Genomic DNA, 54584 nt, shown 5'->3' on the forward strand with positions numbered 1-54584 from the left:
CGGTCTGTGGTTCGAGCACTTCGCCTCCTGCTGCTTGCGTTTTGCGATCGGTGTCTTCAAGTTCGGCACGCGGTGCTATTTCCGGGAACTGCTCGCCGGATCCGAAGCGGGGATCGCCTCCGGCTTCCTGGCCGACAGGCTGAAGCGGCTGGTCAAGACCGGCCTGCTGATCGGGCCCTTTCGATCGCCCAATAGGTAATTCACGCGACCGAAAAGGGCAGTCGATGGGGCTGAACGGCTCAAGCCGGTGGAGTATTCAGTGCGGGTTCTTTTCCCGGTATTCCGCCCAGACCTTCTTCGGCACGCACATTCGCCACGCGTCGAGGATCAGCTCTCGTAACTCCTCGTAATCGATCGCGGACAGCCGGACGTGAACCCACCGATAGCGCATATCGGCCGGATTCGGCAACATGAACTTGTCCGGCTCACCTGTCACCAGCGCTTCCCGCTCTTCTTTGGGATAGCCGAATCCCAGCACGGTTTCGTCAGGTGACAGCGAAAGGAACACGATTCGCCCCACGCGGAACTTCACCCGGTCGCGGACCAGTGCCTCATAGGCGCGGGGCAGCTCCGAAGCGATCCTCCTGACGTCATCCCCGGTTACCATCTTTCCACCATTCCCCGCTGTCCGTTCCCCAGTCACCCTTGGCGCCCGTGGTGAAGACGACGTAAAGGTATTCGTCGAGGATCTTCGCCAGGGACACCGGTCTGCCCACAAGGGCGGGGATCCCTGCCCCCGCCTCCGCGATCACCGCGGCGGCCCACTCGCGCCCGAGCCGCAGGTGCCTGCCGAACGCGGCGCCGTCGCGGTCGCCGTGGAGGGCGGCTGCGATCGCGGCGTCCCACGGCATGATCGTGTTGGGCCGCAACGCATACAGGGCCTTGGCCGCGGCGGTCGGGCCGAGCGTGCGCCTCGTCCGTCCTGCTGAGACGACGACTTCCGAGAGGTCCGAGTACGCCTTCGCCGCCGTGTCGATCCCCGCGTCCGTCAGGTGTACGAGGTCGACGGTCGGCAGGGTGGTGCCCCAGGTGTCCCACCAGGCATGGACCCCGGCGTCGAAGGGGGCGGGCTCGCCTTCTCGCGGATACCGGATGCGGCATCCCCACGAGTTCAGCCAGCGAAGAAGAATCGTGCGATGTGCGGCCTGTGACAGGTCGATCGCGGACCGCGTTGCCGTGATGAGCCGGAGCCATGAGGTGTCGGCATTCGCGAAGCCGTTGAACACTTCGGCGGCACGCCGGAGTTCCGAGAGAGGGGGCAGGGGGCCAGACATGGGCGAACCCTATCCGGTGCCACCAAGGGGGTGAATTTCCGCGTCCAACTATTGGACTTTGTACATTGAGTCACCTATTTGTATCTGCTGCGCGGTTCATTGGTCCTTTAGGGTTGTGGCCAAGAAGGCCACAAGGATGGCGGTCACGCAGCGCGATCGTGTTACCCCATCCCGGGGAGGAGTAAGGCATGGGCAGACCCGAGCGACCGTTGGACGGCTCCACTGGTCCGATCGCCGCATTCGCTCATGATCTGCGGGTGTTACGTAACCGAGCGGGAAACCCGAGCTACCGGGAACTCGCCAGAACGGCGCTGTTCGCGCCCTCCGTACTGTCCAGTGCCGCCAGTGGCCACCGGCTGCCCACCCTGGCGGTGACAATGGCGTTCGTCTCCGCGTGCGGCGGAGATCGTGCGGCGTGGGAACGACGCTGGAGGAGTGTCGCCGGGCAAACAGGTAGTGGCGTCGAGGTACGCGAGGAGCGTCCGGCCGCGCCCGCGACTGCCGAGATTCCGGCGGATGGCGCACAGGTGCCGGCATCCGGGGTCATCCACCTCGCCCGTCCGGCCCAGCTTCCCATGGGGTCCAGGACTTTCGTCGGCAGGGAAGGGGATCTGACCGGCGCCGCCGAGATGATCGGGGCGACCGGCCCGGTCAAGGTGCCGCTCCTGGTCAGCGGTCCGATCGGGGTGGGTAAAACGGCTTTCGCCTTGCGGCTGGCCGAAGAGGTGGCCGCGGACTTCCCGGACGGGCAGCTCTACGCCGATTTGAGCAACAGCGGAACCGGCGGCCGGTCGGCCAACGGGATCGTGCGCGGCTTCCTGCGCGCGCTCGGCGTACCGGCGCATCTCGTGCCCGACGACCCGATGCAGCGGATCGGGCTGTACCGGTCCTTGCTGGCGGAACGCAGGTTGTTCGTTCTCCTGGCCGGCGTGAGTGACGAGGGGCAGGTGCGCCCGCTGCTGGGCCAGGCCCCGCACAGCCAGGTCGTGGTGACCAGCCGCGCCCGGCTGCTCGGCTTGGAGGACACGAACCGTGTCGAGCTGGATACGTTCTCGCGTAAGGAATCACTGGCGTTGATCGGCCGGATCGCCGGACCGGGCCGGGTGCGCGCCGAGCAAGACGCCACCGACACGATCGCCGAACTGTGCGGTGATCTTCCGCTGGCGGTCAACATCGTCGGCCGCAAGATCGCCGCGCGTCCCGAGTGGGCGATCGCGTACACGGCGGGGCAGCTCGCCGATCGCGAACGGCTCATGGACAGCCTCAGCGTCGGTGACGTCAACGTCCGGGACCGGTTCAGTTCCGCGTACGAACACCTGTCACCCGCCGGACGCGAGGCCATCCACCACTTCGGGCAGAGCGGGGCGGGCTGGACGACGTCGATCGGCATCGCCGCGGCGATGGGCATCATGATCGAGACCGCCGACGAGCTCCTGGAGTCCGTGGTGGACGCCGGGCTTCTCCAGCGCGCCAACGTCGCCGGCCGGTACGCGGTGTCCCGCTTGGTCAGCGCGTTCGCCGCGGAACGGCAACGGGAACCGGATCCGTTCGCCGCAGCCGTGCCGATGGCGGGCCGCCGGGCGCGGAAGAACGCCTTCGAATCGCTGCGCCACGACGCCGTGCGCACCCTGCCGGGCGGCTCGAAGGCACCGCCACAGGGGTGATCATGTTCAGGATCGGGCCCGGTCGGGTACTCGGTGCGGAAAGCACCCGACCGGAAGGAGCCCGATGGCTGACGGTGGACCGCCGGAAAACCACCCGCTCCTCGGTTCGCACCTGCTGTGCGAGCCGATCGACGACGCCCAGGTGGCGCTCGCTGCGAAGGCACTGACATGAGAGAACGATTCCAAGGCGAGCTGAGCGTCCTCGGCGACCTCCTGTCGAGCATGTGCGGCATGGCGTGTGAGGAACTGCGCCTGGCCAACCGCGTCTTTCTCGACCGGGACGGCGCCGCCGTCATCCTGCTGGCGGGGGTGGAGACGAAGCTGAACGCGGCCCGGACCGAATGCGAGGAGACCGCGCAGAAGCTGCTCGCCCTGCAGGCGCCGGTCGCGGGGGATCTGCGGACCGTGCTCGCGGCGGTGTACTGCGCCGATCGGCTCGAGCGGATGGGCGACCTCGCCCAGCACATCGCCGACCAGGCCGCACGAGAGCCGGAATTCGCCGTGCCCGGGGCCCTCACCGGACACTTCCGTGAGATGGCCGGGCTGGTCTGCTCGATGGCGGAGGACCTCGCCACGGGAATCGAGGAACCGACGGCCGAGGTGTTCCACTCCTTGGCCAGGACCGATCAACGGGTCGACGCGCTGTACGAGGAGCTGATGACCCTCGTCACCGGTCCGGAATGGACGGACGGTGTCGCACCCGCGATCTCGGTGGCGCTGCTGGCGCGGTTCTACGAGCGCTTCGCCGATCAGGTCGTCTCCGTGGCGCGGCGGGTGGATTTCGCGCTCACGGGACAGCTGCCCGAATCTTCGGTTCGGGACAGCTCCGACGGTCCGGTCACGGCTCCCTGAAGTGCTATGAAAGGCCCGTTACTTGCAAAATTTGCAAGTAACGGGCCTTTCATAGCATCCCGGGAGCCGGGAACCGCAGCGATCACGAAGCGGGGTACTGATTCTCCCGCAGCAGGTTCGCCAGATGGACGGCGTTGCGCGCCAGCGTCGAGTTGGTCGATTCGACGGCTTCCGGAGTCTCGTCGAGGTCGTTGTAGTCGCCGCCCTTCATGGCCTCGCCGTTCCAGTAGGTCCCGCCCTGGGCGGGCACCGTGAACCCGGTGTCGTTGAGGGCCTGGAACAGGTCCGCGGTGACCTTGTGGGCGCCGTCTTCGTTGCCGACGACGGCGGTGACCCCGACCTTGGCGAACATCGCGGGCCTGCCCTCGTCGTCCGTCTCGGACAGTTCGGCGTCGAGCCGCTCCAGGACACGCTGGGCCACACTGGACATGTGGCCGATCCAGGTCGGCGTCGAGATCAGCAGGATGTCCGCGGCGTCGATCTTGCGGCGGATCGCGGGCCAGGCGTCACCGTCGCCCATGTCGGCCTCGACCCCGGGCTTGACGTCGTGGTCGACGACCCGCACCAGTTCGCCGGTGACACCGCGTTCCGCCATCTTGTCCAGCACCTGCCGGGCGATCAGGGCGCTGCTCGAGGCGGCGGGCGACGGTTTGAGCGAGCACACCAGGGCGAGGGCCTTCAACGGCTGGGTCATCGTGTCCTCCTGTTCATACCGAGCGGCTACCCGGACAGGGATTCGGGGAAACCCGTGTGAACCGGGCGCAGCCGGGTAAGCCTCCGATATGCGTGCTTTGGTGATCGGATGGGCGAGTTTGCGTCACGGCGAGGCGACGCCCGTCGACGTACTCGGAATGCGGCGGGTCGACGCCGCGCTTTCGCTGGCCGAGGTGCCCCACGATCTCGCTTGGGGGCCGTCACACCGGTTGGAGGGGTTGGACTACGAGGAGGTGGACCCGGCGAGGTACAGCCATGTCGTGTTCGTCTCCGGCGCCGTGCGGGGAAGGCAGGTGTGCGAGGTGCACCGGCGGTTCGCGCACTGCCACCGGATCGCCGTCGGGGTTTCGGTGGCCGATCCGGGCGACGACGCGGTCACCGGGTTCGATCAGGTGCTCGCCCGTGACCATCAGGGGATCGCCACCCCCGACCTCTCGATCGACTCCCCGACCGACGAGGTGCTGGTGGCGGGCCTGATCCTCGCGCGGGAGCACACCGCCGTCCGGTCGTTCGTGACGAAGTGGGTCTCCGGGATCGACTGCGGGAGAGTGCCGCTCGAACCGGGTCTGGCGTTTTCGGACTGGGAACGCTGTGCGACGCCGGACCAGTTCGCGTCGATCCTGTCGCATCTGGACGTCGTGGTGACGACCCGGCTCGACGGGCTGGTGCTGGGCCTGCGGGCGGGTGTCCCCGTGCTGGCGGTGGATCCCGTCGCCGGTGGCGGCGCGCTGACGGCGCAGGCCGACGCGCTCGGCTGGCCGGCTCTCGTCCCCGCCGAGGAGGCGGCGGAGAGGGAGAACCTCGATTCGTGGTGGCGCTGGTGTTCTTCGGTGCAGGGCAGGGCGGTGGCCGCGCTGCGGGCGTTGCCGACCGACAACGTGCTGATGCGGGACATGGTGAAGGCGTTCAAGACCGGTCCGGTCCGGTAACGCGCGCGGGTTCACACGCGCGTCGAAGCTCCCTGCGCTGCCAGCACATAGGCTCGCGTGCACTCCACCGCCACGCGATCCCACGAGTACCGCGCCAGGACCCGGTCGCGTGCGGCGACGCCGAAGGTCTCCCGCGACGACCCGTCCGAAAGCAGCCGCCGTAGCGCACCGACGAGTTCCTTGGGATTGCCCGGCGACACCAGCGAACCGGTGACGCCGTCGATCACGGTTTCGGTGAGCACGCCGACCGATGCCGCCACCACGGTCACGCCGCACGCCATCGCTTCGAGCGGGACGAGACCGGACGGATCGGAGCGGGGCGCGCAGACCACGATGTCGGCGGAACGCAGGAGAGCGGGCAGGTCCGCCCGCGGAACCCAGCCCGCCGTCCGCATCCGGCCCGCCACCCCGGCCCGCTCGGCGGTCCCGCGCAGACGGCGCGCGTCCTCGGCCGTGAGACTTCCGGCGAGGACGAGTTCCGTCTCCGGCAACGCCGCCAGAGCGGTGATCACGACGTCGGCACCCGGGACGCCGACGCTCACGATCCGGTGCCGCGCGGTACGGCGCGCGCTTTCGCCGTCCACGGTGAACTTCGCCGGGTCGACGCCACCGGAGACGACCGAGGCCCGCACCCGGGGCATTCCCAGCCGGGTGAGGGAGAGGACTTCGTCGGACGAGGTCGCCACCACCTGGCCCGCCTGTTTGGCGATCATGCGCTCGACCCGGGTCCGGTCCGCAGCTCCGGTCCCGAGGGTGTGGAAGGTCTGGACCACCGGGATACCGAGGTCCTTGGCCGCCAGAAGCGAGGCGAGCCCGGACGACCAGAAGTGCGCGTGCACCACGTCCGGCCGGTCCTTGGTCCAGCGGGAGCGCAGGACGCGGGTGAAATCTCCCAGCGACGGAAGGAGATCGTCCTCCTGGAGCCGCTTCGGGGGGCCCGCGAGCACCTGGACCACGCGGTATCCGTCCGGGGTCTCGACCGTCGCCGGGGTCCGGCGGCTCTCGCGGCGGGTGTACACGGTGACGTCATGGCCTTCGCGGGTCAGGGCGGCGGACAGCTCGGCGATGTGGACGTGCCGTCGTCCGACCGGGCCGTCGCCGAGGACGGCGAGCGGACTGGCCTGCGCGGAGACCATCGCGATCTTCATCGGCGGGTGTGGCAGGTCACGACGACCATCGGGTATGCCTCCGTTCCCCTGGCGGCGGATACCCCGTGGTGGCATCGCGAAACACCCTCCCCGGCGGCGGGCCATTGTGGACGTTTGGCGTCCCGTGACCGGGGTAGCCCGGAGCATGACCGCGATGGTGAACCATGACTAGGAAACGGGTCCGGATCGAATCCGGCGGCCCGATACTGGTGGAGGGCCCGGTCGAGATCACCACACCGGACGGCGAGACGGTGACCTCTGACCGGTTCTTGGTCGCGCTGTGCGCCTGTCGCCGCAGCAAGAGCTTTCCCTTCTGCGACACCAGCCACCGCCGCCGCTCACGGCAAGGGGAGCAACGGCCTCAGCAGTGACGTCTCGCCGGCCGACCAGGCGCCCATCAGGTGCTCGGTCAGCCGGTTCTCCAGCAGTTCGGTGGCCTGGATGCCCAGCGCGATGTCCGCCGCCAGTTCCGGCTCCCGCGCCAGCAGATCTCCGATGACGTCATGCCGGAGCACCTGCTCGTGCACCGCGTCGGCTTCGATGTGCTCGGTGTAGAAGTACCGGCATTCCCCGGCCGCGCCGAGCCGCCCCAGCGCCTCGTCCATCCGCCGGGCGGAAGGCCCGGTGCTGATCTCGGTACTGGCGAAATGCCCGACGAGCGCCCCGCGCAGGCGCCGGTGCAAGCCGAACAGCGACATCATGTTCACCGTCGCGAGCGTGCAGGCCGGGACGTGGTCGAGGTAGGCGAGGTAGCCGTCGGACAGGTCCGCCGCGGTCAGCAGATCCGCGAACAGGCGGGAATGCGCCTGTTCGGCCCGCCCGCCACCGAATTCGTCGAACTCCACGGCGACCAGCGCGGCCTTGGCCCGGCCCCGCAGCCGCGGGATCACCCAGGCGTGGGGATCGGCCTCTTTGAGGTGGTAGATCGACCGATGCGCGAAGTACTCCTCGACATGCCACCATTCGCCCTTGTCGCGCAGGAAGTGCGAAACACCCTCTCCGTCGACGGGCTCGACCAGCATCTCGTCGAGCAGCCCTTGGACGTCGTCCCCACCGGGTACCGCGGCGCGGATGCCGTCCAGGAACGCCTGCTCCAGACCGGACCGGAAGCCGAGCAGGCGAGGGTCCCATTCCCAGCCGTCGTCGACGCCGTCGAAACCCTGGTAATGGAGTTCGTAGCAGACGTGCAGCGCGAGCTGCAGATCTTCGCCGAAGGGATCGGCTCCGATCACCGCGTCGTGGTCGAAATCGTCCCGGCGACCGCCTGCCAGGGTGTTCACCACGGCGGCGGAAAGCGGGCCGCGGATCTCGGGCAGCCTCGCGGCCACCTCTCGGTCGATCGTCGTCATGCCCCCCGGGTACCCGCTCTACACGAGCGGAACCGTTTCCCCGGTCAGCATCCGCAACACCGCGACGTCCCCGTCCGCGGCGGCCCGGCGCTGCCGGTCGGCACCGGTGCCCTCCCGTTCCAGACGGTCGAGCAGCGTGCGCACCAGTGCCAGGTCGCCGGTGTCCTCCAGCGCCGGTCCGGCGTGCGCGAGCAACGCGGCGACCCGGTCGCCCGCCGGCACCGGCTTCTCCGTCACCGGGTCGATCGCGGGGCCGGAGAGACCGTGCCGGGCGGCCGACCACACCGCGGCGGCGGCGATCTGCGGATCCAGCGGTACGGCCTCCACCCCGCGGTCGAGATCGGTGAGCGCGGTGCGCACCAGCCCTCGGGTCAGCAAGGCCTGCAGGACGGCTTCGTCCACAGTGGAGGCGGTGTCGGCCGCCCGGATCTCGACCGTCGGCCAGCGCGACGACGGTCTGGCGAGCCAGAAGGTCTGGTTCCCGTCCACCAGGATCCCGCAGTCCACCAGCTTCCCGACCTGTTCCTCGTACGCGGCGGCGTCCGTGAAGTACGGCGCGATACCCGAGCCGGGAAACCGGCTCTGCTCCACCGTCCGCCAGCTCCCGTACCCGGTGTCCCGGCCGCCACTGAACGGTGAATTCGCCGACAACGCGAGCAACGTGGGCAGCCATTCGGCCACATGGTTCACGACGGCGACCGCGGTCTCCCGGTCGGGCACGCCGACGTGCACGTGGCAGCCGCAGGCCTCGTACGCCTCGACCACACCGGCGTACAGGGCGTCGATCTTGCCGTATCGGTCGTCGAGGCCGAGGTCCCGTTCGGGCGAGGGATACAGCGGAGTGCCGGAAGCGATGATGGCGCAGTCCTCGCCGGCCGCCGCTTCGGCCAGCGTCCGGCGGCCCGCGGTCAGGTGCTCGTACAGCTCGTCGGCGGTGGTGCAGACGCCGGTGACCGCCTCGATCTGCGTCAGCCGGAGTTCCCGGTGTACCGACGCGCCGACCGGCAGCGGACAACAAGCCCGATGCCGGGCGATCACCGCCTCTGCGCGCGGGCAGCTCACCCCCGTTCTCGGGTCGACCAGCAGGAACTCCTCTTCGACGCCGATGCCGGTCATCGCCGCCCTCGCTTCTCCGGCAGCGCCCGCACGGCCGGGCCCTGGATCACCGACCCGTCCAGGCCGAACCGTGAACCGTGGCAGGGGCAGTCCCAGGTCCGCTCCGCGTTGTTGAACGCGACCAGGCAGCCGAGGTGGGTGCAGTGGGCGCCGACGGTGTGCAGGTCACCGTCGGGATCGCGGTAGGCGGCGACGAGTTCGCCGCCGTCCCTGGTCACCTTGGCCTCGCCGGGCGCGAGTTCGTCGAGGGACGCGGGCTTGCGCAACGCGCTGAGGTGGTCGCCCACCAGGAACTTCGCCACCGTGATGGTGTTCTCCACGGTCGAGATCGCGGAACGGAGGTCGTAGCGGTTCGGGTCGTACAGGTCCGCCGAAGGATTTTCGCGTCCGGTCAGCAGGTCCGCCAGCAACATCCCCGCCGCGGTCCCGCCCGTCATGCCCCACTGGCCGAAGCCGGTGGCGACCCAGAGGTGGCGGCTCGCCGGGTGATAGCGCCCGACGTACGGCACCGAGTCCACAGTGGACAGGTCATGGGCGGACCACCGGTGGGTGACGCGGTGCACGGCGGCGTGTTCGCTCGCCCAGCCCGCCAGCCGCTCGTAGCGGCTCTCGACGTCGACGGAGTCGCCGACACGGTAGTGCTCGCCACCCGCGACCGCGTAGGGGACGCCGTCGTTGAGGTAGCTCCGCACGGAATGGTGCGTGTCGGCGTCGAGGTACATCCCTTCCGGCGGGTTCCCCTCGACCGGCCCGGCGACCACCAGATCGCGAACCGGGTCGAGCCGGGCGAAGTACAGGCCGCGGTCGAAGACCGGGTAGTGGGTCGCCACCACGACCTCCTCGGCCCGCACGTCGCCGGAACTGGTGCGCACCTTGGTCCCACCGAGTTCGTCGACCCCTTCCGCGCGGACACCTTCGACGATCGTGCCGCCCGCCCGTTCGATCGCGTCGGCGAGCCCGAGTAGCCAGCGGCGCGGGTGGAAATGCGCCTGTGAAGCGAACTTCACCGCGCCGAGGGCCTGGACGTCCAAGTCGATGGAGGTGACGTAGGTCGCGGGTAGGCCCGCCTCGGCGGCCGCTTCCGCCTCTCGCTCAAGGCTTTCCACGGTCTCGAGCTTGGTCGTGTAGACGAAGCTTTCGGCGCGGGTGAAGCCGCAGTCGATGCCGAGTTCGGCTGAGGTGGACTCGATCCAGCCCAAAGCGGCTGTCTGCGTGTACGCGTACATCGCCGCGGCTTCGGCGCCCTTGCTCTTGGCGAGCATGGCGTACTTCAGCCCGTGCTGGGCACTGATCTTCGCCGTGGTGTGCCCGGAAACGCCCGCCGCGACGCGATCCGCCTCCAGGACCAGCACCGAACGGCCCGCCTTCGCCAGGCGATACGCCGTGGTGAGACCGGCTATGCCGGCGCCGAGGACGGCGACATCGACCTCCGAGGGCAGCGGCGTACCGGTGCGATCGGGAGCGGGAGCGGTGTCGAGCCACAGTGAACGCGTTCCGGGCAACTCCGTCATGGCGGCCGGATTCCCGGCGGACAACGCGGGCAAACCAGAGCCGTCCGGGTTTTCTGGATCACCCGAACGGGTAGCACTCGCCCATGAACACATCCTCCAGGTCCCCAGAGGAAAAGAACATTTTTGTCATCGGTCTCGACGATGCCAACGAAGACGTGCTGAGACGGATCCCCGGTGCCGCGCGGTACCGCTTCCATCCCTTGCTGTCGCCCGAAGAACTCCAGCACGGCGAAATCCCGATCGTCGGGTTGATGGACAAGGCCGTGTCGCATTTGGACGCCTTCGTTGGGCCGATCGACGCAATAGTCAGCTATTGGGATTTCCCGTCTTCGACGATGGTGGCGATGCTGTGCGAGAAATACGGCCTGCCGGGAGTTTCGCTCGAGGCGGTGCTGAAATGCGAGCACAAGTACTGGAGCAGGCTCGAACAGGCGAAGGTGATCGACGAGGTGCCGTCGTTCGGCATCGTCGATCTCGATCGCGAAGACCCCCGGCCGCCCGACGGTGTCGGCTACCCCATGTGGCTCAAGCCGGTGAAGTCGTTCTCGTCAGAGCTCGCCTTCCACGTGGCCGACGAGGACGGGTTCGACAAGGCCGTCGCCGAGATCCGGGCGGGTGTCGACAGGGTCGGCAAGCCCTTCGACCGCGTTCTCGGCACGATCGAGCTCCCCGCGGAAGTGGCCGACATCGGGGGATCGGCGTGCCTCGCGGAGGGAGAGCTCAGCGGGGTACAGGCCGCGACCGAAGGATATGTCTACAAAGGACAGGTCACGGTGTACGGGGCCCTCGATTCGGTCAACTACCCCGATTCCACCTGTTTCCTGAGGCATCAGTACCCGTCGCAGCTGCCCGAGGACGCCGTCGAGCGGATGAAGGAGATCTCCGTCCGCGTGATGGAGCAGATCGGCTTCGACAACGCCACGTTCAGCGTCGAGTTCTTCTGCCACCCGGAATCCGGGCAGGCCTGCCTGCTGGAGATCAATCCGCGGCATTCGCAGTCCCACGCCGAGCTGTTCGAGTACGTCGACGGGGTGGCGAACCACCAGATCATGGTCCAGCTGGGGCTCGGGCAGGATCCCGGCGCGCGGCGGAACCGGGGCGATTACCGGATCGCGGGCAAGTGGTACCACCGCCGCTTCCGTGACGGGCTGGTCACCCGCGTGCCCACCCGGGGCGAGATCGCGGAGCTGGAGGCGGAGATCCCCGGCGTGAGGATCGAAGTGGTGCCGGAGAAGGGGGCACGGCTCTCGGAACTGCCCGCGCAGGACAGCTACAGCTACGAACTCGCGCATGTCTTCGTCGCGGCGCAGACCCAGCGGGAGATGGAAAGCAAGTACCGCAAGTGCACCGAAGCGCTGCGGTTCGACTTCGAGGAGGGATAGCCCATGCGGACGGTGGCTTCGCTACCGTACGAGATCACCGGGGAAGACCACGTCTGGATCCCGGTCTCCGACGGCGTCCGGCTGTCGGCCCGGATCTGGCGGCCGGTCGCCTCGGACGGTGAACCGGTCCCGGCGATCCTCGAGTACATCCCGTACCGGCACCGCGACCTGACCTCGGTGCGGGACTCCGTGCACCACCCGTATCTCGCGGGGCACGGTTACGCCTGTGTGCGCGTGGACATCCGGGGCACGGGGGAATCGGAGGGCGTGCTCGCCGACGAGTACCTCGAACGGGAGCAACTCGACGCCGAAGACGTCCTGGCCTGGATCGCCGGCCAGCCGTGGTGCTCGGGCCGGACCGGGATGATGGGCATCTCGTGGGGCGGGTTCGCCGCCCTGCAGGTGGCCGCGCGCAAACCGCCGAGCCTGACCGCGATCGCGATCTCGTCGTTCACCGACGACCGGTACGCCGACGACATGCACTACATGGGCGGCTGCCTGCTTTCGGACAACGTCGCCGAGGCCTCCACGATGTTCGCCTACGCCACGTTGCCGCCCGATCCCGCGCTGGCGGGGGATCGATGGCGCGAACTGTGGCACGAACGCCTGGAGAACTGCGACCTCTGGGTCGGGGAATGGCTGGGACACCAGCGTCGTGACGACTACTGGCGGCACGCGTCGGTCTGCGAGAACTACAGCGACGTCCAGGTGCCCGTGCTCGCGTCCAGCGGCTGGGCGGACGGCTACTCGAACGCCGTCTCCCGTCTGCTGGCCAATCTCGACGTGCCGCGACGCGGGCTGATCGGGCCGTGGTCGCACAAGTACCCGCATCTGGGGCAGCCCGGCCCGGCCATCGGGTATCTGCAGGAGCTGGTGCGCTGGTGGGACCACTGGCTGAAAGACGTCGAGAACGGCGTCATGGACAGGCCGATGCTGCAGACCTGGATGCAGGACAGCGTGCCGCCGTCGACCTCGTACGAGGACCGCCCCGGCCGCTGGGTGGGGGAGCCGTCTTGGCCTTCTCCGCATGTGCACCCGTCCGCCCACCGGCTCGCCCGGCACCGGATCGCCCGCCCCGGCGAGGAGGTCCCGGTGGAGGCGCTGCCGGTCGAGTCGCCGCTGTCGGTCGGCCAGTTCGCCGGGAAGTGGGCGTCCTACAGCGCGCCGCCTGACCTGCCCTACGACCAGCGAGAAGAGGATGGCGGCTCCCTCGTCTTCGACACCGACGAACTCACCGAGCCGTGCGAGATCCTCGGCTCCCCGGTGGTGGAGCTGGACGTCTCCGCGGACAAGCCGGTGGCGCAGGTCGCCGTCCGGCTGTCCGACGTCGCCCCGGACGGCCGGGCCACGCGGGTGACCTACGGCCTGCTGAACCTGACCCACCGGGACGGGCACGACGAGCCCGAGCCGCTGGAACCGGGCAAGCCGTACCGGGTCCGCGTCGAGCTCAACGCCGTCGCGCAGGCCTTCCCCGCCGGGCACCGGATCCGGCTGTCGATCTCGTCGTCGTACTGGCCGCTGGCGTGGCCGCCGCCGGAACCGGCGATGGTGACCGTCCACACCGGACAGAGCACGCTCACACTGCCGGTGCGCCCGATGGCGGAGGCGGACGAGGTCCCGGCGCGGCCGTTCGGCGAACCCGAAGGCGCCGTACCGGTGCCCGCGACCCAGATCGAACCCGGTGAACAGCGCTGGACGGTCTCCCGTGATCTGATCCATTACCGGTCCGCGCTCGAGATCGTGAAGAACGAAGGCAAGGTCCGGTTCGACGACATCGATCTCGACGTCACCAGGAACGTGTTCGAGCGGTACTCGTGGGTGGCCGACGACTTCTGTTCCCCGGTGGCGGAAACGGCGTGGTCGATGACCTTTGCCCGCGGAGACTGGGAAGCCAGGTCCGAGACCCGTACGCGGGTTTCCTGCACCCGCACGGAGTTCGTGATCGACGCCCAGCTCGACGGTTATGAAGGCGAGCGAAGGACGTTCTCCCGGAACTGGCACCGGACGATCCCCCGCGATCAGGTTTAACTCCGGACGAGCGGGTAACCGGAGGGCAGCGGCCGGTGAAGCGTGGTTGTGCGACCACCGGCCGCGAGGTGGACCGGCGCGGGCAGCCTCGGCGGAGCAGGGACGCCGGCGCGCCGGTCACCGCAACCAAACCGGCGGGTCAGACGACGAACAGGTCCACCACATCCTCAGGGCTTTTCCGCTCTTCGAACCGCCTCCGTTGCCGGTCCGCGCCGTTCCCGCTTTCGAACAGCCGCGCGCAACCGTCGCGGACGAAATCCAGGTCGCCGGTCGCTTCCAGCGCGGACGCCGCGAAGGCCACGACGTCGTCGACGACCTTCGGTGCCGGGGCGAGGTCCCCCGTGACCGGATGCGGGCACTGACCGGAAAGCCCTTCGCGGGAGGCACGCCAAAGATGCGCGCGCAGCACCTCGTTGGACAGCCGGGAGGCAGGCTCGCCCTCGTCGAGGACAGTGGTGACCAGTCCCCGGATCAGGATGCCGAGCAGGACCGCCTCGTCCGGCGTCGACGCCACGTCGGAGAACCGGAACTCGACCGTCGGTTGCCCCTCGGAAAGCCTTACGTCCCAATAGACCATCGCGCGGTCGAGGATCGCGCCCGCGCGCAGCCAGGCGTCCACGATGCTCTCGTAGTGGTCCAGTGAGGTGAACTCCGGTGGCGGGCCCGCGGACGGCCATCTGGTCCATTGCTGATACCGCCAGCTGCTGTAGCCGGTGTCGATGCCGTCCGAGATCGCGGAGTTCGCCGTGAGCGTGAGCAGCGCGGGCAGCCAGGGCCGGATCCGCCTGATCAACCGGACACCCGTTTCCCGGTCCGGGATCGCGATGTGGACGTGGCAGCCGCAGGTCGACGTGGTGCGCGCGGTGGCGCCGAAGTGCCGGGCCATCTGCTCGTAGCGGGGGTGCGGGGTGATCGACGGCAACTCGGCTTCGGCCATCAGCGGGCTTCCGCAGGCGAGGAGGCGAGAGCCCCGCTGAGCCGCCGCCTCGGCGAGCTCGGCGCGGAGGGCTTTCAGCTGGTGTAACCCCTCGTCGCGCGTCCGGCAGATACCGGTCGCGGATTCGACCTGGGAAAGGGTGAGTTCGTGCTGCAGTTCTCCTTGGGCTTCTTCCGCGGAGTCGACGACGACGTTGCCGCTGAGGGAGAGATGTCCTTCGCGGTCTACGACGAAGAACTCCTCTTCGATACCGAAAGTGAGTTCATCACCGGTCACGAACGCGGGATAGCCACCGGGGGTCCCCGGTAAACCTGTTTTCCCGATACCGGTTCCGGGTATTCACCGGGTATGGACCCCGTCTCGGCGGAACCGCCGTACTTGCTGGCCGCGCAGGCCTCTTCCGTGGTGCGTCATCTGTACCGCCGGGTGCAGGACGACGAACTCGACTCCGCGGCCGATCTCAACCGGACGCTCGGCGCGCTGCGCCGGCTGTCCGACGACCTCGCCCACCTCCTGCCCGGACTCCAGGAGCAGCTCGAAGAAAGGCTCTTGGACGGCGGCCTCCCGAGCACCGGGCCGTCGGCCGAGGCCTGGGACACCGTGGCGGAGGTCGGCCTGGTCCTCGCTCGCGCCCGGGCCGCCGGATTGCTGATGGCACAGGAACTCCGGGCGTCGCAACGGCTGCTCGGCGGCTTGGCCGCCCCGCTGGACGGTTCCGCCTGAGGCGTTACGAGCGCACCACCGCCACCGGGCAGTGGGCGTGGTGGAGCGCGTCATCGCTGACCGAGCCCAGCAACAGGCGCCGAAGGCTCCCGTGGTCGCTCCGGCCGAGGACCAGCAACGCCGCCTCGCTGGACTGCACGGTCAGCGCCTGCGCCGTCGGCCCGACGCCGTGCACGATCTCCACCGGCACCCCCGGATAGCGCTCCCGCCAAGGCTTGAGCTGCTGTTCGACGAGCTGGTCCGCGATCTCCTGGGGGATCGGCTGGACCGGATCCATCACCGGACCGCCGAGCAGCGGTTCGCTCGCGGGCCCCCAGATGGAGAGCCGCGCCGCGTGGACCGCGTGCACGACCCGGCCGTGCCTCGCCGCGAAGTCGAACGCGAATCCGGCCGCCTGCGCACTCTGCTCAGTGCCGTCGGCCCCGAGGATCACCGGCCCGTCCGGCGGGGGCTCCTCGCCACGGACGACGACCACCGGCCGTCCGGCATGCTGGGTGACCTCGGCTTCGGTCGAGCCGGTCACGGCGCGGGCGAACACCCCGGTGTGGGATTCGCCGAGCACGATCATCGCCGCGTCCGTCTCGTCGGCGATCGACACCAGGACCTCGTCCGGGGTGCCTCCGCGCTCGACGGTCCGGACTTCGAGATCCGGATCGGTGCGCTGGAGTTCCTCGGCCATGTCTTGCAGTCGCCGTCCCGCGGGTTCGCCGGCAGCCTCCGGGACGACCTGCGTGAGCGGGGCCGCGACGGGGTCGGAACCCGGCGGTGGCAACCGATCCTTGACGCAGTACGCCAGCACCAGGCCGCGTCCGCGGGTCTTCGCCTCGGCGACCGCCCAGGCGACGGCGCGGCGGGCCTCCGGCGAGCCGTCGAATCCGGTCACCACGGGGCCGTTTCCCTGCTGTGCGTGCGACATCGGTCCTCACCTCCGGCAAACGGTGAGTACCCGTTCGGGCGGATCTTCAAGCGTCCGTTGTCATCAGGTACTTCGCCCCTGCGGACGTCCTTGGTGACGCGTCACAACGACGTCCCGGCAAGTCTGGGGAATTCCCCACCTCCGCACCGCCTCGCCCCGCGCAAGATGTGAAGACACATTACCGCGCGGTAACAACAACGACGTTGGAGGCGGCATGAGGCCGAGCAGGCGGTTCAGGGCGGGTTTGGTGGCTTTGGCGGCGGGGATCGCGGTGACCGCGGTGGCGATCCCGGCGGAGGCGGCCAGGCTGGAGTACGTCGCCCTCGGCGATTCGGCCGCGGCCGGGCCGCTCGTCCCGAACCAGGATCCCAATCTGCTGTGCCTGCGTTCGGATCACGACTACCCGGCTCTCGCCGCGAAGACACTCGGGGCCGAACTGACCGACGTTTCGTGTTCGGGAGCGGTGACGGCCGATCTCGCGAACCGGCGGTTCGGCATCCTCGCTCCGCAGCTCGACGCACTCAAGCCGTCGACGGGTTTGGTGTCGATCACCATGGGCGCCAACGATTCGGGACTGTTCCAGCAGGCGCTCAGCTGCATCAACCTCCTGCCCGAACCGGCCGGGCTCTCGTGCGCGGACCGGCTCACCGCGGGCGGCAAGGACCCGCTGGGCGACTCGATCCGGGCGTGGGCCCCGAAATTCGGCGCCGCGCTCGACGAGATCCGGGTGCGGGCGCCGCACGCGAAGATCCTCGTCACCGGGTACGGCACCTATGTCCGGCGCAACGGCTGCTACCCCGTGCAGCCGGTCTGGGCGCGGGACGCGAACTACCTGCAGAGCGTGATGGACCTGATCAGCTCCACCGCCCGGAAGCAAGCCGAGGCCCGCGGCGCCACGTTCGTCGACTTCGCCGCGCTCACCATCGGGCACGACATCTGCGCCGCCCCGCGCGATCGGTACCTCGAAGGCCTGATCCCGGCGCACGCCGCGGCCCCGCTGCATCCGAACGCGCAGGGGATGGCGGTGTTCGGCGCCGCGATCGTGCGGGCGGCGGGCTGATCCCGGTCCGGTTCCCCATGTCGCATTCGAGACGCTCAGCGACTCAGATGCGACATGGGGAACATCAGCCGCCTTTGGCGGACCGGGCCGAAAGAGCCGCGCTCAGCAGGGCGATGTGCTCGAGCCGGGTGGGATCCAGCCCGGTGAGATCGGCGATCCGGCGCAGCCGGTAGTCGACGGTGTTGGGATGGACGTGGAGGACCGCGGCGGTCTGCCGCCGTCCGCCGCGGCTGAGGAAGGTCTCCAGCGTCTGAAGGAGTTCTTCGTTGCCGCCCAACGGTTCCAGCCGGGCAGCCAGCCTGTCGAGGGCCGGACCGGGGCGGGAAAGCTGGTATTCGAGCAGCACGTCGTCGAGCCGGTACAGCCGGGGTGGCCGACCGGATCCGGCGGCGACCGCGAGTACCTCCTGCGCGAGTTTCGCCGCGGCGGGCACCCCGGCCGGGTCTGTCGCGGCGGCTCCGGCGATGACCTCCGCGCCCGCCGTGCGGGCGACGTCGGTGAGGACCCGCTCCAGGCGCGCCCAGTCGTGTGGGGACAGTTCGTCGGCCGGTGTTTCGTGCGGCAGCAAGGCGATGCCGCCCTCGGGGGTGAGCGAGGTCAGCACGGTGCCCCGGATCTGCCGCTCCAGTTCGACCCGCAGCCGCCGGAGCTTCCGGCGCCCGGCGACCAGCGGATCGACGCCGTTGGCCTCTTCGTCGGGATGCGCACCGACCGTCGCGGCGAGGACGATGTAGCACGGTGGCAGGCGCAGGCCCGCCTGCCCGGCCGCGACGTCCGCGGGGTCGCCGTCGAGCAGGGCGGACAGCACCGTGTGCCGTGCCGAACGCTCGTCGTCGAACATCGTCTGGCGTTCGTCGAGGTATCCCGCGCCGACCGCGGGGGTGACCACCTCGAGGTAGCGCAGGGTCAGCGCGTTGACGGCCAGGACGTCGGCGACCTCCTCCGGGCGCGCGTCCGGTGTCAGCGACGCCCAGACCACCTGGATGCCGACGTGATAGGCGGTGAGCACGATGTCGATCGGGATACCCTCTTCCGCGCGCCGGGCGGCCGATTCGCGGAGGAAGTCGAGTTCCTCCCGTGCCGGGGTGGCCCCGGTGCGCAGGGTGTCGATGAACGAACGCAGGTTCTGTTCGATCACATGCGTGATGTCACCGCTGAGTTCCTCGGCGGGCAACAGGCCGTATTCCGGGATCCGGGAGACGATCTCGGAGAGCACCGTCTTCGCGAGCGACGGCAGGACTTCGGTCAGCCGTTCCGCCAGCGGACGTCCGCCGATGCGGAATCCTGGATCCTTGTCACCCGTCACAACCAGCCATCATGACAGCTTGTCAGCGAACGAGCGCGTCCCGTGCCGAATCGATGGTCGGGTGCACGTTGAAGACGGCGTCGAGGCCGAGAAGCGACATCGGGCGCAGCAGGGCTCGTTCCTGGGTGACCAGGATGAAGGGGATGCCCGCTTCTTCGGTCTTCGCCCGGATCTGGACGAGGGCCGTGAAACCGGACGAATCGCAGAAGGTGACGGCGGACAGGTCCGCGATCAGCGCCGCGGGCGTGAACCGGAGTTCTTCCTCCAAGGCCCGTCGCACGCCGTCCGAGACGGCGAGATCGATTTCGCCGGAAACGGTGACCACCGTGTCGGTGCCGGAAGCGGTGACCGAGATGTCGAGCGGGGACACGAATCTCCGGGCCGGTCGGGGTGGATCGGAGGCTGGTGCGCGATAGTCGGTCAAGTTGACTCCTTGCCGGTATGGGGTCCGGCTTGAGCCAGAAGGCATGCCGGACCCAAAGAAGGGGGCCCGGCGGCTGGTGTCTGAACCGCGACGAGCCAACCGTAGCAGTCCCGCGGCCCGGCACGCCGGATGAGCGCTGCCGGGCCGGTCATCGGCCCGCTTCCTTAGGCTGGATCTCACGCGCCGAGACGGGAGGGTTACGTGACCGGTACGACGAGGGACGAGGTGCTGGCCGAACTGGCCGCGCTCGAGGACCCGCGGGCACGCGAAGTCAACGAGAGACACGGTGACGACCACGGCGTGAACCTCGGCAAGCTGCGTGCGCTCGCGAAGCGGCTGAAGACACAGCAAGAGCTGGCGCGCGAACTCTGGGAAACGGACGACACCGCGGCGAAATTGCTCGCGCTCTTGATCTGCCGTCCGAAGGCGTTCGAAGGCGAGGACCTGGACCGGATGGTGCGCGAGGCGCGCACTCCGAAGGTGCACGACTGGCTCGTGAACTATGTGGTCAAGAAGAATCCGCACGCCGAAGAGCTGCGCCTGGCCTGGTTCGCGGATCCGGATCCCGTGGTCGCGAGTGCGGGTTGGGCGCTGACCACCGACCGCGTGGCGAAGAAACCCGAGGGCCTCGACCTCACGCGACTGCTCGACATCATCGAATCGGGGATGAAAGACGCGCCGGATCGCCTGCAGTGGGCGATGAACCACTGCCTGGCGCAGATCGGGATCGAGCACGCCGGGTACCGCGCCCGGGCGATCGACATCGGCGAGCGCCTGGAGGTGCTCAAGGACTATCCGACCCCGCCGAACTGCACGTCGCCGTTCGCGCCCGCCTGGATCGCCGAAATGGTGCGACGGCAGGAGAAGTAGGCGCGCTCAGCCGAGCGCGTCCGCTTTGATGGCCTCGAACTGGGCACCCATGCGCCCCGCGAGCGCCTCCGCGGCCCGCAGTGGCCGGACCATCACCTTGAAGTCGGCGATCTTGCCGTCGTCGTCGAAGGTCAGGAGATCGCACCCGTTGATCTGAAGCCCGTCGACCGTCGCTTCGAACTCGTAGACGTGGTGAGCGCCGTCCTGGATCTCGCGGACGTAGCGGAAGTCCTCGAACACGCGCAGGACCCCGCGCAGGATCGCGGCGGTGATCGCCTTGCCCTGGTAGGGCTTGAACGCCACCGGGCTGGTGAAGACCACGTCGTCGGCGAGCAGCGCCTCGATCGCGGCGGCGTCCTTCGCTTCGACGGCCTGACGGAACGTGGTCATGACGCTCACCTCATAGTCAACTTGTTGAGTAGATGACGCCGAGCGTAGGTGATCACCGCACCGGTGTCCATCAAAGTGACTAGTCAACTTTGCGACTAATCCGCTGGTGACTATCATCGGGTCATGGCGCTGCGGAACGCGATCCTCGCGATGCTCTTGGAAGGCGAGTCTTCGGGCTACGACCTGGCGAAGAGCTTCAACGCCTCGGTCGCCAACTTCTGGACCGCGACGCCTCAGCAGCTCTACCGGGAGCTGGACAAGATGGAGACGCAGGGCCTCGTGACGGCACGTGTCGTCGAACAGCGGCGACGGCCGAACAAACGGCTGTTCTCCTTGACCGACGACGGCGCGGCCGAACTCGCCGGCTTCACCACGCGTGCGCCGAAGCCGACGGCGATCCGCGACGAACTGCTGGTGCAGATCCAGGCCGTCGAAGCGGGCGATGACGAGGCGATCCGGCGGGCCGTCGCGGACAGGATGGCCACCGCCGAAACGAAGCTCAAGCGGTTCGAGCGGCTCCGGGACCGTCTGCTCGGTGAGTCCACCGAGGCGGAGTTCCTCGTCGCCTCGCCTCGTGTCGGCCCGTATCTGACCCTCGCCCGCGGCATCGCCTTCGAGCAGGAGAACATCCGCTGGTGCGAGGAGGTTCTCACCGTTCTCGATCGACGCGCTACCGTGCGATCCGGAGGTGATCGGGATGGTTGAGCGAGGTCCGACGTTCCGTCAGGTGGTGCTGGACGGCACCGATGCCCGCGCATTGGCGGAGTTCTACCGGCGTCTGCTGGTGTGGAACTACCGCCCCGGCGACGAGTCGCCACCGCCCGGCGTCGAGGACGAGCGCGGCAAAGACTGGCTGGTACTGAGGAATCCCCAGGGCGGGACGCAACTCGCCGTCCAGCAGGTCGATCGGCTGCCCGAAGCGAGCTGGCCGGAGGCCGAGCCGATTCCCCAGCAACTGCACCTGGACCTGACCGTGGACTCGGTCGAGGAACTCGACGCGCAGCACGGCCGTGTCCTCGACTTCGGCGGGCGCCTGCTGCTCGACCGCAGCGACGACCCGGACGAACCACTGCGCGTCTACGCGGATCCGGCGGGGCATCCGTTCTGTATCTTCGTCGCCTGATCGCTCAGGCGCGGCAAAGCAGCGCGTCGGGGGTGCGGTTCGAGCCGACGCGGCCGGTGTACGCGACGCCGGCGACGTATTCGCCCGGTGCGCACTGACCCTTGTAGTGGCCCGACGCGAAGTCGCCGCCGGGCGTCCCGGACGGACGGTTGTCACCGCGGTCGAACCAGACCGTCCGTCCGGCGCGGCCCAGCGGAGTGGCGGACCGGCCGCACAGGAGGGCGGAGAACGCCGAGCCGGTGACGCTGTAGCCGACGGCGGCGTGGTCGGGCGGGCATTGCACCTTGGTGTAGCCGGACGCCCAGTCAGTGTCCACATAGGTCTCTCCGCGGACCACGGCGTACCCGGCCGGAACGGCGAGCGCGCCGGTGCACAGACCCCGGTTGCCGGTATGGGAAAGCCCGGTGAGCCGCTGGCCGTCGGGGCAGGCACCCTTGCGTGCGCCCGGATTCCAGTCCGCCATCGCGCGGACCGAGCGGGAGGCCTGGAAATCGGCGTGGTCGAGGGTGAGCATCGACCAGCGCTCGGTCGCCGGGATCTGCCCGGTGCGGGACGGCGAGTTCACCAGGCGCCGCCAAGCGGGGCCACGCCAGTCCGTGCCGTCGAGCACGTCGGCACGGCGGCCGCCGGTGTCCCACGAGAGCAACGCCCACCCGTTGCCCCCGCCGCCTTCGTGGAAACCGACCGCGGGCCAATAGGCGAAGTCGGTATCGGTCTCGGCGAGGTAGCCGACGAAGTTCTCGAACCAGGCACGGCTCGCCGGATCGGTGGTGTGCCTGCCTTCGCCGAACTCGCTGATCCAGAGCGGCGCGGTGTAATGCTTGCCGGTCTCCGCCGAAACGAAAAACGCCTGCCGGTAAAGGACATCGCGTAGTTCCTGGGGCGACAGATCCCGGTAGCGCGGGTCGTGGGTCTCGCCGGTGCCGGTCGCTCCCGAATGGTTCGGACCGGTGTAGCCGTAGAAATGCGCGGCGTAGACCAGTTTCCCGGAGTCCACGAGCGTATGCGAGAGCGTGCGTGCGGGCTCGAGCGTGGGCCGTCCGTGGGGAAGGCCGTCCACGGGCAGTCCGGTCCAGTTGATCCCTTCGACGATGAGCAGCAGATCGGGATTGGCTTCGGTCAGGATGCGGTCGGCCACGTGCTGGCTCGCGCGCTGCCAATCCGTGCCGTTTCCCCAGCCCCAGTTGGGATCGTCGAACACGTTGCGGCGGACCTCGTTGTACAGGTCGGCGCCGACCACCCGCTTGTTCGCGGCGTAGCGGCGGGCCATGAACAGCCAGTCGTCCTGCCACCGCTGCTCGGTTTGCGCGGTGTTCCAGCGCTCGTTGCCGTCGAGACCGCAACACCAGCGTGAGGTCGTGGTGTGGTTGTTGAGGATCACGGCGAAGCCGCGTGCGGTCAGCCGCGCGACGACGCGGTCGTAGACCTGCAGCGGGGTCAGGCCGCGCAGCTCCGGGTTCGCAGGCAGAGCGGGAACCGGAGTGGTGTCGTGGATCATCGCGTTGGAGAAGGGAAGCCGGACACTGTTCAGGCCCAGACCCGCCAGTCCGTCGATGACGGTGTCGATCGAGGCCCGGTCCAGCCCGAGCGGGGTCTGGTAGGCGATCTCACCGGCGTGGTGGGCGGCCGGGTCGTTCACGTCGCCGGATCCGGTCCACGTACCGCTCGCGCCGTGCCAGTTGGCGGACTTCAACTTGAAGCGGTTGCCCGTCGCGTCGACGATGTAGCGGCCGCGGGTGCTGAGCGGCGCGACCCAGGCCGACGGGTCCGCCTCGGCGGCGGCCGGCGCGAGTGGGGGAGGGGGAACCACGATGCCGACGGTCACCAGTGCGGCGAGCAGCACACTCTTGATCCTCACTCGCGGAGGCTAGCCAGTCGCGAGGCCGGTTGTATACGGACGTTCGGGTAAATCAAGGTGGCGTGTTCGTGGGCGAGGCCGGAGACGGGATGAAGGCGTCTTTCGTCGCGTCCGATGCCGAGCGGCGGTGTCGTGAAAGCCACTTTCGGGACATCGGACGTCCCGAAAGTGGCTTTCGCGACACCCCGGAAAGCTGGTGTGGCGCTCATGGAGGTCGGGTTGGTCGTGAGTGGCGTTTCGGGTTCTATTGGGGGGTAGGTCAAATGTGGCGTGATCGAGCCTCTGTGATTAAGGGCCCCTTCGCTGGCTTCAAGGCCGAGGGTGGCCTTCACGGCATGGCTCTGGACTGGCCAGCGGGCGCCGGTCGTTCCCCGAGTGTCCACAAGGGACACTCTCTGGCGACTACATGTCCGGTTGATGACTATATGTGCGGTTCTCGTGGGGGTCGTGAGTGATAAAGAGGGTTAGAACGCGCATTGCCACTCACGACCCTTGTTGCAAAGCGTACATATGGGCATCAATCGGACTTTTGCTTGCCTAACGGTGTCCTCTGTGGACGGTCAGGATGCGGCTGGCTCTCGGCCGACCAGATCCGCGACGCCGAAGGCTCGGCGCGACCCGCCCGCGAGCACGCCACGTTGCCCTTCTCCTCAAGATACGGACGTTCGGGTAACTTCCCGTCATGACCACCGCGCTGATCATCGGGGACCTCCAGCGAGGCATCACGGGCAACTACCCGTTCGCCGAGCGAGTACTGCCGCCACTCACGGACCTGCTGCCCCGCGCTCGCGAGGCAGGCGCTCTCGTGGTGTTCGTCCACTTCGCGCTTCGGGGCAACGGCGCCGACCTGCCGCCGGGCAACGCGCTGTTCAAGTCGTTCCACGACGCCGGGGACACCTTCCACGAGGGCTCGGCCGGGACCGAGCTCACCCTGCCGGTCGCCGCCGAAGACGTCGTCGTGGTGAAACGCCGTGCCAGCGCGTTCGCCGGGACCGATCTCGATCTCGTGCTCCGCTCCCGGGGCGTCGACACCGTCGTGATCGCCGGGGTCGCGACCAGCGCGATGGTGGCCGCGACGTGCTACGACGCGGCGGACCGCGGCTACCACGTGACCGTGCTGCGCGACGGGTGCGCCGACGGCGACACGGCGATCCACGACTTCTTCGTCGACGCAGTCTTCCCCAGCCGGGGATTCGAGGTCGTGTCCTGCGCGGACTGGGGACCGCGGTGATTTTGTCGGTGGTGCCGGAGAAGATGGCGGCATGACGGAAACACCCGCTGGAATCGAACCCGACCGACGGTTTCGGTTGGAGACCTTGCGCGACATCGTCCAGGCCGAGCTGGCGGCAGCCGGGCTGCCGGTCGCTCCCGGTGAGCATCCGACTGGCACCGCGGGGGCGGTCGTGACGGTCGACCTGCCGGACTTGCACGGCGTGCTCGTCGACTGGCGGGAACACCAAGTCCTCCTCGACGCGAGCCAGCAGGCCTGGGCCGAAGACCCGCATCGGGAAGGCGAGGAATGCGCGGAGTTCTCGCGGCTGTTGTCCACGATCGGCGAGGCGATGGCCGAGGCGATCCGGAAGATCCTCACCGCCGCCGGGCTCGAAGTGACCGGCACGAACAACGACTACGCGCCCCACGAACTCCTCGTCGTCAGCAGGGTGGCCCCGTCGGTGTGGCAGGCGCGGCGGGACGCGGACTTCAGCCGGCGGCACGACTCGATGCTCGCGGCTTGGAATGCGCGGCACGCGGCCGAATGCCCGAATCCGGACTGCGAGGTTCATCGCGGTACGGGGGATTAGCCCCACTCGAAAACCTGAGGTGAAGATCGCCGCACTATGGCAACGTGGCCCGCGAGCCGATCAAGGGAGACGGGCCGGGGATGAAAACGAAACGACTGGGGAACACCGGCGTCGAAGTGACGCGGCTGGGGTTCGGCGGCGGGCCGCTGGGCGGGCTGTTCGCGCCGCTGGACGACGAGACGGCCGCCGGGGCGCTGGCCGCGGCGTGGGACGGCGGGATTCGGTACTACGACACGTCTCCGCACTACGGGATCGGGCATTCCGAGCGCAGGATCGGTGAATTCCTGCGCGGGCGGCCGCGTGATTCCTTCGTCCTGTCGACGAAGGTCGGCAGACTGCTGGTGCCGCAGGACGCGGGCGGGAAGCTGGATCCGGCCGGTTTCCACGTTCCCGCAACACATTCCCGCGTACGCGACTTCACTCGTGACGGGATCCGGCGCAGTGTCGAGGACTCGCTGGAGCGGATGGGCCTGGACCGGATCGACGTGCTGTACCTGCACGACGCCGAGGAGTTCTTCGACGACGCCTTGCGCGAGGGCTATCCGGCGCTCGCGGAGCTGCGGTCGGAAGGGGTCGTCGGCGCGATCGGCGCCGGTATGTACGACACGGCCATGCTGACCACGTTGGTGCGGGAAGCGGATGTCGACGTGGTCATGCAGTCCGGCCGCTACACGCTGCTCGATCACAGCGCGCTCGACACGTTCTTGCCCGCTTGCGAGGACCGCGGGGTCTCGGTGATCGCGGCGTCGATCTTCAACTCCGGGCTGCTCGCCGTCCCGCGGCCGGACGCGGGAGCGTACTTCGACTACGAGGCCGTGACACCGGATGTTCTGGGGCGCGCGAACAGGATCGCCGATGTGTGCGAGGCGCACGGCGTGACGCTTCCTCAGGTCGCCATGGCCTTCCCACTGCAGCATCCGGCTGTCGCCGGTATCGCGGTGGGGATGCGGTCCGCGGAGGAGGCGCGGCGCAACCTGGAGTCCTTCGCCGTGGAGGTTCCCGCGCAGGTCTGGACCGAGCTGCGTGCCGCGGGCCTGATCCGTTAGCCGGCGTCGGCGAACGCTGTCCGGGCGAGATCGCGCAGCCAGCGGTGTGCGTGGTCGGTGTCGTAACGCTGGTGCCAGGACAGGTACACCGCGGCAGGCGGCAGTTCGAGGGGGAGCGGGAGCAGGGCGAGACCGAGGTCTGCGGCCGCCGAGCGGGCGGTGGATTCGGGGACCGTGGCGAGGAAGTCCCCGCCACGCACGAAAGCGAACGCGGCCGCCTCGGTGGGGGCGGACGCCACCACGCGCCGGGTGAGCCCGAGCTGCGCGAGAGCCTCGTCGAGGGTGTTCTCGAGCCTTCCGCGCCGCGAGACGGTGACGTGCTCGGCCGCGGCGTACTGCGCGGCGGTGAGCGGGTGTCCTTGCCGCGCGACGACGACGTGGCGGGTTTCCGCCACCTTCTCGGCACGGATGTCGGGCGTGGCCGGGTGGCCCGCGTTCGCCTCGAGGTCGACCTCGCCGCGGCGTAGCCCCGGGGTGTCGGTGCTCGATTCCGCGATGAAACGCAGGCGCACGCCCGGTGCCTGGTCGCGCACGGCCCTGAGCAGGGCCGGGCCCGCGAGGGCGACCAGCGAATCGTGCCAACGGAGAGTGAAGGTGCGTTCGAGCGTCGTGAGGTCGAGTTCGCGGCTCGGTGCCAGTACGCCGCGGACTTCCTGGAGGAGTTCGTGCACTTGCTGCCGGACGGCGATCGCGTAGGGCGTCGGGGTCATCGTGCGCCCGGTGCGCACCAGGATCTGATCCCCGGTCGTGCGCCGGATCCGGCCGAGGCTCCGGCTCATCGCGGGCGCGGTGACGTGCAGGCGCTCGGCCGCCCCGGCCACGCTGCCTTCTTCGAGCAAGGCGTCGAGCGACGACAGCAGGTTCAGATCCAAGTGCATGAGAATCATCTTAACCGTGCCTAACATGCAGTTGCTGTTAATTGAATGCGCACCTACCTTCGTGAGTGAGGGGCCGATCGACCCCCGAGACCCTTGCTCAGGATGGGAAAACCGTCATGCCCGGAACAGATCTCCTCGCCCAGACGGCGACGGCCACGCGTGCGGCAGGCGCGGTCCTGCTCGAGCGCTTCGGAGAGGTGGCCCGCTACCGGACCCGCGACGAACTGATGGACGTCCTCGCCGCCAACGACGCAGCGGCCCTCGAAGTGCTGCGCCCCCGCCTCACGAGCCTGCGCCCGGACGCCCAATGGGTGGAGGAGGAACTCGACGGCGGCGTGCTGCCTTCCGGCGAGTGGTGGGTCGTCGATCCGGTGGAGGGCAACATCAACCATCTGCACGGCCTGCCGGAATGGGCGGTCACCGCCACTCTCGTACGCGACAACCAGCCGGTGCTCACCGCGGTCCATCAGCCGCTGACCGGCGAGACCCACACCGCGCTCGCGGGCGGCGGAGCCTGGCGTGACGGCCTGCCGCTGCGCGTGTCCGACACCGCGGACCTGGGCTTGAGCCTCGTCGCCACCAGCCAGGCCAGGCCGGACGAGGACGAAGCGGTCGTGCGGCGCGTCGGCTCCTCGATCACCGCGATGCTTCGTGAAGCGCTCGTGGTGCGTACTTCCGTTCCCGCGACGCTGCACCTGCTGAACGTGGCCGCCGGTCGCGTCGACGCTTTCTGGCAGTTCGCCGGCGCTCGCGCCGACCTGCTTCCCGGGGCGCTGCTCGTGGCCGAGGCCGGCGGCCGGATCTCCGACGCCGAAGGCCACCCCTGGAGCCCCGCGAGCGGGAGTTTCCTGGCCGCCGCGCCCGGTGTGCACGCCGAAGCCGTCGCCACGCTTTCCCGCTGACCGTCCACAACCTACAAAACTGGAGTAAAGATGATCGCCGTACTGGGAAAGGGCCGCGTCGGAGGCACTCTCGCCGCCGCACTCGTCAAGGCGGGACACGAGGTGTCCGCTGCGGACAGCACACCGGGTGCCGCCGCCGAAGCGGCTCAGAAGGCGCAGATCGTCATCAACGCCACGCCGGGCGCGGATTCCCTCGAGCGGCTGGCCGCGCTGCGAGAACAACTGCGGGGCAAGATCCTCGTCGACGTCTCCAACGCCACCACCGAAGGACCGGACGGACTGCCCGCCGGTCTGCTCTACCCCGGCTCGAGTCTCGCGGAGCACCTTCAGGACGCGCTTCCCGACACCAGTGTCGTCAAAAGCCTCAACACGATGCTGTATTCGGTGATGACCGCGCCCGCTTCGCTGACCCAGCCGCCCACCGCGTTCCTTTCCGGTCAGGACCCGCAGGCCAAGCAAACGGTAAAACGACTGCTCACGGACCTCGGCTGGCGTCCGGAGTGGATCACGGACCTCGGTGGAATCGAAACCGCGCGGGCCACCGAAGCCGCGGTCCTGTTCGTACCGCACGTCATCCGGGCCGACGGATTTGCCCCTTTCGCCCTCTCGATCGCTCGCTGAAGACAACGAGTTCGAATTGTGTTCCGCTCCGCCGGCCTTGAATTCCGGTGCGTTCTCTTCGTCCCTCGCGGTGGTACCTTCGAAGCAGGGAATCGGCAGAGTCGCCGTGAGGGGACAGGTACCAGATGGAGCGCCGTCAGCAGGCGGTACATCGGACGATCGTGATCGTGGATGTCGAGGCGTTCACGGACTTGCGCAGGACAACGCCGCATCAGCTCGTTGTCCGCGAAGCCTTGTACAGCGCCTTGTCCCAGGGTTTCGAGGTGGCGGGCGCGCCCTGGTCGGAATGTCATCACGAGGACCGAGGCGACGGCGTTTTCGTGCTCGCGCCGTCGCATATTCCGAAGGCGCCCTTCATCGAGTTGCTGCCGAATGCGTTGGCGGCCGGACTGACGCTGCACAACGTCGCGCACCCGGCCGAACAACGAATCAGGGTGCGCATGGCGTTGCATGCCGGGGAAATCGTCTACGACGACCACGGCGCGACTGCGGAATCGGTCAATTTCGCATTCCGGTTACTGGACGCGGCCCCGCTCAGAACCGCGCTCGCCCGATCCGAGGGCGTGCTCGCGGTGATCGTTTCGAAGTGGTTCTTCGACGAAGTGGTGCGCAATAGCGAAGTGATCGATCCGGCCACGTTCCGGCCCGCCCGCGTCCAGGTCAAAGACACGTCGGCGATCGGCTGGATCTGGCTGCCGGACCATCAGTACCCGGCCGATCTCACGTATCTCGCGGCGTCGCGTGGTCGCGGCGAGCCGGAAATGCGGCAGCTGCCCGCGGCGCCGCGTTCGTTCACCGGCCGCGTGGACGAACTCGCCGTCCTCACCTCGGTACTGGAAGACGCGGCGGAGGAGGCCACGACGATCGTGATCTCCGCGATCTTCGGTACCGGGGGCGTCGGCAAGACCTGGCTCGCCCTGCACTGGGCGTACCAGCATCTCGACCTGTTCCCGGACGGACAGCTCTTCGTCGACCTGCGCGGGTTCGCGCCGGAGGGGCAGCCCTTGTCGCCGAGCGCCGTGGTGCAGGCCTTTCTGGACACTTTCGGGGTCGACCCGGCGCGGGTGCCCGCCGAACTGGAGGCGCAGTCCGCGTTGTACCGGAGCATCCTGGCGGACAAGAGGATGCTGATCGTGCTGGACAACGCCCGTGACACCAAACAAGTCGTCCCGCTCCTGCCCGCCAGTCCCGGCTGCACGGTGGTGATCACCAGCCGGGACCGGCTCGCGGGCCTCGTCACCGCCCACGGTGCGCGCCCGATCCCCGTGGACGTCTTCTCCGACACCGAAGCGCGGGAAATGCTCGCCATGCGACTGGGCACGGGCAGGCTGAACGCCGAACCCGACGCGGTCGACGAGCTCCTGTCCTGTTGCGGCGGGTTCCCCCTGGCGCTGAGCATCGTCGCCGGTCGCGCCGAGGCACACCGCGACTTCCCACTCGCCGTCCTCGCGGCCGAACTGCGCGACGCGACCACCAGATTGGGCGCGCTCGACGAAGGCGACCCGGCCGCCAGCCTGCCCGCGGTCCTGTCCTGGTCGTACGCGGCGCTCTCCGACGACCAGGCGAAGATGTTCGAACTGCTGGGAGTGGCCCCGGTGGTCGACATCGACCTCGCGGCCGCCGCCAATCTGCTGAACGCGCCCGCCGGCCGCGTTTCCGCGGAGCTGCAGGCATTGGAACGGACTTCCCTGATCCACCAGCATGTTCCGGGCCGCTGGCGGATGCACGACCTGGTCAAGCTGTACGCCGCCGAGCGGGCGGACCGGCGGCCCGACCGGACCGCGCAGGGCGACGCGCTGCACCGGCTCGTCGACTTCTACGTGCACACCGCGCACGCCGCCGATCTCCTGCTCGATCCGGACGGCCAGTCCATCGAACTGCCTGCCCCTCGAGACGGCTGTGCACCACGCCCCGTGCGGAGTCCGCAAGACGCGCTCGCGTGGTTCACCGCGGAACACCTCAACCTCATCTCCGTCCAGCAGGCGGCTCTCGAACGCCGATGGCTTCCGCCCGTCTGGCAGCTGGCCTGGGGACTGCACGGTTTTCACTGGTGGAAAGGGCATGTCCATTCCGATGTCGCCGTCTGGCAGACGGGGCTGGCCGCGGCCGAGCAACTGGGTGAACCGCTGCCCCTGACCCTGGCGAACCAGATGCTGCTCCACGCCTACTCGCGCCAGGGCGACCACGCCAAGTCGCTCGAACACGGCAGGCGCGCTCTCGCCGGAGTCGACGGTCTGGATGCCGTGCACCGCGCCCCCACGCACCACGCGGCCGCGTACATGTGGGCCCGTCAAGGAGAACTGGCGAAAGCGCTGGACCACGCCACGCAGGCGATGTCGCTGTACCGGGAAGCGCACAGGCCGATCCGCGAAGCGTGGGCGCTGACCATGATCGCGTCCTTCGCGATCAAACTGGGCCAAGAATCCCGGGGAGAGAGTGCGTGCGAGGCCGCACTCGCCCTCTTTCGCGAACATGCGTCCCCCTTGGGAGAAGCGGCCGTTCTCAACACCCTCGGCGAACTCGCCTTCGCCACCGGTGATCACGCCAAGGCGCTCACGCGGTTCGAGCAGACGCTCAGTCTCCGCCGCGAACTCGGCGCGAGCTACGCGGCAGCGGACACTCTGGACAACATCGCCCGCACCCATGCCGCGTTGGGGGACAAGGACAAAGCGCGCGAGACGTGGCTCGAGGCGCTGCGCGCGTACCAATCCCAGCTGCGCAACGACGAGTCCGGCCGGGTGCAGAAACAGCTGGATCTCCTGGACGGGTCCTGAAGCCGCTAGCGCGTCTCGTCCAGCCAGTCCGCGATGTCGTCGACGACCGCGCGGTCGACGTGGTTCGGCTTCTCGTAGTCGGCCGGTGTCGACGGTCCCGTGCCGGGGAAGAACAGGTGGTCGTCGGCGGCGTGGACATGGATCGTGACGTCCGGGCGATCCGAGAGGCCCGCCTGCCAGCGCGACAGATCGTCCTCGACGGTCACCTGGTAGTCGCGACCGCCTTGGAGGATGAGCATGGGCTTGTCCAGTGCCGCCGCGGTCGCGACGGGATCGTAGCCGCGGAGATCGAGCCAATACGACGCGGAAAAGCCGAAAGGCAGGTCCGCGGCCGGTGTGGCGGGGGAGAGGCCGGGACTGTCGACGTTCGCGGCCTGGCGGACGAACAGGTCGACGGCGTCCTGGCCGAGCAGCGCCGGGGACACGGTCGCGAGGTGGCGGGCGACCCGGATCGCGGCATGGTGCATCGGCTGGGTGTCGCCCGCGAGGATGAGCAATCCCGCGACGGAGGGCTCGGCGGCGGCGACCCGCGGCGCGACCTTCCCGCCCATACTGTGGCCCAGGACGAAGACCCGCTCGCTGTCCACAGTGGACTCTCGCTGGAGCAGGCGCACGGCGGCCGCGGCGTGCGGCACGTATTCGTCGGACATCGTGAAGCCGGGAACGCTCGCGGCGTCACGCCGGGTGTGGGTGATCTTGTCGAAACGCAGCGTCGTCACGCCCCGGCAGGCGAGACCCCAGGCCAGGTCCTTGAGTGGCTTGTTCGGCCCGCTGGTCTCGTCCCGGTCGAAGGGGCCGCCGCCGGGAAGCAGGACCACGCCTGCCCGGCTGCCGGGCTCCGTCGGCCTGGTCAGGGTTCCCGCCACGGCTGGTGACGGATCCGCGTTTGCCGATCTCGGCCGTCCACGCGGCTCGGAGCGCGTCGGTCGAGACGACCGCACGCAACGGTGGCGCGAAGAGCACCGCGACCTCGGCGAAGTGTTCGTCGCGCAGCATTTGGACGATCGTGGTCGCGGTGGTGACGAGAGTGGGCCCCAGTGCCATCTCCACGAGAGTGCTCACGACGGCACAGCTCTGCGCGCGCGTCCCCGACGCCTCGAAGGCGATGGTCTATCGGCATGTCGACCTTCTGGAGACGGGTGGCGTCCTGGAAGTGGTGGAGGAACGCCGGGTGCGAGGTGCCGTCGAGCGCGGCTACCGGCTCCGTCAGGATCGGGCGGCCATCGATCCCGACGCCCTCGCATCGGCGACCACCGAGGACTTCCAGCGGAGTTTCGCCACCGCGCTGGCCGCCCTGATGGCCGAGTTCACCGCCTATCTGAACCGGGACGGGGCCGATCCGGTCGCGGACCTGGTCGGCTACCGCCAGCACGCGGTCTGGCTTTCCCGCGAAGAGCTTCTCGGGCTGATCGGCGCGATGCGGGAAGCCATCGTTCCCGTCCTGTCCCACGAGCCCCGGCCGGATCGCGCCCAATACCTGCTCAGCCCGATCCACTTCCCGATCGAGGAGGCACCCGGCACTTGAGCTTCAGGCGTCACGGATGCTGAAGGTCGTGACACAGAAATCCCCGTCGTCCCGGCGATCCGCGATCACCGTGCCCTTGGCCCGCCGGCTTTCGACGGTCCCGGCGACGTCTGCCAGGACGAATTTGGACGTTCCGCCGATCTTGGTGATCGTGACCCGTGAGCCCGGCGGGAGCAGGGAATCGATCTTGTCGTCCATGAACCTCTTCTGCTGTTCGCAGGCCAGCGCGATCGCTCCCGCTTTGTCGCCGACGGCGATCTTGGCGAGGAAGTCCGTGATCACCTGAACCCCCTTCTCGGGCGGTTGAGGGGCGGGACGCCTGGTGACGGTGACCCTCGGGCGGGTCGGGCGGCTGATGGTCGTGGTGCTCGTCCGGCTCGTGGGTGCGGAAGTCGGGGCCGGGCTGGACGACGGAGCGGGCGGGAGGAGGCCGGAACCCTTGCCGAGCAGGAATCCGGGCGTGGCGAAACCGGTGACGCAGAAAGCGGTCAGTGCGATCACGGCGATCAGGATCCCGATGGCGACACCGGGCTTGACGGTGGCGGATCGCGGTGGCGTGCCGAAGTACTGGGGAGCGTTCTGGTGGTCGGGCCTGCCTGGATAGGTCATCGGATTCGCCTTCCGTGCGGGATCTGAATCGGCGATCCGACGGCGGCTTTCCGGTGCGGGTTCCGACCTTTCGGAGACCTTACGGCTCCGCGAACTCCGTTCCGGAACGCGGCGGAATGTGCACCACAGGGCGGGGACCTGCGGGGTCCCCGCCGGGTACCGCGTGCTCAGCAGGCGATGCGGGCAGCGGGGGTGAAGAACGTCCGGTCGATCATCTTCGGCTCGCCCGTCTTGAAGATGACCACCGCGCGCATCGCGGCGTAGAGGAGGCCGCTGGCGCACGGCCGCTTGATTTGCTCGCCGCCGCCCATCGTCCCGAAATTGAACTGGTCGACGGTGTTGCCCAGCGGGGCGCTTTCGTTCCCCCGGAAGATCGCGACGAAGCCCGCGATGCCCGTGACCTCCTGATCACAGGTGACCGAATAGTCGCTGGCCACCTCGGAGGCGCCGGCCCGGACCGGGGTGGTGAGGTTCGCCGTGCAGGTCGTGGCCGCGATGCCCGCCGTACCGCGGGCGTCGTTCGTGATCGTTTGGGAGATCAAGTGCTTGGTGGCCGGTGACACCGATGCCGATGCCGTGCCGGTCGCGAGTACGGCCATCGCGAGTACTACTCCCAGTAGGGTCAGGAAATGTCGGAAAAACCTGGCCGGCTGACTTTTCTTCACGTATCCGCCTCCACTGCTTCCGCGTTGCTCCGAATCTGTGACCATGGCGATCCTGCCGTCATGCGAATGGCCGCGTCGTCGTCATGGCTCACGAATCGCGAGCCGACGCGGCCCGGCGATTTGTCACTGGTCACGAAGGCGGGCCGGCGAAGAGGTGAACCGAAGGGTGACGACGATGACCGAGGATCTGGGTCCCTTCCAGGGCTTCTGGAACGCCTGGGACGAAGTGCACGACGAGATACGCGCCAAGGCCTTCGAACACTTCTCCCGCGCGGCGGAGATCCAGTACGAGGAAATGCGCGAACACCTCGCCAAGGGCGACTCCCGGGCGGCCGCGCGCGAAGCGACGGACGTGATCAGCATCGCGCTCAACACCATGCGCTGGCTGGGCTACGGACCGGCGGAGATCGCAGAGATCGCCCGGGACCGTGCCAGGGAGCGAATGCGTGGGCGGACCTCTTCGATCCTCGAGAAGTACCAAAGCGAATACGACATCTGATGTCGCTTTTCGGAACGTCCGGATTCGATTCGCAATCGTTGCATATTTGGTGTATCGTTTTGGATCGCCTGCGCTTCGAAGACGACACCAGTGAACAAGGGTGACATGCCGTTCGGTCACCCTGCGGGCCCGGCCACCCTCCCCCTCGCGCCGGGTCCGTGAGCCCGGTGGCGCCCTGGTGGAACCGGCCCCTCCCGGTCGAGCCGAGGCGCCGCCGGGTACTCACCTGCGTGGAGTCTCGTAAGCTGATCACGGTGTGCACGCCCGTGCGGGGGAGGACTACACCTGAAATTCGTGAGGTGTTGATGGACGTCGACGAGATGAGTGCCGCCGCGGGAGCGTGGACTCCCGGGATGGTGGCCGAAGAGCTGGGAGTTTCCCCGGTGACCCTCCGAACCTGGGCGTCCCGGTACGGCGTCGGCCCGTCGTTGCGGGCGGAAGGGCGTCATCGTCGCTATTCCGACGCCGACGTCCGCAGGCTCCAGCACATGCAGCGACTGATCGGACGCGGTATCCGGGCGCGCGAGGCGGCGGCGGCCGTGTTTTCCGGCGCGGACGAAGCACTTCCCGAGGTTTCCCCGGACCGGCGGGTCGACGAACTCGAACAGGCCTCGGAAGACCTCGAATTCCCTGCCATCGCGGCCTTGCTGGACGAAACGCTCGACGTGATGGGCGCGGCGAAGATGTGGACCGAGGTGCTGCTGCCGATCCTGCGGAATCTCGGCGGACGTTGGCTCCGGGGTGACGTGTGTTTCGAGTCCGAGTGGGCGCTCACCACCGAGGTGTCTTTCGCGCTCCAGCGCTACGTCGCCCGGTTCGCCGCCGTTCGGACGGATCGCCCGGTGCTCGTCGCCTGCTGCCCGGAGGAGCGTCACAGCCTGCCTGTCGAAGTCCTGCGCGCGTCGTTGGTGGAGGCCGGGATCCCCGCCGTCTACCTCGGCCCCATGGTGCCCGCGGAGACCACGGCCGGGATGGTCGCCAGGCTCGAACCGGCGCTCGTCGTGCTGTGGTCGATGTCCCCGGCGACCGTCGACCTCCTGCTTTGCCGGCGCCTGCAGCGCAAGGGTTTCGCCGTCGCGGTCGCGGGGCCCGGCTGGGAGGGGCTCGACCTCCGCGGCGCCCCCTGGGTCGACGACCTGGCGGGCGCGCTGGACCTCGCCGCCGAGCGGTCGAAGGCCTGAGCTTCGCACACTCGATCGTGGCTCGTGTCGCGCTGAAGGAACTCCCGGCCGAGACTAGAATCGCATCGATTGTGAATCGATAAACGGGAGTTGGTGTGGGCGGACCCGAACCGTTGTGGCTCTTCGGTGATCAGCTGGGGCCGCATTTTCACGGCACGGCCGAAAACCGGGACCGCGAGGTGGTGCTGATCCGCTCGACCGCGGCTTTCGCGCGCCGCCCGTTCCATCGGCAGAAGATCCACTTGGTCGAAGCGGGAATCCGGCGGCTCGCCGCGGATCTCGGCGAACGGGCCCGGATCGTCGACGCGCCGACCTATGCGGAAGGGCTGCGGCGGCTCGGAAGGCCGGTCGTGGTGCACGAACCCGGATCGCATGCCGCCGAAGGGCTCGTCCGGCGTCTGAGGGATCAAGGCCTGGTCGGGGAAGTCTTGCCGACAACGGGATTCGTGCGGTCCAAAAAGGACTTCGCGACCTGGGCGGCGGACCGGCCGCGGTTCGTGATGGAGGACTTCTATCGTGACCAGCGCCGGCGGTTCGGCGTCCTGCTCGAACCGGACGGTGCTCCGGCGGGCGGTAAATGGAATTTCGACCACGACAACCGGCGTCCCCCGCCGGGGCGATCGACTTTGCCCGTCGCCGCGCCCTTTTTCCCGGTCGAGGACGAAGTGGACGAGCAGGTCCGCGCGGACCTCGACAGGGCGGAACGGGACGGCGACATCCATCCTGTCGGTGTCGACGGTCCACGCCTGTTCGCCGTCAGCCAGGCCGAAGCGGAGCAGGCGTTGGACCGGTTCCTGGACCACCGGCTGGCCACTTTCGGTCCTCACCAGGACGCCATGCTCAGCGCGGACTGGGCGATGTCGCACGCACTGCTGTCGGTACCGCTGAACCTCGGCCTGCTCGATCCGCTCGACGTCGTCCGTCGTGCCGAGGAAAGGCATTGGTCCGGCGCCGCGCCGCTGGCGAGTGTCGAAGGCTTCGTCCGGCAGATCCTCGGCTGGCGGGAATGGATCTGGCATCTCTACTGGCATCTGGGGCCGGATTACCTCAAGAAGAACGAACTCCGCGCCCACCGGAAGCTGCCGCGGTGGTGGCGGGAACTCGACGCCGACTCGGTCGAGGCGGCTTGTCTCCGCACCGCGCTCGCCGGGGTGCGGGACCGCGGCTACGCCCACCACATCGAGCGGCTCATGGTGCTGGGCAACCACGCCCTGCAGCGCGGCTACGACCCGGCCGAGCTCACCGGCTGGTTCGCCACCGCGTTCGTCGACGGCTTCCCCTGGGTCATGCCTGCGAACGTGGTCGGGATGAGCCAATACGCCGACGGGGGAATCGTCGGCACCAAGCCGTACGCGGCGGGCGGTGCCTACATCCACCGCATGAGCGACCACTGCGGCGGATGCACCTACGACCCGAAGAAACGCGTGGGCGCCGACGCCTGCCCGTTCACCGCCGGTTATTGGGCTTTCCTCGACCGCAACGCCGATCGGCTCCGGGGCAATCCGCGGATGCGCCAGCCGCTCAACGGCCTCCGCAGACTGGCGGACCTTCCCGACGTCGTGGCGAGGGAAAGCCGGCGAGAGCGGTTTTGAGAGGGAGGACTCAGGCGGCGAGTACCTGTTCGCGCAGGATGTCGGCGTGTCCGCAGTGGTGGGCCAGCTCCCGCAGAACCTGCAGGTACACCCAGTGGAGCGTGCGCGGCCCGGTCCGGTGACCGGTCACGACGGTGTCCAGTGGCAGGTCCGCGACCGTCGTCCTGGCCGTGGCGCAGGCTTCCCGGTGGGCCGCGGTGAGCGAAGCGACGGTGTCTTCGTCCGAGAGCCGGAAGGATTCATCCGGATTCCGCAGCAGGCCGAGCTCCTGGCGGGAAGTTCCCCCGACGCACTCTTCGAACCACACCCGCTGCATCCACGTGACGTGCTTGAGCAGTCCGAGCAGCGTCGTCGCCGACGGGACGAGCCGGCGGCGGGCCTGTTCTTCGGTGAGACCGTCGAGAGTCGCCTCGATGGCGCCGCGGTATTCCTCGATGAAGGCTTCGAGCTGGGTGCGTTCGTCGTCCAGCGGTACAGCGAACGAGCTCATCGAGCCTCCTGATCCTGGTTTTGCGTAAGTCTCGCAGAGGGGTCGTTCTCACCCGAATCACCACTCACGACCGCGCCGCGGCCGCTGTGGCTGTTGGTGCGCGTGGGGCGAAAGTGGCGGCCGTGGCGATCACAAAGGTAGTGAAGGGGGGCTTCATGTACTTGGGCCCCTTCGCAAGTAGTCGACTACTTGCGTAGTGGGCGTGAGTGGCGATTCGTGGACTGTGTGGATTTTGGGTCATCTAACGCCCCAAAATCCACACAGTCCCGCCGTCACTGGTCCGATCGTGGCGGGGTGTGTGGAAATAGGGACACTCAACGTCCCTATTTCCACACAGCCCTTCGCAGGTAGTCGACTACTTGCGTAGGGGTCGCCTCCTGACGATCACCGCTGAAGCCCCCTTCTCACGTTTCGCGTGGGAAGGGGGCTTTTTCGGTCCTTAGTGAATATTTATCGCGCGGGTAGCGGTGGTACTTAGCCTCGGTGGCTCGACAATCACTGGGGAGTGATCATGAAGTTTCTTGTTCGGGCCACCACGGTCGCCGGTGTGCTGGCGCTCGGTTTCGCCGGATTGGCGGGCACCGCCTCCGCCGCGCCGACCACGTCGCTGGAGGTGTGCAGCCCGCTCGGCTGCGCGGTGCAAAGCGTCCAGGCCACCATCGGTCCGGGAGAGCTGTTCACCACGTTGACCGACAACTCGCCGACTGCGGCTCTCATCGCACAGTTCATCGTGTCCCCGCCGAGTCAGACCAGCATCGTCCACGTCAACGATGGGGTGTTCCATGGCTTGGTCAGGTTGCCGAGCGGTTGGAAGCAGCTGACGGTGAAGGCCTGCTCCACCCCGACCAACTGCAACAGCAAGTCCATCATCCGGCTGTAAGGCCTCGTGAGTGGCCCTACTGGATTCTGGCTTCGGCTGATCGGAGGTCCGGTCCGTGAAGGCCCCCATCACTACTTTCAAGGTAGGCAAGGGGCCCTTGGCGACCCGGCCCTGCACATACCGGGTCCGATCTCGGCACGCCGTGATCAATGCCCGAGCAGCCGGGCGCTCTCTTCGGCCCGGTGCAAGGCTGTCAGCAAAGCGGCCCGGCCACCATCGTCGATGTCCTCGGTGAGCGCGTCGGCAGCGGTTTTCCCGCCCTGCCGGAGCTTTTCGACCAGCTCGCGGTGGACAGCGGCCAGGCGCGCGGCGTCGAAATCCGGCCGGACGAAGGTGAGCAGCAGCCGGATCTCGTCCTCGCAGCGCCGGAAGTCGTCCAGCAGGCGCCGGTTGCCCGCCGCCGCGACGATCGCCCGGTGGACGGCGCCGTGCACCCCGGTCAGCTCGCGCCAGGACGGGGCGGGGGACCGTCCGGCCAGTTCCTCCAGGCGCTCGACCTCGGCGAGCACCGGGCTCAGGTCGGCGCCCTTGTCCTGCGCCATGCGCAGCGCGCCGAGTTCGAGCACCTTGCGGTAGTCGAAGACCTCGTCGATCCGCCGCCTGCTCAGCGGGGCGACGACGGCGCCCCGGTGGCGTTCGTGCGCCACCAGCCCGCGCTCGGTGAGCAGCTGGATGGCCGACCGGATCGTGTGCCTGCCGACGTCGAAGCGTTCGGCCAGCACCTCTTCGCGGAAGCGGGTGCCGACCGGATGAACACCTTCGAGCAGTTCTCCGCGCAGGGCCGCGGCGATCCGCTCCGGGGCGGCCTGCGCACGGTTCGGACTCCCTGCCATGGCTCTCCTTGCGTCACAGTTTCCGGTAAGATTGTGCAACAATACCGCGAACACGAGGAGCGCTGATGGAGATCGACGGGGTCCGCGTCCATGGCGAGTCCGGGCAGCCGGTACTGCTGCTGCCCGGTGGCGCCGAGGCCTGCGACGGTTTCTTTCCCGGTCTGGTCGAAGGGCTCGTCGCCGATCCGGGTTGCCGGGTGATCGTGCACGACCGGCCGGGCACTGGCGCCTCGACGGACGAGGGGGCGCTGGCGGATGCCGCCGCCCACCTGAGCGCGCTCATCGACAGCCTGGACTGTGGCCCGGTCGTGGTCGTCGGCCAGAGCCTCGGCGGCGCCGTGGCGGTCCTGCTCGCCCGCGCGCACCCCGAGAAGGTCGCCGGACTGGTCCTGCTCGACCCGACGCCCATCGACGATCCCCGGACCTGCGCCGGTCTGGAGCGCGGGATAGGCGTGCTCGGCTCGGTCTCGACGGTTCCCGTGCTGCGTAGCGTCCTGCCCCGCGTGGTCCACGCCGCCGTCGTCCGGGCCGCGCGACGTCAGGAACTCCGGCCCGACTGCGAGGCAGCGTTCGTGCGGACGGGCGACCTGGACGCGCCGATGCTGGCCCGCGCGGTCCGCGGTATCTCGGTACTGGCGAAGGACTTGCAAGGGGCGGAGCTGCCCAGCCTGCCTGCCGTGGTGGTGACCGCGGACCGCAAGCCGGACAGCGCGATGCGGCGCTCCCACGAGCGCCTCGCCGCCGCGTTCGGCGGGCGGGTCGAGTGCTGGCCGGGGGCGACGCACAGCGTGCACCTCGACCATCCCGACGAAACCCTGGCGACAGTGCGTGCTCTGGTCGCCCAGGTCGGCTGAACGGGCCTACCCCGCGATCGTCCCGTCCGTGTCGAGACCGTGGTGCTTGATCAGGAGTGCCGTGTCGTCCAGTTCCTGATCACCGTTGAGGTGGAGACGCAGATTCGTGCTGGCCTCGTTGTTGCCTTCGGCGATCATCCTGCCCAGTTCCCGCCATCGGGCCTGGCGGGTGAGAAACGCGGTGTAGGTGCGGCTGGCCGCGCGGGACGTCTCGGCCAGTTCTCGCGCTTCGTCCTCTCGATCGACGGTCAAGAGCAACTCGGTCAGGTGCCGTCGCACGACCTTGTCCGGGTGTGCCTCGCTGTGCCTGCGCAACTTGGTCAGATCGCCGTCCGCGTGCAAGCGGGCGGCGACCGACCTGATGTCGCCTGACGGTGGGCCAGGGGGGATGCCGGCGCCGTCGTCTCCCGCCTTGCCCTGGAGGGTAAGGAGAAGCTGGGGAGCGGCGGGATCCTGGCCGAGGAGTTCTCTGCACTCCGCGATCGCCTCGGACACGAGTCCGAGTTCGGCGAGTTTCGTGATCAATCGGTACGGCCGGATCGAACCGGCCGTGGTCAGGTCACGCCACTGCTGAGCCGTCCACTGTGGATCCAGCTTGCCGATGTCGGCGAGGACCGCATCGGCCTGCCCGAGGCGATCGGCGGCGCCCGCTTGGTGCCAGGCACGTTTCGCCGGGCCGGCAGTGCGGCGCCGCGCGTGCAGGCGAGCGAGTTGCAGGAACACGCAGCCTTCCGCGCGTTCGGTCGACAGGGCCGTGAGGGCGTCGAGATCGTCCCGCACGCGCAGGATCGCCGCCCATTCGGCCAGGGCGCACACGTCACCGTCGTCCGCCGCGCGGCGCTGGAGCCCGATCGCGTGACCGTAGAGAAGACGCTGATAGGCCCGTTTGCCCAGGTGATGGGCCTGAGCATCGGGAGCGTGGGTGAGGCAGGCCTCCCAGAAGGCGTCGGGAGGCGGGATCTTGAGCCGGACGCGTTGCAAGTGCTGATCGAGATAGTCGGCGAGGTCGTAGCCCGCGGCGTCGTCGAGAGGGATGAGGGCTTGGACGCCTTGCGTGGAGCGGAAGGGTTTGGTGGCGTAGGCGAGGGCGTCGTCGAACCAGCCGTCGGGCGGGCTGGTCCGGCCGCGTTCTTCCCGCCACCACCCGATGGCGATATCGCGCAGCAGAGGAGCGGACAGCGCGTGGGTGTGGCCGAGGCGGTGTGAGTCGGCCGCGGCGTCGAGGACGAGCCGGTTCAGCCGGTGGGGTGCGTTCGTATAGCGCTGCAACAGTTCGTAGGCACCGGCGAGAGTCTGCGCGAATCCGACACGGTCGCGGTCGGCGAGGGCTTCGTCGAGGCGGGCGTCTCGGCTGCCCGTGGCGAGTTCCCGGGCGCTGACGCGTTCCGAGGTGAGCAGATCGGACGGGACGTCGTGCCAGCGCACCCATTCGTTGTCGGTGGTGAGAAGGTCGATGTTGTCGCTGTGCCGGTCTTCCTCCGCGATGGCGTCCCGCAGGGTTTCCGCCCACAAGGAGCCGACCGCCACCACCGGGCGGGTCCGCCGGACGGCGAGCAGGTCGCGCAGGACGTCGAGCGACAGTCCGGTGCCGTCGGAGCCGAGGAACTTCCGCAGGTCGTTGAGCCACAGCACGCACGGCCGGCGGTTCACCAGGCCGGAGGCCGCGAGACCGCGCAGCGCGGCCGCCGAGCGAGGTCTTACGACTGCCCAGTCGGGGCATAAGGCGTGCACGGCCTCGTGGAGTGATCGGGTCTTCCCGGTCGAGGAGTCACCGCGCACCACGATCAGCGCCGAGAGATCACCGGCAGCGGCAGCGGCGATGTCCGCGCGCAGTGCCGTGTCGTGGACTCTCGGCACATAGGGCGGCGGTGTCACGGCATGATGTCGTCCGGGGACGTACGCGCCGCGGTCGATCGCGGTGTGTACGGTCGCCTCAGCCGGGGTGAATCGTTCCATCTCCCAGACCGTGCACTCGGCCGCCGCCGCGGCCGACGCGAAGGTGACTTGAGCCGGGTCGCGGTGATCCGGTCGCGTGAGCTTCAGCAGGCGAAGCGCCTCCGCGCGTTCGACGTCGTCGGCGCCCAGAGCGGTCAGCAGCGCCTTGAGCGTGCTCTCGCCCCGCTCATGACCAGGTTTGGTCACGTACTTCTGCGCGGCTCCGTGACTGCACGACGCAAGTTTGGCCAAGTCCACGTAGGTGAGGCCGCTGCGGGTCTTCAAGGTGCCCAGCAGTGCTCGCAACTGTTCGTCCGCGATGCCCGGATCCGCCATCGGCTCAGCTTTCCTCGTCCATCCATCGTGCGGGTCGTGATCGTGTGCGTGGATCCGCTGACCGGCGAGGCGCGCACCGGCATCGTGAAGTTCGTGACCGGACCACCCGGTCACGAACGAACCGAAAGGTGGTGGTCATGGGCTTCACGCCGTCCGCCTCTACCGCCGGAATCGCGGGCCTGTCCGGAATACTGCCGATGTGGTGCGTGATCGCCATCGTGCTCACCGGGCTGGTCCTCGTGGTGCTGAAGGTGATCGTCACCCAGATCATCCGCCTTCGTGCGAGCAGCAGGATCACCACGAGCGCGCACGCCCTCCGCGTTCTCGAGATCGAAGGGCGCCGGTCCCGATCGCAGCGTACTCAGTGAAGCCGCCTAGTTTTTCTTGCGACGTCCGAGCGCCAGCGCGACGACGACCGCGATCCCGAACCCGAGCCCGACGAGCGCGACCGGATCCGATTTGCCGGTGGTCTTCGGCGGCTCGATGATCACCACTTTGCCCGGTGGTGGTTCGGTGGGGCGTGGGGTGCGGTCGAGCAGGACCCAGAGCATGGTTGCGAGCGCGACGAGCGACGCTTCGATGACGATCACGAACGCCGCGTACGCGTGCCATCCGGGGACTGCCTCGGGCAGCGGGACCAGCGCGGAGAGCGCCATCACCTCGCCGAGGCTCAAGATGAACACGGCGAACACGACGGTCGGCCGTTGGCCGGGATCTGTCGCCGCGTCGCGGAAGAAGCCCACCTCGACCCCCAAGGCGACGATGAGCAGCACGATCACCTGGCTCATCTGTGCGAAGAACTCTTGATCGACGTCGCCGTCGAGCTGGTACTCCCACCATGTGGTGGCGAGGTAGGCGAAGAGTGTGCCGATCAGAAGAGGGATCGCCGTCCGGACGCGAACCCACTCGTCGGGGTTGTCGTTCCGGACCTTCTGGCTGAGGAACACGGTCGGACTGGCGTTCAACGTAGTGGACAGGATGATCGCCAGCGCCGCGATGTAGGCGGGGGAGACGGCCAGATCGAGCCACAGCCGCGTCATCTCGGCGGCGGAAGTCCGAGGAGTGACCAGGACCGCGGTGAGGAAGTCGAGCCCTAGCGTCATCAGGGCGCCGACCAGCCACCAGATCAAGATCGATCGTCTTTTGGCGCCTCCGGTTCTCCACCGGAACAATCTCTTCGCCAGCAGCACGGCGGAGAGGATGACGAAGTCGATCGGAACCAGCAGCCAATCCCACCGGTGGTTCAGCTTCAGCTCGTCGTTGAACGCGCCCAGGAACTCGTCACTGAAGGCCAGCACGACGAGCACGATGAAGGCCGCGCTGATAGGGAGGACCGCGGTGGCGGGAGAACGGGTTGGTCGGGTCACGCCCCACAGTCGGTTGTCACCGGTGACGTGTTACTCACGGGTTTGTCCACTGTGGACTCAGTGGCCCTGGATCGTCTGCAGACCGCGGCGACAGCTCGAGGTGATCGGGTGCCGGGCTCCGAGGACTTCGTCGCAGAGCTCCAGGGTGGTGCGCTGTTCTCGTTCGGCTTCCTCCGGCCTGCCGGCGCGATGCAGGGCGAAACCGAGCAGGTTCCGGGCTTTCGGCGTCTCCCGGTGGTCGGCGCCGAAGCGGCGGGTGACGAGGTCGACGGCGGCCTGGCGGGCTGGGATCGAATCGTCTTCCGGCATGCCGCCTCCCCTGGCGGTGAAAGACGCTGTCGATTCGAGGGTACCCAGATCTTCGGGCACCGGCCTATGCCTGGTCCGAGGCGATCACGGCCGCCAGGTCCGCGGGCGACGGATAGGCGAAGACCAGGGCGACCGAGACCTCGATGCCGAGCGCGTCCTGCAGGCCCGCGGTGATCTGGAAGGCGGCCAGCGAGTCCCCGTTCGACTCGAAGAAGTCGCTGTCGGCGTCCAAGGTGTTGTCGCCCAGGGAATCGCGGTACAGCGACACGATCAGCTCGGGCAGGTCGTGGGTGGTGGTCATCGCGGTCCGTTCTCCTGGGTGAGGGTCAGCACTTTCCGGTCGGTCTTGCCGCTGTGCGTGGTCGGCAGGCTGGCGATGCGGACGAAGCGGCGCGGCATCATGTACGGCGGCAGTGATCCGGCCAGGTGCGCGCGCAGCGCGGTGTCCGGCACGCCGTCCAGTTCGCCCACGACATGCGCGGTGAGGCCGACCCTGCCGCGTTCGTCCTTGTCCGCGGTGAGGACGGCGCCGGTCACGGCGGGATGGGACAGCAGCGCGCCTTCGATCTCGGCCGGATCCACGCGGTAGCCACGGATCTTGAGCTGCCGGTCGGCCCGGCCCAGGTACACGAGGTTGCCGTCGGCGTGACGGCGCGCGAGGTCGCCGGTGCGGTACAGCCGCGCCCCCGGTGGGCCGAACGGGTCCGGGACGAATCGTTCGGCGGTCAGGCCGGGCCGCCCGCCATAGCCGCGGGCGACGCCGACACCGCCGATGTGGACCTCCCCGGTGGCCCCGTCGGGGACGGGACGGTGATCCGGGCCGAGCAGCCACACCGAAACCCCGTCGATCGGCGTGCCGATCAGGTCGGCCGCCGTCACCGGGTCGCCGGGCACGGGGTAGCGGGTCGATGTCATGGTGCATTCGGTCGGGCCGTACTGGTTGACCAGCCGTCCCGGCAGCAGACCCCGGCCACCGGAAACGAGGAACGGCAACAGCGACTCCCCGCTCGAGACGATCAGTTCGACCGTCCGCAGCGCCGCCGTGGCGGCCTCGTGCCCGGCCAGGAAACCGAGGAACGACGGGGTCACGCTGAGCAGTGTGGTGACGCCGAAGGTGCGCACGGTGTCCGCGAACTCGTCCGGGCGCAGCAGTTTCGCGCGGGGGACGAGGACCACGCAGCCACCGGCGACGAGCGGCGCGAACACGTCGCGGATCGAGGCGTCGTAACCGAACGGGGCCACCTGCAAGGTGACCGTCCGTGGTCCCAAACCGTTGTCCGCGCCGATCGCGCGCAGGTACGACCGCAGCCCGCCGTGTTCGACCAGCACGGCGTTGGGCGCGCCGGTCGACCCGGACGTGTGGCTGACGTACGCGAGCGTGCGTGGCGTGACTTCGGGCAAGCGCACCGCCTCGGCGGGCGGCATGGTCTGGTCGATCGCGATGACCGGACCCGTGATGGGCAGCGCGAGCCGCTTGGCGAGCGCGGTCGTCGTCACCAGCATGCGCGCGCCACCGGTGCGGCACATCGCGTCGAGGCGAGCGGAGGGCAGGTCGGCGTCGAGGGCGAGGAACGCGCCGCCTGCCCGCGCTACGGCGGCCATCGCGATCACGGCTTCCACACCGTGCTCGACGGCGAAGGCGCAGACCTGCTCCGGTCCCAGCCCGTTGCCCGCCAGTACTTGGGCGAGCCGCTGGATCCGGTCGGTCAGCTCCCCGTAGGTCAGCTGACCGTCCGGGGTGCGGAGCGCGACCGCCTCAGGAGGATGTGCGCAGACGTCGTCGACGAAACTCATGTCGCCTCGCTGGCCAAGAGTTGTTCCACCTCGGCGTCGGACAGCCCGGTGATCTCGTCCTCGACCGCCCGCGTCACCGCTTGCGCCAGCTCGGCGACCGTGGTGGCCTCGAACAGGCGGCGCAGCGGAAGCTCCACGGCGAACGCGCGCCGCAGCTGGGCCAGTACCCGGGTCGCCAGCAGGGAATGCCCGCCCAGCGCGAAGAAATCGTCCGTCACCCCGACCTGGTCCACCCCGAGCACCTCGCGCCAGATGTCGGCGATGAGCTGCTCCGCCGGGTCACGCGGCGCCTCGGCCGGTCCGGTTCCGGACGCGACCGGTTCCGCCGAGGGCAAGGCCTTTCGATCGACCTTCCCGCTCGCCGTCATCGGCAGGGCGGCGAGGGTCGCCCAGCGCGCCGGGACCATGTACTCCGGCAGCAGCGCACGCAGGTGTTCGCGCAACGCCGCGGCGGTGGGCTCGCCGGCGACGTAGGCGGCCAGCAGCGGATCACCCGCCGGGCCCGCCGTGGTGACCACTACGGCGGCGTCGACGTCCGGATGCCGCAGCAGGGCCGCCTCGATCTCGCCGAGTTCGACGCGCAACCCGCGGATCTTGACCTGGTGGTCGATCCGCCCGAGGAACTCGATCGCCCCGTCCTGGCGATACCGGACCAGGTCCCCGGTGCGGTACAGCCGTGCCCCCGGCGGGCCGAACGGGTCCGGGACGAACCGTTCGGCGGTGAGGGCGGCGCGGTGGTGATACCCGCGGGCCAGCCGCACCCCGCCGAGGCACAGTTCCCCGGGCACGCCGGTCGGCAGCGGGCGGAGATCGGCGTCCACGATGTAGGCGCGGGTGCCCGCGACCGGCCGTCCGATCGGCATCGCGGCACCGCCCGGCTGCTCGCCGAGGTCACCGGACACCGGGTACAGCAGGGAACAGATGGTCGCCTCGGTCGGCCCGTAGCTGCACAGGAACCGCCCCGGATGGCCGGTCGCCGCCCACTGCCGCGCGTCGTCGGCCGTGACCACGTCGGCGCCGACGTTCATCAACCGCAGTCCCGCCAGCAGCTCCGGGCCGTAGCGCATCGCCTCGCGGTAGTACGCGGGCGCGGTGTCGATGATCGTCACCCCGTACTCGGCCAGCCGGGCCGGAAGCTCGGCCGGGGTCCAGGACTCCGGGTCGCTCACCACGATCGTCGCGCCGGTGAGGAGCGTGGCGCCGATCTGGTCCATGGCCACGTCGAAGGTCAGCGCGGACAGCAGGACGACGCGGTCGTCGGAGCCGATGGTGTAGGCGTCCGCGATCACCCGGCAGTGGTGGGCGTAGGACCGGTGTTCGATCAAGACGCCCTTGGGCCGCCCGGTCGAACCGGAGGTGTAGATGATGTACGCCAGCGAACGCGGGTCCGGCCGGGGCATCAGGTTGTCGTCTTCGGTGGGCCAGTCCGCCGGTTCGCCGTCGACGGCCACCACTTCGCGGTCGCCGAACCGGCCGGCGAACTCCGGAGTGGTCACCACGACCCGGGCACCGGCGTCGGTCAGCATGAAGTCCAGCCGTTCCGCGGGATGCCGCGGGTCGAACGGGGCGTACACCCCGCCGGACTTGAGCACGCCCAGCAGGACCACCACGGCGTCGAGTGATCGTTCCAGGCAAACGCCGACGACGGTCTCCGGCCCGGCCCCGCGCGTCCGCAACAGCCGCGCGAACCGGTTGGCCCGTGCGTTCAGTTCGGCGTAGGTCAGCTGCCGCGTGCCGGAGACGACGGCGATCGCGTCGGGACGCAGCGCCGCCTGTCGCTCGACCAGTTCGGGCAGGCACATCCGGTGTTCTTCGGCGGGATCCAGCGCCGCCAGCCGATCGCGCTCCGGGTCGGGCCAGTCGCTCAGCAGCCGCCTGCGCTCGTCCTCGCCGAGGATGTCCAGCTCGGCCAGCCTCCGGTCCGGAGCGGTGCCGATGCTCGCCAGCAGGTGCAGGTAGTGCCCGGCCATCCGCTCGACGGTCGTCCGGTCGAACAGGCTGGTCGCGTACTCGAAGACGCAGCGTAGTTCGCCGCCGTCCCGCTGCTGGACGGACACGATGAGGTCGAACTTGGCCACCGGAGTGCCGGAGGGGACACCCTGCACGGCGGTGCCGCACAGGGTGTCCGGCCGGTTCTCCAGGTGCTCCAGCTCGAACATGATCTGGAACAACGGGTTCCTGGAGAGGTCCCGATCCGGCTGCAGCGCGTCGACGAGGTGCTCGAACGGCACGTCCTGGTGAGCGAACGCGTCGGTGCAGCCGCGGCGCACCTGGTCGAGCAGTGCGGTGAAGGTCGGCTCACCGGCCAGATCGGCCCGGAGGACCAACGTGTTGGTGAAGAAGCCCAGCAGTTCTTCGGTTTCCTGCCGCGTCCGGCCCGCGACCGGGGTACCGACCGAGACGTCGGTGCGGCCGGTGTAGCGGCCGAGCAGCACCTGGAACGCGGCGAGCAGGGTCATGAACGGAGTGGCGCCCTGCCGGGCGGCCAGTTCGGTCACCGCCTTGGCCACCGGCACCGGGACGGTGACCGCCACCGTGTCCCCGCGCGGGTCACGCTGTGCCGGGCGCGGGCGGTCGGTGGTCAGCTCGACCGGGGTGAGCCCGGCCAGCCGGTCCAGCCAGTACCGGAGCTGACCGGCCATGTCCTGAGTGGACTGTGCGGATCGTTGCCAGGCGGCGAAGTCCGCGTACTGGATGGGCAGCGGCCCGCCGTGGGCGGCGTTCAGGTCGCGGAACAGGATGTCCATCGACCACGCGTCGAAGGCGATGTGGTGCAGGGTCAGCGCGACGAGGTGCTCGTCCGCGGCCACCCGGACCACGGTGACCCGCAGCGGATGCTCGCGCTCGAGGTCGAACGGCCTGCCGGACACCTGGTCCAGCAGCTCTCGGGCCTCTTCGGGCCTGCCGGTCAGGTCGACGAGGCGGAACGCCACCGGCCCCGGCGGGTCGACGATCTGCACGGGCTCGCCGCCCTGGCCGACGTAGCGGGTGCGCAGTACCTCGTGCCGCTCGGCGAGCCGGTCCAGCGCGCGCTGGAACGCGTCGACCGAAAGCGGGCCGGAAAGCCGCAGCGCCAACGGGATGAGGTACTCGACGCTGCCCGGGTCGAGCTGGTCGAGGAACCACATCCGCTGCTGGGCGAACGACAACGGCAGGCCGTCGCCGTCCCGGGGGACCGGCCGGATCGCCGCGACGGCGGTGCCCGTGGTGTTCGCGTCGAGCCGGGCGGCGAGGCGCTCGACGGTCCGGTCGTCGAACAGTTCGCCGACCGTCAGCTCGCCACCGAACTCACGCCGGAGCTTCAGCACGAGCCGGATGGCCAGCAGCGAGTGCCCGCCGAGGGCGAAGAAATCGGCGCGGACGTCGACGCGCTCGACACCGAGCAACTCGGCCATGGCGGCGGCGACGAATTCCTCGGACGGGGTCCTCGGCGCCGTGTGATCGTCCGATGTGGACTCCGGGCCGTCCGGCGCGGGTAGCGCGGCACGGTCCAGCTTGCCGTTGGGACCCAAGGGGAGCGCGCCGAGGAGGTGGATGGCCGGTGGGATCATGGGCGACGGCAGCCGGGTGGCCAGATGCTCGCTCAGGTCCGCCGACGTGGTTCCGTTGGTGGACACCGCGTAGGCGACGAGAGTGGTGTCTCCGGCCGGGGACCGGTGGGGGATGACGGCGGCGGCCGTGATGTCCGGATGCGTGCACAGGACGGCTTCGATCTCGGCGGGTTCGATCCGCACGCCGTTGATCTTGACCTGGTGGTCGACACGGCCCGCGTACTCCAGGGTGCCGTCTTCGCGCCAGCGGGCCAGATCGCCGGTGCGGTACCAGCGTTCGCCCGGCACCGAGGGGTACGGATGCGGGGTGAACTGCCGGGCGGTCTGGCCGGGACGATCGGCGTAGCCCCGGGCGAGGCCGACGCCGCTGACGCACAGCTCGCCCGGGACACCGATCGGCACGAGCCGGTCCGCGGCGTCCACGACGAACACCCGCGTGTTGGACAACGGTGTGCCGATGGGCACGGTCCCTGCCTGCTCGTCGGGCCGGTAGCGCCCCGCGGTCACGTCGATGGCGCATTCGGTGGGGCCGTAGGTGTTGTCGACCTCCACGTCGAGCAGCTCGGTCAAGCGACGGCACAGCGACACCGGCAGCGCCTCGCCCGCAGAACAGACCAGGCGCAGCGAGGTGCATTCGGCGAATCCGGGTTCGTCGAGCAGCAGGCGCAGGATCGACGGGACGAGTTGCAGGACCGTGGCGCCGTGCCGGGTGATCGCCCCGGCCATCGCGGCGGGGTCGCGGTGGGCGCCGGGTGGCGCCATGACCAGGGTGGCTCCGGCAACGAACGGGGTCAGCAACTCCCACATCGAGGCGTCGAACCCGATCGTGGTCTTCTGCAGGACGCGATCGGTGGCCGTGAGCTGGTTGCGGACCGACCACAGGACCCGGTTGCGGATCCCGTCGTGCGTGACGGCGACACCCTTGGGCCTGCCCGTGGATCCCGAGGTGTGCACGACGTAGGCGATCTGCGCGCCGTGGATGGCCGGGCGATCGTCGAGGGAGTGGGGCGCGATGGCGTCCCGGTGCGCGTCCAGGTCGATCCGCGTGAGGGACTCCGGCAGGTGGACGTCCACTGTGGAATGTGACAGCACCAGGGCGATGCCGGTGTCGGCGACGACCTGGCGGAGGCGTTCGGCCGGATGGTCCGGCGGCAGCGGGACGTAGGTGGCACCGGCGGTGAGGATCGCCAGCAGCGCGACGGCCAGATCGGTGCCGCGGTCCATGGCGACGCCGACAGGGGTTTCCGTGTCGGCTCCGAGACCACGGAGATAGCCGGCGAGGGCACCGACGCGGGCGGCGAGCTCGCCATAGGTCAGTTCGTCCACATCGGACAGTACGGCCACGGCTTCGGGAGATCGCGCGGCTTGTGCGAAGAACAGCTCCGGCAGCGAGTGCTCGGCCGCCTCCGCCGTCGCCGTGCCGAAGGAACGCAGCCGGTCCTGTTCGGACTCGCCGACCAGTTCGAGCGCGTGCGCCGGATCCTCCGGCGCGGCAGTGATCTCTTCGAGCAGCCGCACGTAGTTGGCGGCCATCCGCTCGACCCGGGCCCGGTCGAACAGGCTCGTCGGGTGGATGAGCTGGCCGTGCACCGAGCCGTCGGCGAACTGGGCCAAGTGCAGCGACAGGTCGAAAGCCGAACTGGCCCACAGAGGCGGGCAGAGCGTGACGTCGAGCCCGGGCAGCCGATAGGGCCGCCGCCGGGCGTCGTACCACGCGATACCGGCCTGGAACACCGGGTTCCGCGACGGGTCCCGTTCCGGCTCCAGATGGGTGATGACCTGGTCGAACGGTACGTCCTGATGGGCGTACGCCTCGAGCGCGGTCTTTCTCGCCTGCGCCAGCAACTCCACAAAGGACGGTTCGCCGGACAGATCGCCTCGCAGGACCAGCGTGTTGAGGAACATGCCGATCAGCGACAGCTCGTCCCGGCGCCGGGTGGAGACCGAAACCCCGACCGCGACGTCTTCCTGTCCCGAATAGCGGGCGAGCAGGAGCTGGTAGGCGGCGAGGTAAACCATGAACGGCGTCGCGCGCTGTGCCCGGCCTAGGGCACGTAGGCGATCCGCCAGATCCGGCGGTACGACGAGGTCGACGCAGTCGCCGTCGGCCACCCACTTCGACGGCCGGGCGCGATCGGTGGGCAGTTCGAGCGGGCTGAGCCCGGACAGCCGGTCCGTCCAGTACGCGAGGCCGCTACCGGTGGTGTTCGGTTCTCGGCGGCGCAGCGCCTCGTGGTGCTGGAGAGCCGGTTCGGGCAGTGTCGCCGATCCGTAGAACGCGTCGAGTTCGTCGGCCAGCACACTCCAGGACAAACCGTCGAAGGCGATGTGGTGCACGGCGATCAGCAGGACGGCCTCGTCGTCGGCCCACCGGACCAGCGTGAGCCGCCACGGAGGCTCCGTGCGCAGGTCGATCGGGGTGCGCAGGTCGCCCAGCCGGAGCTCCCGCAAGCGCGCTTCGCGGTCCGCGAGCGGCAGGCCCGAGATGTCCACACCGGACAGTTCGACGGGTGCCGGATCGGTGATGATCTGCACCGCCGTCCCGTCCACCATGTCGAACCGGGACCGCAGTACCGCGTGCCTGGCCGCGATCTTCGTGAGCGCCGCTGCCAGCGCCCCGACGTCGAGGACGCCGCGCAAGCGGAGGGTCGCGGACAGCAGGTGCTCGATGGCCGCGTTCGCACGCAGCTCGTCGATGAACCACAGCTGTTCCTGCGACGACGACAGCGGGTGGACGCCACCGCTTTCCACCATGGCCAGCCTTTCGTGTCCGGTACTACTGACCGTTTTCGCCGGTCGAGGGCTCGGCCATGGCCACGGCGATCTTCCTGGGACCGGTGAACGGTTCCCGGCCGTGCGAGGAAAGCATGTTGTCGACCATCAGCACGTCACCGCGCTGCCAGTCGAAACGCCGGGACGCGGCGCGATAGCGGTCCCGCAGGTGCGCGACGACCTCGTCGGGAATGGTGCCGCCGTCGCCGTAGTAGGTGTTGGTCGGCAGGTCTTCCTCGTCGAGCATGGCGCGCAGTCCCATGCAGACGTCTTCGGCCAGCGTCGTGACGTGGAAGAACGTGAGATGGTTGAACCACACGGCCTCGCCCGTGACCGGGTGCTCGTGCACGGCCCGGCGCCGGGCCCTGGTGCGCAGCCCGTTCCCGTCGAGCCATTCGGTCTCGACACCGTTCTTCGCGCAGTAGGCCGTGACCTGTTCGCGGTCGGTGGTGTTGAACGTCTGCTGCCACGGCAGGCCGAACGACTCGGTGAAGTTGCGCACCACCATCCAGCCGCGCGCCTCGAACTCCGCCCGCACCTCGGGGTCGATCGACGCGAGGACCCGCCGGGTGTCGGCGAGCGGCGTGGCGCCGAGGGTGGTCGGCGGGGAAACGCAGTAGAAGAACAGGCTCAGCGGCCAGGCGGCCTGATAGGAGTTCTCGTTGTGCAGGAAGATCTCCTCGGCTTCCGGATAGTCCGTCGAGGTGTACACCTGCCCCTTGATCGTGCTGCGGGGCGAGGACCGCTCGTGGTAGGTCAACGGCGGGCCCGCCAGCGTGCGGACGGTGGCGTCGAACCCGTCCACGTCGTCGATGCCGAACCCGCGCAGCAGCACGGCGCCGTGTTCGAGCAGCCGGTTCCGGATCAGGGGGCGGTGCGCCTCGAGGGAGGCGGCACCCTTGGCCTCACCCTGGCCGGGAGTCACCACGCAGGGCAGGGCTCGCTCCTGCCCGGAAGACTCGTTTGTCGCGGAAATGGACGGTCCAGCGGTCATGCCCGACATCGTGTCCGGTCGTTCCGGGTGCCCAGAAGAGAATGACGGGTAGCGCGGGGAGCACCGGCGTGCCTGAGGTTCTGCGTGTTCTTCTCTGCAGCCGCACGCGCCCTCGCGGGCAGGCTCGACCTGCCGCCGACCCGACAACCGGGCGCGACAGTGACTTCCAGGAGACACCCATGCCCGAGGAGCAGACCGACCAGCGTGCGTACCTGGTCGTGGTCAACGACGAGGAGCAGTACTCGATCTGGCTGGCCGACAGGGAACTGCCGGCAGGCTGGAACGCCGAGGGCACGCGGGGCGGTCGTGAAGAGTGCCTCGCCCACATCGGCGAGGTGTGGACCGACATGCGGCCACTGAGCCTGCGTCGGCAACTGGACCCGACAGCCGGCTGAGCCGGCCAAATCCATGGACCTGACTGAAGACGGACCGGCGGGCGTGCTGTCCACGATCGGCGCGACACCGCTGGTCGAACTGACCAAGCTCTACCCGTCGGCGGGGTTCCGGCTGTTCGCCAAATTGGAGGGCCACAACCCCGGCGGGAGCAGCAAAGACCGAGCGGCGCTGTCCATGCTGGCCGGTGAGGTCCGGGCCGGACGGCTCGTCCCGGGGCGCTCGGTGGTGGTCGAGTCCAGCTCGGGCAACCTGGGCATCGGGATGGCCCAGGTGTGCCGGTACTTCGGGATCCGCTTCATCTGCGTGGTGGATCCCCGTACCAGCAAGCAGAATCTCGCGATCATGCGGGCGCTGGGTGCCGAGGTCGAGATGATCGAGGAGGCCGATCCGATCACCGGTGACTAC

Annotated in this window: 54 protein-coding genes (2 of these 54 only partly in view); 27 read left to right on the forward strand and 27 right to left on the reverse strand. The window is 69.0% G+C overall.

The genetic code is table 11. The annotated features are described in order from the left end of the window. Nucleotides 1–19: the 5' portion of a dihydrofolate reductase family protein gene (locus tag ACLJPX_RS00530; RefSeq protein WP_410598177.1), read on the reverse strand. 530 nt of this gene lie to the left of the window's left edge; the window shows 19 of its 549 coding nt (coding positions 1–19); its start codon is at nucleotides 17–19; its stop codon lies off the left edge, out of view. Between the two features lie 15 nt (nucleotides 20–34). On the opposite strand from ACLJPX_RS00530, the gene ACLJPX_RS00535 reads away from it, so the two are divergent. Then, nucleotides 35–199 (forward strand): hypothetical protein, encoded by a 165-nt coding sequence (locus ACLJPX_RS00535; RefSeq protein ID WP_410598178.1) that lies wholly within the window; start codon nucleotides 35–37, stop codon nucleotides 197–199. 57 nt (nucleotides 200–256) lie between these two features. Here the strand turns inward: ACLJPX_RS00535 and ACLJPX_RS00540 are convergent, their stop codons facing one another. Further along, nucleotides 257–607 carry an MmcQ/YjbR family DNA-binding protein gene (locus ACLJPX_RS00540; RefSeq protein WP_410598179.1) on the reverse strand — a complete coding sequence of 117 codons (351 nt, stop codon included), beginning with the start codon at nucleotides 605–607 and terminating at the stop codon, nucleotides 257–259. Then, nucleotides 591–1274, reverse strand: a complete 684-nt coding sequence (locus ACLJPX_RS00545; RefSeq protein WP_410598180.1) for a hypothetical protein — start codon at nucleotides 1272–1274, stop codon at nucleotides 591–593. The genes ACLJPX_RS00540 and ACLJPX_RS00545 overlap by 17 nt, the downstream gene beginning before the upstream one ends. 188 nt (nucleotides 1275–1462) lie before the next feature. Here ACLJPX_RS00545 and ACLJPX_RS00550 point away from each other — a divergent pair, with 188 nt between their 5' ends. Together ACLJPX_RS00550 and ACLJPX_RS00555 are read left to right on the forward strand one after the other, a co-directional pair. Next, a complete protein-coding gene (locus ACLJPX_RS00550; RefSeq protein ID WP_410598181.1) occupies nucleotides 1463–2938 on the forward strand; it encodes an NB-ARC domain-containing protein in 1476 nt (491 codons plus the stop codon). Between the two features lie 168 nt (nucleotides 2939–3106). Further along, nucleotides 3107–3790, forward strand: coding sequence for a phosphate signaling complex PhoU family protein (locus ACLJPX_RS00555; RefSeq protein ID WP_410598182.1), 684 nt, complete (start codon nucleotides 3107–3109; stop codon nucleotides 3788–3790). Between the two features lie 82 nt (nucleotides 3791–3872). Here ACLJPX_RS00555 and ACLJPX_RS00560 read toward each other — a convergent pair whose 3' ends face one another. Then, a complete protein-coding gene (locus ACLJPX_RS00560; protein ID WP_410598183.1) occupies nucleotides 3873–4484 on the reverse strand; it encodes a flavodoxin family protein in 612 nt (203 codons plus the stop codon). An 88-nt stretch (nucleotides 4485–4572) separates the two neighbouring features. Between ACLJPX_RS00560 and ACLJPX_RS00565 the strand changes: the two genes are divergently transcribed. Further along, nucleotides 4573–5433, forward strand: coding sequence for a polysaccharide pyruvyl transferase family protein (locus ACLJPX_RS00565; RefSeq protein ID WP_410598184.1), 861 nt, complete (start codon nucleotides 4573–4575; stop codon nucleotides 5431–5433). 11 nt (nucleotides 5434–5444) lie between these two features. Here the strand turns inward: ACLJPX_RS00565 and ACLJPX_RS00570 are convergent, their stop codons facing one another. Then, nucleotides 5445–6581 (reverse strand): glycosyltransferase, encoded by a 1137-nt coding sequence (locus ACLJPX_RS00570; RefSeq protein ID WP_410598185.1) that lies wholly within the window; start codon nucleotides 6579–6581, stop codon nucleotides 5445–5447. Between the two features lie 164 nt (nucleotides 6582–6745). Between ACLJPX_RS00570 and ACLJPX_RS00575 the strand changes: the two genes are divergently transcribed. Continuing rightward, nucleotides 6746–6952 carry a CDGSH iron-sulfur domain-containing protein gene (locus ACLJPX_RS00575; RefSeq protein ID WP_410598186.1) on the forward strand — a complete coding sequence of 69 codons (207 nt, stop codon included), beginning with the start codon at nucleotides 6746–6748 and terminating at the stop codon, nucleotides 6950–6952. Here the strand turns inward: ACLJPX_RS00575 and ACLJPX_RS00580 are convergent. Genes ACLJPX_RS00580 through ACLJPX_RS00590 form a run of 3 tightly spaced genes read right to left on the reverse strand, consistent with a single transcriptional unit; the run spans nucleotide 6920 to nucleotide 10557 of the window. Next, complete coding sequence (locus ACLJPX_RS00580; RefSeq protein WP_410598187.1) at nucleotides 6920–7930, reverse strand: iron-containing redox enzyme family protein; 1011 nt, start codon at nucleotides 7928–7930, stop codon at nucleotides 6920–6922. The genes ACLJPX_RS00575 and ACLJPX_RS00580 overlap by 33 nt on opposite strands. An 18-nt stretch (nucleotides 7931–7948) precedes the next feature. Beyond that, the gene (locus ACLJPX_RS00585) at nucleotides 7949–9046 is read right to left on the reverse strand and encodes a glutamate--cysteine ligase (protein ID WP_410598188.1); all 1098 of its coding nucleotides are present in this window, start codon (nucleotides 9044–9046) and stop codon (nucleotides 7949–7951) included. After that, nucleotides 9043–10557, reverse strand: a complete 1515-nt coding sequence (locus ACLJPX_RS00590) for an FAD-dependent oxidoreductase (protein WP_410598189.1) — start codon at nucleotides 10555–10557, stop codon at nucleotides 9043–9045. The genes ACLJPX_RS00585 and ACLJPX_RS00590 overlap by 4 nt, the downstream gene beginning before the upstream one ends. Nucleotides 10558–10640: 83 nt before the next feature. Between ACLJPX_RS00590 and ACLJPX_RS00595 the strand changes: the two genes are divergently transcribed. Next, nucleotides 10641–11939: an ATP-grasp domain-containing protein gene (locus ACLJPX_RS00595; protein ID WP_410598190.1), complete on the forward strand. Its 1299-nt coding sequence runs from the start codon at nucleotides 10641–10643 to the stop codon at nucleotides 11937–11939. A 3-nt stretch (nucleotides 11940–11942) separates the two neighbouring features. Further along, nucleotides 11943–13967: a CocE/NonD family hydrolase gene (locus ACLJPX_RS00600; RefSeq protein WP_410598191.1), complete on the forward strand. Its 2025-nt coding sequence runs from the start codon at nucleotides 11943–11945 to the stop codon at nucleotides 13965–13967. A gap of 139 nt (nucleotides 13968–14106) precedes the next feature. Here ACLJPX_RS00600 and ACLJPX_RS00605 read toward each other — a convergent pair whose 3' ends face one another. Next, nucleotides 14107–15180 (reverse strand): glutamate--cysteine ligase, encoded by a 1074-nt coding sequence (locus tag ACLJPX_RS00605; RefSeq protein WP_410598192.1) that lies wholly within the window; start codon nucleotides 15178–15180, stop codon nucleotides 14107–14109. Between the two features lie 72 nt (nucleotides 15181–15252). On the opposite strand from ACLJPX_RS00605, the gene ACLJPX_RS00610 reads away from it, so the two are divergent. Further along, nucleotides 15253–15627: a hypothetical protein gene (locus tag ACLJPX_RS00610; RefSeq protein WP_410598193.1), complete on the forward strand. Its 375-nt coding sequence runs from the start codon at nucleotides 15253–15255 to the stop codon at nucleotides 15625–15627. 4 nt (nucleotides 15628–15631) lie between these two features. Here the strand turns inward: ACLJPX_RS00610 and ACLJPX_RS00615 are convergent, their stop codons facing one another. Continuing rightward, complete coding sequence (locus tag ACLJPX_RS00615) at nucleotides 15632–16543, reverse strand: universal stress protein (RefSeq protein WP_410598194.1); 912 nt, start codon at nucleotides 16541–16543, stop codon at nucleotides 15632–15634. A gap of 214 nt (nucleotides 16544–16757) precedes the next feature. Here ACLJPX_RS00615 and ACLJPX_RS00620 point away from each other — a divergent pair, with 214 nt between their 5' ends. Continuing rightward, nucleotides 16758–17603, forward strand: coding sequence for an SGNH/GDSL hydrolase family protein (locus ACLJPX_RS00620; protein ID WP_410598195.1), 846 nt, complete (start codon nucleotides 16758–16760; stop codon nucleotides 17601–17603). A gap of 64 nt (nucleotides 17604–17667) precedes the next feature. Here ACLJPX_RS00620 and ACLJPX_RS00625 read toward each other — a convergent pair whose 3' ends face one another. Continuing rightward, nucleotides 17668–18909 carry a PucR family transcriptional regulator gene (locus ACLJPX_RS00625; protein ID WP_410598196.1) on the reverse strand — a complete coding sequence of 414 codons (1242 nt, stop codon included), beginning with the start codon at nucleotides 18907–18909 and terminating at the stop codon, nucleotides 17668–17670. A 22-nt stretch (nucleotides 18910–18931) separates the two neighbouring features. Next, entirely contained in the window at nucleotides 18932–19279 is a 348-nt protein-coding gene (locus tag ACLJPX_RS00630; RefSeq protein ID WP_410598197.1) for an STAS domain-containing protein, read from the reverse strand. 255 nt (nucleotides 19280–19534) lie between these two features. Between ACLJPX_RS00630 and ACLJPX_RS00635 the strand changes: the two genes are divergently transcribed. After that, nucleotides 19535–20203: a DNA alkylation repair protein gene (locus ACLJPX_RS00635; protein ID WP_410598198.1), complete on the forward strand. Its 669-nt coding sequence runs from the start codon at nucleotides 19535–19537 to the stop codon at nucleotides 20201–20203. Between the two features lie 6 nt (nucleotides 20204–20209). On the opposite strand, the gene ACLJPX_RS00640 is transcribed toward ACLJPX_RS00635, so the two are convergent. Continuing rightward, nucleotides 20210–20593 carry a nuclear transport factor 2 family protein gene (locus ACLJPX_RS00640; protein ID WP_410598199.1) on the reverse strand — a complete coding sequence of 128 codons (384 nt, stop codon included), beginning with the start codon at nucleotides 20591–20593 and terminating at the stop codon, nucleotides 20210–20212. Between the two features lie 123 nt (nucleotides 20594–20716). Between ACLJPX_RS00640 and ACLJPX_RS00645 the strand changes: the two genes are divergently transcribed. Together ACLJPX_RS00645 and ACLJPX_RS00650 are read left to right on the forward strand one after the other, a co-directional pair. Continuing rightward, entirely contained in the window at nucleotides 20717–21298 is a 582-nt protein-coding gene (locus ACLJPX_RS00645; RefSeq protein ID WP_410598200.1) for a PadR family transcriptional regulator, read from the forward strand. Continuing rightward, nucleotides 21291–21716 carry a VOC family protein gene (locus tag ACLJPX_RS00650; protein WP_410598201.1) on the forward strand — a complete coding sequence of 142 codons (426 nt, stop codon included), beginning with the start codon at nucleotides 21291–21293 and terminating at the stop codon, nucleotides 21714–21716. Before ACLJPX_RS00645 ends, ACLJPX_RS00650 begins: the two co-directional genes overlap by 8 nt. 4 nt (nucleotides 21717–21720) lie before the next feature. On the opposite strand, the gene ACLJPX_RS00655 is transcribed toward ACLJPX_RS00650, so the two are convergent. After that, complete coding sequence (locus ACLJPX_RS00655; RefSeq protein ID WP_410598202.1) at nucleotides 21721–23574, reverse strand: glycoside hydrolase family 5 protein; 1854 nt, start codon at nucleotides 23572–23574, stop codon at nucleotides 21721–21723. Between the two features lie 682 nt (nucleotides 23575–24256). Between ACLJPX_RS00655 and ACLJPX_RS00660 the strand changes: the two genes are divergently transcribed. From ACLJPX_RS00660 to ACLJPX_RS00670, 3 genes are all read left to right on the forward strand, one after another. Then, the gene (locus ACLJPX_RS00660; protein ID WP_410598203.1) at nucleotides 24257–24805 is read left to right on the forward strand and encodes a cysteine hydrolase family protein; all 549 of its coding nucleotides are present in this window, start codon (nucleotides 24257–24259) and stop codon (nucleotides 24803–24805) included. Nucleotides 24806–24836: 31 nt separating this feature from the next. Continuing rightward, nucleotides 24837–25376, forward strand: coding sequence for a hypothetical protein (locus ACLJPX_RS00665; protein WP_410598204.1), 540 nt, complete (start codon nucleotides 24837–24839; stop codon nucleotides 25374–25376). A gap of 80 nt (nucleotides 25377–25456) precedes the next feature. Further along, nucleotides 25457–26422 (forward strand): aldo/keto reductase, encoded by a 966-nt coding sequence (locus ACLJPX_RS00670; protein ID WP_410598205.1) that lies wholly within the window; start codon nucleotides 25457–25459, stop codon nucleotides 26420–26422. Here ACLJPX_RS00670 and ACLJPX_RS00675 read toward each other — a convergent pair. Next, nucleotides 26419–27300, reverse strand: coding sequence for a LysR family transcriptional regulator (locus ACLJPX_RS00675; RefSeq protein WP_410598206.1), 882 nt, complete (start codon nucleotides 27298–27300; stop codon nucleotides 26419–26421). The two genes, ACLJPX_RS00670 and ACLJPX_RS00675, sit on opposite strands and share 4 nt — an antisense overlap. A 116-nt stretch (nucleotides 27301–27416) precedes the next feature. Here ACLJPX_RS00675 and ACLJPX_RS00680 point away from each other — a divergent pair, with 116 nt between their 5' ends. The 3 genes from ACLJPX_RS00680 (at nucleotide 27417) to ACLJPX_RS00690 (ending at nucleotide 31597) form a co-directional block, all read left to right on the forward strand. Continuing rightward, entirely contained in the window at nucleotides 27417–28202 is a 786-nt protein-coding gene (locus ACLJPX_RS00680) for an inositol monophosphatase family protein (RefSeq protein ID WP_410598207.1), read from the forward strand. A gap of 30 nt (nucleotides 28203–28232) precedes the next feature. Beyond that, complete coding sequence (locus tag ACLJPX_RS00685; RefSeq protein WP_410598208.1) at nucleotides 28233–28823, forward strand: NADPH-dependent F420 reductase; 591 nt, start codon at nucleotides 28233–28235, stop codon at nucleotides 28821–28823. Nucleotides 28824–28948: 125 nt separating this feature from the next. Next, nucleotides 28949–31597 carry a tetratricopeptide repeat protein gene (locus tag ACLJPX_RS00690; RefSeq protein WP_410598209.1) on the forward strand — a complete coding sequence of 883 codons (2649 nt, stop codon included), beginning with the start codon at nucleotides 28949–28951 and terminating at the stop codon, nucleotides 31595–31597. A 5-nt stretch (nucleotides 31598–31602) separates the two neighbouring features. On the opposite strand, the gene ACLJPX_RS00695 is transcribed toward ACLJPX_RS00690, so the two are convergent. Continuing rightward, nucleotides 31603–32463, reverse strand: a complete 861-nt coding sequence (locus tag ACLJPX_RS00695) for an alpha/beta hydrolase (RefSeq protein WP_410598210.1) — start codon at nucleotides 32461–32463, stop codon at nucleotides 31603–31605. Nucleotides 32464–32468: 5 nt separating this feature from the next. Between ACLJPX_RS00695 and ACLJPX_RS00700 the strand changes: the two genes are divergently transcribed. Continuing rightward, on the forward strand, nucleotides 32469–33122 hold the full coding sequence (locus ACLJPX_RS00700; RefSeq protein ID WP_410598211.1) for an ArsR family transcriptional regulator: 654 nt from the start codon (nucleotides 32469–32471) through the stop codon (nucleotides 33120–33122). A gap of 3 nt (nucleotides 33123–33125) precedes the next feature. Here the strand turns inward: ACLJPX_RS00700 and ACLJPX_RS00705 are convergent, their stop codons facing one another. Both ACLJPX_RS00705 and ACLJPX_RS00710 read right to left on the reverse strand, forming a co-directional pair. Beyond that, nucleotides 33126–33731: a hypothetical protein gene (locus tag ACLJPX_RS00705; RefSeq protein WP_410598212.1), complete on the reverse strand. Its 606-nt coding sequence runs from the start codon at nucleotides 33729–33731 to the stop codon at nucleotides 33126–33128. A gap of 167 nt (nucleotides 33732–33898) precedes the next feature. Further along, nucleotides 33899–34330 (reverse strand): hypothetical protein, encoded by a 432-nt coding sequence (locus ACLJPX_RS00710; protein WP_410598213.1) that lies wholly within the window; start codon nucleotides 34328–34330, stop codon nucleotides 33899–33901. Nucleotides 34331–34562: 232 nt separating this feature from the next. On the opposite strand from ACLJPX_RS00710, the gene ACLJPX_RS00715 reads away from it, so the two are divergent. From ACLJPX_RS00715 to ACLJPX_RS00725, 3 genes are all read left to right on the forward strand, one after another. Further along, nucleotides 34563–34895 carry a hypothetical protein gene (locus tag ACLJPX_RS00715; protein ID WP_410598214.1) on the forward strand — a complete coding sequence of 111 codons (333 nt, stop codon included), beginning with the start codon at nucleotides 34563–34565 and terminating at the stop codon, nucleotides 34893–34895. Between the two features lie 305 nt (nucleotides 34896–35200). After that, complete coding sequence (locus tag ACLJPX_RS00720) at nucleotides 35201–36076, forward strand: MerR family transcriptional regulator (RefSeq protein ID WP_410598215.1); 876 nt, start codon at nucleotides 35201–35203, stop codon at nucleotides 36074–36076. A gap of 95 nt (nucleotides 36077–36171) precedes the next feature. Further along, nucleotides 36172–37668 carry a cryptochrome/photolyase family protein gene (locus ACLJPX_RS00725; protein ID WP_410598216.1) on the forward strand — a complete coding sequence of 499 codons (1497 nt, stop codon included), beginning with the start codon at nucleotides 36172–36174 and terminating at the stop codon, nucleotides 37666–37668. A 10-nt stretch (nucleotides 37669–37678) separates the two neighbouring features. Here the strand turns inward: ACLJPX_RS00725 and ACLJPX_RS00730 are convergent, their stop codons facing one another. Continuing rightward, a complete protein-coding gene (locus tag ACLJPX_RS00730) occupies nucleotides 37679–38158 on the reverse strand; it encodes a DinB family protein (protein WP_410598217.1) in 480 nt (159 codons plus the stop codon). A gap of 511 nt (nucleotides 38159–38669) precedes the next feature. Between ACLJPX_RS00730 and ACLJPX_RS00735 the strand changes: the two genes are divergently transcribed. Beyond that, nucleotides 38670–39038 (forward strand): hypothetical protein, encoded by a 369-nt coding sequence (locus ACLJPX_RS00735; protein WP_101613684.1) that lies wholly within the window; start codon nucleotides 38670–38672, stop codon nucleotides 39036–39038. A gap of 146 nt (nucleotides 39039–39184) precedes the next feature. Here the strand turns inward: ACLJPX_RS00735 and ACLJPX_RS00740 are convergent, their stop codons facing one another. After that, nucleotides 39185–39871, reverse strand: coding sequence for a GntR family transcriptional regulator (locus tag ACLJPX_RS00740; protein ID WP_410598218.1), 687 nt, complete (start codon nucleotides 39869–39871; stop codon nucleotides 39185–39187). A 65-nt stretch (nucleotides 39872–39936) separates the two neighbouring features. Here ACLJPX_RS00740 and ACLJPX_RS00745 point away from each other — a divergent pair, with 65 nt between their 5' ends. After that, a complete protein-coding gene (locus ACLJPX_RS00745; RefSeq protein ID WP_410598219.1) occupies nucleotides 39937–40725 on the forward strand; it encodes an alpha/beta fold hydrolase in 789 nt (262 codons plus the stop codon). 6 nt (nucleotides 40726–40731) lie between these two features. Here ACLJPX_RS00745 and ACLJPX_RS00750 read toward each other — a convergent pair whose 3' ends face one another. Beyond that, nucleotides 40732–42996: a helix-turn-helix domain-containing protein gene (locus ACLJPX_RS00750; protein ID WP_410598220.1), complete on the reverse strand. Its 2265-nt coding sequence runs from the start codon at nucleotides 42994–42996 to the stop codon at nucleotides 40732–40734. 137 nt (nucleotides 42997–43133) lie between these two features. On the opposite strand from ACLJPX_RS00750, the gene ACLJPX_RS00755 reads away from it, so the two are divergent. Beyond that, complete coding sequence (locus ACLJPX_RS00755; RefSeq protein WP_101607061.1) at nucleotides 43134–43364, forward strand: hypothetical protein; 231 nt, start codon at nucleotides 43134–43136, stop codon at nucleotides 43362–43364. Nucleotides 43365–43370: 6 nt separating this feature from the next. Here ACLJPX_RS00755 and ACLJPX_RS00760 read toward each other — a convergent pair whose 3' ends face one another. From ACLJPX_RS00760 to ACLJPX_RS00785, 6 genes are all read right to left on the reverse strand, one after another. Continuing rightward, the gene (locus ACLJPX_RS00760) at nucleotides 43371–44363 is read right to left on the reverse strand and encodes a hypothetical protein (RefSeq protein ID WP_101607062.1); all 993 of its coding nucleotides are present in this window, start codon (nucleotides 44361–44363) and stop codon (nucleotides 43371–43373) included. A gap of 57 nt (nucleotides 44364–44420) precedes the next feature. Then, entirely contained in the window at nucleotides 44421–44672 is a 252-nt protein-coding gene (locus ACLJPX_RS00765) for a tetratricopeptide repeat protein (RefSeq protein WP_410598221.1), read from the reverse strand. A 64-nt stretch (nucleotides 44673–44736) separates the two neighbouring features. Then, nucleotides 44737–44973 carry a phosphopantetheine-binding protein gene (locus tag ACLJPX_RS00770; RefSeq protein WP_410598222.1) on the reverse strand — a complete coding sequence of 79 codons (237 nt, stop codon included), beginning with the start codon at nucleotides 44971–44973 and terminating at the stop codon, nucleotides 44737–44739. Continuing rightward, on the reverse strand, nucleotides 44970–46466 hold the full coding sequence (locus ACLJPX_RS00775; RefSeq protein ID WP_410598223.1) for an amino acid adenylation domain-containing protein: 1497 nt from the start codon (nucleotides 46464–46466) through the stop codon (nucleotides 44970–44972). The genes ACLJPX_RS00770 and ACLJPX_RS00775 overlap by 4 nt, the downstream gene beginning before the upstream one ends. After that, complete coding sequence (locus ACLJPX_RS00780; protein WP_410598224.1) at nucleotides 46463–52771, reverse strand: amino acid adenylation domain-containing protein; 6309 nt, start codon at nucleotides 52769–52771, stop codon at nucleotides 46463–46465. The genes ACLJPX_RS00775 and ACLJPX_RS00780 overlap by 4 nt, the downstream gene beginning before the upstream one ends. Nucleotides 52772–52793: 22 nt before the next feature. Then, nucleotides 52794–53783 carry a TauD/TfdA family dioxygenase gene (locus ACLJPX_RS00785; protein ID WP_410598225.1) on the reverse strand — a complete coding sequence of 330 codons (990 nt, stop codon included), beginning with the start codon at nucleotides 53781–53783 and terminating at the stop codon, nucleotides 52794–52796. A gap of 179 nt (nucleotides 53784–53962) precedes the next feature. Here ACLJPX_RS00785 and ACLJPX_RS00790 point away from each other — a divergent pair, with 179 nt between their 5' ends. Both ACLJPX_RS00790 and sbnA read left to right on the forward strand, forming a co-directional pair. Beyond that, nucleotides 53963–54178, forward strand: a complete 216-nt coding sequence (locus ACLJPX_RS00790; protein ID WP_101607067.1) for an MbtH family protein — start codon at nucleotides 53963–53965, stop codon at nucleotides 54176–54178. 13 nt (nucleotides 54179–54191) lie between these two features. Next, nucleotides 54192–54584, forward strand: the 5' portion of a protein-coding gene (gene sbnA, locus ACLJPX_RS00795) for a 2,3-diaminopropionate biosynthesis protein SbnA (protein WP_101607068.1). Its footprint extends 615 nt past the window's final position; 393 of the gene's 1008 nt are visible here — the first part of the coding sequence; its start codon is at nucleotides 54192–54194; its stop codon lies off the right edge, out of view.

The sequence above is a fragment of the Amycolatopsis sp. lyj-90 genome, from assembly GCF_046549035.1.
Lineage (GTDB): Bacteria > Actinomycetota > Actinomycetes > Mycobacteriales > Pseudonocardiaceae > Amycolatopsis.

Excerpts from the sequence above, each read along its gene's own strand:
- ACLJPX_RS00550 (WP_410598181.1), top strand. The coding sequence starts at position 1,463 with ATGGGCAGACCCGAGCGACCGTTGGACGGCTCCACTGGTCCGATCGCC.
- ACLJPX_RS00590 (WP_410598189.1), bottom strand. The coding sequence starts at position 10,557 with ATGACGGAGTTGCCCGGAACGCGTTCACTGTGGCTCGACACCGCTCCC.
- ACLJPX_RS00790 (WP_101607067.1), top strand. The coding sequence starts at position 53,963 with ATGCCCGAGGAGCAGACCGACCAGCGTGCGTACCTGGTCGTGGTCAAC.
- ACLJPX_RS00730 (WP_410598217.1), bottom strand. The coding sequence starts at position 38,158 with ATGAGCTCGTTCGCTGTACCGCTGGACGACGAACGCACCCAGCTCGAA.
- ACLJPX_RS00615 (WP_410598194.1), bottom strand. The coding sequence starts at position 16,543 with ATGTCGCACGCACAGCAGGGAAACGGCCCCGTGGTGACCGGATTCGAC.
- ACLJPX_RS00775 (WP_410598223.1), bottom strand. The coding sequence starts at position 46,466 with ATGAGTTTCGTCGACGACGTCTGCGCACATCCTCCTGAGGCGGTCGCG.
- ACLJPX_RS00705 (WP_410598212.1), bottom strand. The coding sequence starts at position 33,731 with ATGACCTATCCAGGCAGGCCCGACCACCAGAACGCTCCCCAGTACTTC.
- ACLJPX_RS00650 (WP_410598201.1), top strand. The coding sequence starts at position 21,291 with ATGGTTGAGCGAGGTCCGACGTTCCGTCAGGTGGTGCTGGACGGCACC.
- ACLJPX_RS00640 (WP_410598199.1), bottom strand. The coding sequence starts at position 20,593 with ATGACCACGTTCCGTCAGGCCGTCGAAGCGAAGGACGCCGCCGCGATC.
- ACLJPX_RS00665 (WP_410598204.1), top strand. The coding sequence starts at position 24,837 with ATGACGGAAACACCCGCTGGAATCGAACCCGACCGACGGTTTCGGTTG.
- ACLJPX_RS00720 (WP_410598215.1), top strand. The coding sequence starts at position 35,201 with ATGGACGTCGACGAGATGAGTGCCGCCGCGGGAGCGTGGACTCCCGGG.
- ACLJPX_RS00785 (WP_410598225.1), bottom strand. The coding sequence starts at position 53,783 with ATGACCGCTGGACCGTCCATTTCCGCGACAAACGAGTCTTCCGGGCAG.
- ACLJPX_RS00770 (WP_410598222.1), bottom strand. The coding sequence starts at position 44,973 with ATGACCACCACCCACGACCTGCCCGAGCTGATCGTGTCGCTGTACCGC.
- ACLJPX_RS00670 (WP_410598205.1), top strand. The coding sequence starts at position 25,457 with ATGAAAACGAAACGACTGGGGAACACCGGCGTCGAAGTGACGCGGCTG.
- ACLJPX_RS00555 (WP_410598182.1), top strand. The coding sequence starts at position 3,107 with ATGAGAGAACGATTCCAAGGCGAGCTGAGCGTCCTCGGCGACCTCCTG.
- ACLJPX_RS00690 (WP_410598209.1), top strand. The coding sequence starts at position 28,949 with ATGGAGCGCCGTCAGCAGGCGGTACATCGGACGATCGTGATCGTGGAT.
- ACLJPX_RS00710 (WP_410598213.1), bottom strand. The coding sequence starts at position 34,330 with ATGGCCGTACTCGCGACCGGCACGGCATCGGCATCGGTGTCACCGGCC.
- ACLJPX_RS00740 (WP_410598218.1), bottom strand. The coding sequence starts at position 39,871 with ATGGCAGGGAGTCCGAACCGTGCGCAGGCCGCCCCGGAGCGGATCGCC.
- ACLJPX_RS00680 (WP_410598207.1), top strand. The coding sequence starts at position 27,417 with ATGCCCGGAACAGATCTCCTCGCCCAGACGGCGACGGCCACGCGTGCG.
- ACLJPX_RS00780 (WP_410598224.1), bottom strand. The coding sequence starts at position 52,771 with ATGGTGGAAAGCGGTGGCGTCCACCCGCTGTCGTCGTCGCAGGAACAG.
- ACLJPX_RS00685 (WP_410598208.1), top strand. The coding sequence starts at position 28,233 with ATGATCGCCGTACTGGGAAAGGGCCGCGTCGGAGGCACTCTCGCCGCC.
- ACLJPX_RS00595 (WP_410598190.1), top strand. The coding sequence starts at position 10,641 with ATGAACACATCCTCCAGGTCCCCAGAGGAAAAGAACATTTTTGTCATC.
- ACLJPX_RS00545 (WP_410598180.1), bottom strand. The coding sequence starts at position 1,274 with ATGTCTGGCCCCCTGCCCCCTCTCTCGGAACTCCGGCGTGCCGCCGAA.
- ACLJPX_RS00570 (WP_410598185.1), bottom strand. The coding sequence starts at position 6,581 with ATGAAGATCGCGATGGTCTCCGCGCAGGCCAGTCCGCTCGCCGTCCTC.
- ACLJPX_RS00600 (WP_410598191.1), top strand. The coding sequence starts at position 11,943 with ATGCGGACGGTGGCTTCGCTACCGTACGAGATCACCGGGGAAGACCAC.
- ACLJPX_RS00675 (WP_410598206.1), bottom strand. The coding sequence starts at position 27,300 with ATGCACTTGGATCTGAACCTGCTGTCGTCGCTCGACGCCTTGCTCGAA.
- ACLJPX_RS00610 (WP_410598193.1), top strand. The coding sequence starts at position 15,253 with ATGGACCCCGTCTCGGCGGAACCGCCGTACTTGCTGGCCGCGCAGGCC.
- ACLJPX_RS00560 (WP_410598183.1), bottom strand. The coding sequence starts at position 4,484 with ATGACCCAGCCGTTGAAGGCCCTCGCCCTGGTGTGCTCGCTCAAACCG.
- ACLJPX_RS00645 (WP_410598200.1), top strand. The coding sequence starts at position 20,717 with ATGGCGCTGCGGAACGCGATCCTCGCGATGCTCTTGGAAGGCGAGTCT.
- ACLJPX_RS00765 (WP_410598221.1), bottom strand. The coding sequence starts at position 44,672 with ATGCCGGAAGACGATTCGATCCCAGCCCGCCAGGCCGCCGTCGACCTC.
- ACLJPX_RS00755 (WP_101607061.1), top strand. The coding sequence starts at position 43,134 with ATGGGCTTCACGCCGTCCGCCTCTACCGCCGGAATCGCGGGCCTGTCC.
- ACLJPX_RS00745 (WP_410598219.1), top strand. The coding sequence starts at position 39,937 with ATGGAGATCGACGGGGTCCGCGTCCATGGCGAGTCCGGGCAGCCGGTA.
- ACLJPX_RS00565 (WP_410598184.1), top strand. The coding sequence starts at position 4,573 with ATGCGTGCTTTGGTGATCGGATGGGCGAGTTTGCGTCACGGCGAGGCG.
- ACLJPX_RS00735 (WP_101613684.1), top strand. The coding sequence starts at position 38,670 with ATGAAGTTTCTTGTTCGGGCCACCACGGTCGCCGGTGTGCTGGCGCTC.
- ACLJPX_RS00575 (WP_410598186.1), top strand. The coding sequence starts at position 6,746 with ATGACTAGGAAACGGGTCCGGATCGAATCCGGCGGCCCGATACTGGTG.
- ACLJPX_RS00750 (WP_410598220.1), bottom strand. The coding sequence starts at position 42,996 with ATGGCGGATCCGGGCATCGCGGACGAACAGTTGCGAGCACTGCTGGGC.
- ACLJPX_RS00620 (WP_410598195.1), top strand. The coding sequence starts at position 16,758 with ATGAGGCCGAGCAGGCGGTTCAGGGCGGGTTTGGTGGCTTTGGCGGCG.
- ACLJPX_RS00580 (WP_410598187.1), bottom strand. The coding sequence starts at position 7,930 with ATGACGACGATCGACCGAGAGGTGGCCGCGAGGCTGCCCGAGATCCGC.
- ACLJPX_RS00660 (WP_410598203.1), top strand. The coding sequence starts at position 24,257 with ATGACCACCGCGCTGATCATCGGGGACCTCCAGCGAGGCATCACGGGC.
- ACLJPX_RS00585 (WP_410598188.1), bottom strand. The coding sequence starts at position 9,046 with ATGACCGGCATCGGCGTCGAAGAGGAGTTCCTGCTGGTCGACCCGAGA.
- ACLJPX_RS00540 (WP_410598179.1), bottom strand. The coding sequence starts at position 607 with ATGGTAACCGGGGATGACGTCAGGAGGATCGCTTCGGAGCTGCCCCGC.